The organism is Bradyrhizobium sp. BR 10261 (assembly GCF_019455395.1).
Classification (GTDB): domain Bacteria; phylum Pseudomonadota; class Alphaproteobacteria; order Rhizobiales; family Xanthobacteraceae; genus Bradyrhizobium; species Bradyrhizobium manausense.
Window position 1 is genome coordinate 55,846 of the sequence record NZ_JACOFQ010000023.1, and the last position, 55,163, is coordinate 111,008.

58 protein-coding genes and 1 tRNA gene (2 of these 59 only partly in view) are annotated in these 55,163 nt (G+C 64.6%); 30 read left to right on the top strand and 29 right to left on the bottom strand.

What is annotated here, in order from left to right; all coding sequences use genetic code 11:
- The 8 genes from HYH07_RS24875 to HYH07_RS24910 all read right to left on the bottom strand — a co-directional run.
- On the bottom strand, positions 1–639 hold the start of the coding sequence (locus HYH07_RS24875) for a 2-oxoglutarate dehydrogenase E1 component (protein ID WP_057740750.1). The gene continues 2,319 nt to the left of window position 1, outside the view; only the first 639 of its 2,958 coding nucleotides appear in the window; the start codon lies at positions 637–639; the stop codon falls past the left edge of the window.
- 135 nt (positions 640–774) lie between these two features.
- Positions 775–1,659, bottom strand: a complete 885-nt coding sequence (sucD, locus tag HYH07_RS24880) for a succinate--CoA ligase subunit alpha (protein WP_220004973.1) — start codon at positions 1,657–1,659, stop codon at positions 775–777.
- Positions 1,660–1,695: 36 nt separating this feature from the next.
- On the bottom strand, positions 1,696–2,175 hold the full coding sequence (locus tag HYH07_RS24885; RefSeq protein WP_220004974.1) for a DUF1579 family protein: 480 nt from the start codon (positions 2,173–2,175) through the stop codon (positions 1,696–1,698).
- A 4-nt stretch (positions 2,176–2,179) separates the two neighbouring features.
- The gene (gene sucC / locus HYH07_RS24890) at positions 2,180–3,376 is read right to left on the bottom strand and encodes an ADP-forming succinate--CoA ligase subunit beta (protein WP_220004975.1); all 1,197 of its coding nucleotides are present in this window, start codon (positions 3,374–3,376) and stop codon (positions 2,180–2,182) included.
- Positions 3,377–3,573: 197 nt separating this feature from the next.
- The gene (gene mdh / locus HYH07_RS24895; RefSeq protein WP_027572983.1) at positions 3,574–4,542 is read right to left on the bottom strand and encodes a malate dehydrogenase; all 969 of its coding nucleotides are present in this window, start codon (positions 4,540–4,542) and stop codon (positions 3,574–3,576) included.
- A 259-nt stretch (positions 4,543–4,801) separates the two neighbouring features.
- Positions 4,802–5,989 (bottom strand): cell division protein ZapE, encoded by a 1,188-nt coding sequence (gene zapE, locus HYH07_RS24900; RefSeq protein ID WP_220004976.1) that lies wholly within the window; start codon positions 5,987–5,989, stop codon positions 4,802–4,804.
- A gap of 233 nt (positions 5,990–6,222) precedes the next feature.
- The gene (gene thpR, locus HYH07_RS24905) at positions 6,223–6,759 is read right to left on the bottom strand and encodes an RNA 2',3'-cyclic phosphodiesterase (protein ID WP_220004977.1); all 537 of its coding nucleotides are present in this window, start codon (positions 6,757–6,759) and stop codon (positions 6,223–6,225) included.
- 175 nt (positions 6,760–6,934) lie between these two features.
- Entirely contained in the window at positions 6,935–7,570 is a 636-nt protein-coding gene (locus HYH07_RS24910) for an arylesterase (protein WP_220005040.1), read from the bottom strand.
- A gap of 55 nt (positions 7,571–7,625) precedes the next feature.
- On the opposite strand from HYH07_RS24910, the gene HYH07_RS24915 reads away from it, so the two are divergent.
- From HYH07_RS24915 to HYH07_RS24930, 4 genes are all read left to right on the top strand, one after another.
- Complete coding sequence (locus tag HYH07_RS24915) at positions 7,626–8,348, top strand: ABC transporter ATP-binding protein (RefSeq protein WP_220004978.1); 723 nt, start codon at positions 7,626–7,628, stop codon at positions 8,346–8,348.
- A complete protein-coding gene (locus HYH07_RS24920; protein ID WP_220004979.1) occupies positions 8,345–10,915 on the top strand; it encodes an ABC transporter permease in 2,571 nt (856 codons plus the stop codon). Before HYH07_RS24915 ends, HYH07_RS24920 begins: the two co-directional genes overlap by 4 nt.
- Before the next feature lie 283 nt (positions 10,916–11,198).
- A complete protein-coding gene (locus HYH07_RS24925; RefSeq protein ID WP_057740728.1) occupies positions 11,199–11,990 on the top strand; it encodes a Bax inhibitor-1/YccA family protein in 792 nt (263 codons plus the stop codon).
- Positions 11,991–12,260: 270 nt separating this feature from the next.
- Entirely contained in the window at positions 12,261–12,791 is a 531-nt protein-coding gene (locus tag HYH07_RS24930; RefSeq protein WP_220004980.1) for a GNAT family N-acetyltransferase, read from the top strand.
- 121 nt (positions 12,792–12,912) lie between these two features.
- Here the strand turns inward: HYH07_RS24930 and HYH07_RS24935 are convergent, their stop codons facing one another.
- The 3 genes from HYH07_RS24935 to acnA form a co-directional block, all read right to left on the bottom strand.
- Entirely contained in the window at positions 12,913–13,284 is a 372-nt protein-coding gene (locus HYH07_RS24935; RefSeq protein WP_057740723.1) for a DUF2794 domain-containing protein, read from the bottom strand.
- Positions 13,285–13,847: 563 nt separating this feature from the next.
- On the bottom strand, positions 13,848–14,627 hold the full coding sequence (locus HYH07_RS24940; RefSeq protein WP_220004981.1) for a thioredoxin family protein: 780 nt from the start codon (positions 14,625–14,627) through the stop codon (positions 13,848–13,850).
- Positions 14,628–14,845: 218 nt separating this feature from the next.
- The gene (gene acnA / locus HYH07_RS24945) at positions 14,846–17,566 is read right to left on the bottom strand and encodes an aconitate hydratase AcnA (RefSeq protein WP_220004982.1); all 2,721 of its coding nucleotides are present in this window, start codon (positions 17,564–17,566) and stop codon (positions 14,846–14,848) included.
- Positions 17,567–17,806: 240 nt separating this feature from the next.
- Here acnA and ccmA point away from each other — a divergent pair, with 240 nt between their 5' ends.
- The 5 genes from ccmA to HYH07_RS24970 all read left to right on the top strand — a co-directional run bounded on the left by ccmA (position 17,807) and on the right by HYH07_RS24970 (position 20,980).
- Positions 17,807–18,409 (top strand): heme ABC exporter ATP-binding protein CcmA, encoded by a 603-nt coding sequence (ccmA, locus tag HYH07_RS24950; protein WP_220005041.1) that lies wholly within the window; start codon positions 17,807–17,809, stop codon positions 18,407–18,409.
- 253 nt (positions 18,410–18,662) lie between these two features.
- A complete protein-coding gene (gene ccmB, locus HYH07_RS24955; RefSeq protein WP_220004983.1) occupies positions 18,663–19,331 on the top strand; it encodes a heme exporter protein CcmB in 669 nt (222 codons plus the stop codon).
- A gap of 91 nt (positions 19,332–19,422) precedes the next feature.
- Positions 19,423–20,208, top strand: a complete 786-nt coding sequence (locus HYH07_RS24960) for a heme ABC transporter permease (RefSeq protein WP_220004984.1) — start codon at positions 19,423–19,425, stop codon at positions 20,206–20,208.
- Positions 20,205–20,390 carry a heme exporter protein CcmD gene (gene ccmD, locus HYH07_RS24965; RefSeq protein WP_409363913.1) on the top strand — a complete coding sequence of 62 codons (186 nt, stop codon included), beginning with the start codon at positions 20,205–20,207 and terminating at the stop codon, positions 20,388–20,390. Before HYH07_RS24960 ends, ccmD begins: the two co-directional genes overlap by 4 nt.
- Complete coding sequence (locus tag HYH07_RS24970; protein ID WP_220004985.1) at positions 20,387–20,980, top strand: DsbE family thiol:disulfide interchange protein; 594 nt, start codon at positions 20,387–20,389, stop codon at positions 20,978–20,980. The genes ccmD and HYH07_RS24970 overlap by 4 nt, the downstream gene beginning before the upstream one ends.
- A 41-nt stretch (positions 20,981–21,021) precedes the next feature.
- Here the strand turns inward: HYH07_RS24970 and HYH07_RS24975 are convergent, their stop codons facing one another.
- From HYH07_RS24975 to ftsY, 3 genes are all read right to left on the bottom strand, one after another.
- A complete protein-coding gene (locus HYH07_RS24975; RefSeq protein WP_220004986.1) occupies positions 21,022–22,203 on the bottom strand; it encodes a hypothetical protein in 1,182 nt (393 codons plus the stop codon).
- Between the two features lie 196 nt (positions 22,204–22,399).
- A complete protein-coding gene (locus HYH07_RS24980; RefSeq protein ID WP_220004987.1) occupies positions 22,400–23,002 on the bottom strand; it encodes a septation protein A in 603 nt (200 codons plus the stop codon).
- Between the two features lie 145 nt (positions 23,003–23,147).
- Positions 23,148–24,092 (bottom strand): signal recognition particle-docking protein FtsY, encoded by a 945-nt coding sequence (ftsY, locus tag HYH07_RS24985; protein WP_220004988.1) that lies wholly within the window; start codon positions 24,090–24,092, stop codon positions 23,148–23,150.
- Between the two features lie 60 nt (positions 24,093–24,152).
- Here ftsY and HYH07_RS24990 point away from each other — a divergent pair, with 60 nt between their 5' ends.
- Positions 24,153–24,854, top strand: a complete 702-nt coding sequence (locus HYH07_RS24990; protein ID WP_220004989.1) for an RluA family pseudouridine synthase — start codon at positions 24,153–24,155, stop codon at positions 24,852–24,854.
- Between the two features lie 105 nt (positions 24,855–24,959).
- Positions 24,960–26,069 (top strand): DUF2336 domain-containing protein, encoded by a 1,110-nt coding sequence (locus HYH07_RS24995; protein ID WP_220004990.1) that lies wholly within the window; start codon positions 24,960–24,962, stop codon positions 26,067–26,069.
- 148 nt (positions 26,070–26,217) lie between these two features.
- Here the strand turns inward: HYH07_RS24995 and mtaB are convergent, their stop codons facing one another.
- Positions 26,218–27,471 carry a tRNA (N(6)-L-threonylcarbamoyladenosine(37)-C(2))-methylthiotransferase MtaB gene (mtaB, locus tag HYH07_RS25000; RefSeq protein ID WP_220004991.1) on the bottom strand — a complete coding sequence of 418 codons (1,254 nt, stop codon included), beginning with the start codon at positions 27,469–27,471 and terminating at the stop codon, positions 26,218–26,220.
- The gene (dapF, locus tag HYH07_RS25005; RefSeq protein WP_220004992.1) at positions 27,471–28,346 is read right to left on the bottom strand and encodes a diaminopimelate epimerase; all 876 of its coding nucleotides are present in this window, start codon (positions 28,344–28,346) and stop codon (positions 27,471–27,473) included. Before dapF ends, mtaB begins: the two co-directional genes overlap by 1 nt.
- Before the next feature lie 200 nt (positions 28,347–28,546).
- On the opposite strand from dapF, the gene HYH07_RS25010 reads away from it, so the two are divergent.
- Positions 28,547–29,308, top strand: a complete 762-nt coding sequence (locus HYH07_RS25010) for a GyrI-like domain-containing protein (RefSeq protein WP_220004993.1) — start codon at positions 28,547–28,549, stop codon at positions 29,306–29,308.
- Between the two features lie 5 nt (positions 29,309–29,313).
- A complete protein-coding gene (locus tag HYH07_RS25015) occupies positions 29,314–30,018 on the top strand; it encodes an SIMPL domain-containing protein (RefSeq protein ID WP_220004994.1) in 705 nt (234 codons plus the stop codon).
- A 78-nt stretch (positions 30,019–30,096) separates the two neighbouring features.
- On the opposite strand, the gene HYH07_RS25020 is transcribed toward HYH07_RS25015, so the two are convergent.
- A complete protein-coding gene (locus tag HYH07_RS25020) occupies positions 30,097–31,161 on the bottom strand; it encodes an MBL fold metallo-hydrolase (RefSeq protein WP_220004995.1) in 1,065 nt (354 codons plus the stop codon).
- A gap of 383 nt (positions 31,162–31,544) precedes the next feature.
- Between HYH07_RS25020 and ffh the strand changes: the two genes are divergently transcribed.
- The 7 genes from ffh to HYH07_RS25055 all read left to right on the top strand — a co-directional run bounded on the left by ffh (position 31,545) and on the right by HYH07_RS25055 (position 37,610).
- Entirely contained in the window at positions 31,545–33,089 is a 1,545-nt protein-coding gene (gene ffh / locus HYH07_RS25025) for a signal recognition particle protein (protein ID WP_220004996.1), read from the top strand.
- An 86-nt stretch (positions 33,090–33,175) separates the two neighbouring features.
- Entirely contained in the window at positions 33,176–33,508 is a 333-nt protein-coding gene (rpsP, locus tag HYH07_RS25030) for a 30S ribosomal protein S16 (RefSeq protein ID WP_057740692.1), read from the top strand.
- Between the two features lie 10 nt (positions 33,509–33,518).
- Positions 33,519–34,088: a ribosome maturation factor RimM gene (gene rimM, locus HYH07_RS25035; RefSeq protein ID WP_220004997.1), complete on the top strand. Its 570-nt coding sequence runs from the start codon at positions 33,519–33,521 to the stop codon at positions 34,086–34,088.
- Between the two features lie 106 nt (positions 34,089–34,194).
- The gene (trmD, locus tag HYH07_RS25040) at positions 34,195–34,950 is read left to right on the top strand and encodes a tRNA (guanosine(37)-N1)-methyltransferase TrmD (protein WP_220004998.1); all 756 of its coding nucleotides are present in this window, start codon (positions 34,195–34,197) and stop codon (positions 34,948–34,950) included.
- Positions 34,951–35,059: 109 nt separating this feature from the next.
- Complete coding sequence (gene rplS, locus HYH07_RS25045; RefSeq protein ID WP_011083318.1) at positions 35,060–35,440, top strand: 50S ribosomal protein L19; 381 nt, start codon at positions 35,060–35,062, stop codon at positions 35,438–35,440.
- A 461-nt stretch (positions 35,441–35,901) separates the two neighbouring features.
- The gene (gene leuC / locus HYH07_RS25050; RefSeq protein WP_220004999.1) at positions 35,902–37,308 is read left to right on the top strand and encodes a 3-isopropylmalate dehydratase large subunit; all 1,407 of its coding nucleotides are present in this window, start codon (positions 35,902–35,904) and stop codon (positions 37,306–37,308) included.
- Between the two features lie 92 nt (positions 37,309–37,400).
- Complete coding sequence (locus HYH07_RS25055) at positions 37,401–37,610, top strand: hypothetical protein (protein ID WP_220005000.1); 210 nt, start codon at positions 37,401–37,403, stop codon at positions 37,608–37,610.
- Positions 37,611–37,678: 68 nt separating this feature from the next.
- On the opposite strand, the gene HYH07_RS25060 is transcribed toward HYH07_RS25055, so the two are convergent.
- Positions 37,679–38,194 carry a hypothetical protein gene (locus HYH07_RS25060; protein ID WP_220005001.1) on the bottom strand — a complete coding sequence of 172 codons (516 nt, stop codon included), beginning with the start codon at positions 38,192–38,194 and terminating at the stop codon, positions 37,679–37,681.
- A 146-nt stretch (positions 38,195–38,340) separates the two neighbouring features.
- The gene (locus HYH07_RS25065) at positions 38,341–38,601 is read right to left on the bottom strand and encodes a hypothetical protein (RefSeq protein ID WP_220005002.1); all 261 of its coding nucleotides are present in this window, start codon (positions 38,599–38,601) and stop codon (positions 38,341–38,343) included.
- Positions 38,602–38,753: 152 nt separating this feature from the next.
- Between HYH07_RS25065 and HYH07_RS25070 the strand changes: the two genes are divergently transcribed.
- Positions 38,754–38,975, top strand: coding sequence for a hypothetical protein (locus HYH07_RS25070; RefSeq protein ID WP_220005003.1), 222 nt, complete (start codon positions 38,754–38,756; stop codon positions 38,973–38,975).
- A gap of 7 nt (positions 38,976–38,982) precedes the next feature.
- Here the strand turns inward: HYH07_RS25070 and HYH07_RS25075 are convergent, their stop codons facing one another.
- Complete coding sequence (locus tag HYH07_RS25075) at positions 38,983–39,264, bottom strand: hypothetical protein (RefSeq protein WP_220005004.1); 282 nt, start codon at positions 39,262–39,264, stop codon at positions 38,983–38,985.
- A gap of 166 nt (positions 39,265–39,430) precedes the next feature.
- Between HYH07_RS25075 and HYH07_RS25080 the strand changes: the two genes are divergently transcribed.
- On the top strand, positions 39,431–39,829 hold the full coding sequence (locus HYH07_RS25080; RefSeq protein WP_220005005.1) for a metallopeptidase family protein: 399 nt from the start codon (positions 39,431–39,433) through the stop codon (positions 39,827–39,829).
- A 4-nt stretch (positions 39,830–39,833) separates the two neighbouring features.
- On the opposite strand, the gene HYH07_RS25085 is transcribed toward HYH07_RS25080, so the two are convergent.
- A complete protein-coding gene (locus HYH07_RS25085; RefSeq protein WP_220005006.1) occupies positions 39,834–40,637 on the bottom strand; it encodes a helix-turn-helix transcriptional regulator in 804 nt (267 codons plus the stop codon).
- A 92-nt stretch (positions 40,638–40,729) separates the two neighbouring features.
- Here HYH07_RS25085 and HYH07_RS25090 point away from each other — a divergent pair, with 92 nt between their 5' ends.
- The 3 genes from HYH07_RS25090 to HYH07_RS25100 all read left to right on the top strand — a co-directional run bounded on the left by HYH07_RS25090 (position 40,730) and on the right by HYH07_RS25100 (position 42,861).
- Positions 40,730–41,299: a pyridoxamine 5'-phosphate oxidase family protein gene (locus tag HYH07_RS25090; protein ID WP_220005007.1), complete on the top strand. Its 570-nt coding sequence runs from the start codon at positions 40,730–40,732 to the stop codon at positions 41,297–41,299.
- A 91-nt stretch (positions 41,300–41,390) separates the two neighbouring features.
- Positions 41,391–41,996, top strand: coding sequence for a 3-isopropylmalate dehydratase small subunit (leuD, locus tag HYH07_RS25095; RefSeq protein WP_188107837.1), 606 nt, complete (start codon positions 41,391–41,393; stop codon positions 41,994–41,996).
- Positions 41,997–42,075: 79 nt separating this feature from the next.
- On the top strand, positions 42,076–42,861 hold the full coding sequence (locus HYH07_RS25100) for a capsular polysaccharide synthesis protein (RefSeq protein WP_220005008.1): 786 nt from the start codon (positions 42,076–42,078) through the stop codon (positions 42,859–42,861).
- Positions 42,862–42,946: 85 nt separating this feature from the next.
- Here the strand turns inward: HYH07_RS25100 and HYH07_RS25105 are convergent, their stop codons facing one another.
- Positions 42,947–43,624 carry an LON peptidase substrate-binding domain-containing protein gene (locus tag HYH07_RS25105; RefSeq protein WP_220005009.1) on the bottom strand — a complete coding sequence of 226 codons (678 nt, stop codon included), beginning with the start codon at positions 43,622–43,624 and terminating at the stop codon, positions 42,947–42,949.
- Positions 43,625–43,729: 105 nt separating this feature from the next.
- Positions 43,730–44,650: a thioredoxin gene (gene trxA / locus HYH07_RS25110; protein WP_220005010.1), complete on the bottom strand. Its 921-nt coding sequence runs from the start codon at positions 44,648–44,650 to the stop codon at positions 43,730–43,732.
- 274 nt (positions 44,651–44,924) lie between these two features.
- Here trxA and HYH07_RS25115 point away from each other — a divergent pair.
- The 4 genes from HYH07_RS25115 to HYH07_RS25130 all read left to right on the top strand — a co-directional run bounded on the left by HYH07_RS25115 (position 44,925) and on the right by HYH07_RS25130 (position 48,518).
- Positions 44,925–44,999 (top strand) — tRNA-Gly (locus tag HYH07_RS25115).
- A 74-nt stretch (positions 45,000–45,073) separates the two neighbouring features.
- Positions 45,074–46,057 carry an NAD(P)-dependent oxidoreductase gene (locus HYH07_RS25120; protein WP_220005011.1) on the top strand — a complete coding sequence of 328 codons (984 nt, stop codon included), beginning with the start codon at positions 45,074–45,076 and terminating at the stop codon, positions 46,055–46,057.
- A 379-nt stretch (positions 46,058–46,436) separates the two neighbouring features.
- A complete protein-coding gene (locus HYH07_RS25125) occupies positions 46,437–47,714 on the top strand; it encodes a sorbosone dehydrogenase family protein (protein ID WP_220005012.1) in 1,278 nt (425 codons plus the stop codon).
- A 210-nt stretch (positions 47,715–47,924) separates the two neighbouring features.
- Positions 47,925–48,518 carry a cytochrome c gene (locus HYH07_RS25130; RefSeq protein ID WP_220005013.1) on the top strand — a complete coding sequence of 198 codons (594 nt, stop codon included), beginning with the start codon at positions 47,925–47,927 and terminating at the stop codon, positions 48,516–48,518.
- A 185-nt stretch (positions 48,519–48,703) separates the two neighbouring features.
- On the opposite strand, the gene panE is transcribed toward HYH07_RS25130, so the two are convergent.
- From panE to HYH07_RS25150, 4 genes are all read right to left on the bottom strand, one after another.
- Positions 48,704–49,627, bottom strand: a complete 924-nt coding sequence (gene panE, locus HYH07_RS25135; RefSeq protein WP_220005014.1) for a 2-dehydropantoate 2-reductase — start codon at positions 49,625–49,627, stop codon at positions 48,704–48,706.
- 184 nt (positions 49,628–49,811) lie between these two features.
- Positions 49,812–50,420 carry a 2-hydroxychromene-2-carboxylate isomerase gene (locus HYH07_RS25140; RefSeq protein WP_220005015.1) on the bottom strand — a complete coding sequence of 203 codons (609 nt, stop codon included), beginning with the start codon at positions 50,418–50,420 and terminating at the stop codon, positions 49,812–49,814.
- 128 nt (positions 50,421–50,548) lie between these two features.
- Positions 50,549–51,883 carry an MATE family efflux transporter gene (locus HYH07_RS25145; protein ID WP_220005016.1) on the bottom strand — a complete coding sequence of 445 codons (1,335 nt, stop codon included), beginning with the start codon at positions 51,881–51,883 and terminating at the stop codon, positions 50,549–50,551.
- A gap of 89 nt (positions 51,884–51,972) precedes the next feature.
- The gene (locus HYH07_RS25150; protein ID WP_220005017.1) at positions 51,973–52,569 is read right to left on the bottom strand and encodes a DUF2239 family protein; all 597 of its coding nucleotides are present in this window, start codon (positions 52,567–52,569) and stop codon (positions 51,973–51,975) included.
- A gap of 148 nt (positions 52,570–52,717) precedes the next feature.
- On the opposite strand from HYH07_RS25150, the gene HYH07_RS25155 reads away from it, so the two are divergent.
- Positions 52,718–53,383 (top strand): glutathione S-transferase family protein, encoded by a 666-nt coding sequence (locus tag HYH07_RS25155; protein ID WP_220005018.1) that lies wholly within the window; start codon positions 52,718–52,720, stop codon positions 53,381–53,383.
- A gap of 118 nt (positions 53,384–53,501) precedes the next feature.
- Here HYH07_RS25155 and HYH07_RS25160 read toward each other — a convergent pair whose 3' ends face one another.
- Together HYH07_RS25160 and ggt are read right to left on the bottom strand one after the other, a co-directional pair.
- Complete coding sequence (locus tag HYH07_RS25160) at positions 53,502–54,797, bottom strand: MFS transporter (protein WP_220005019.1); 1,296 nt, start codon at positions 54,795–54,797, stop codon at positions 53,502–53,504.
- Between the two features lie 96 nt (positions 54,798–54,893).
- Positions 54,894–55,163, bottom strand: partial view of a gamma-glutamyltransferase gene (ggt, locus tag HYH07_RS25165; protein ID WP_220005020.1) — the 3' portion only. The gene runs 1,482 nt beyond the window's last position; 270 of the gene's 1,752 nt are visible here — the last part of the coding sequence; the start codon falls outside the window, past its right edge; its stop codon occupies positions 54,894–54,896.

Consider the following 55,163-nt stretch of genomic DNA (forward strand, 5'->3'; position numbering starts at 1 on the left):
CCACGCCTTCTGCGCGGCATTGCTGATATGCATGAATTCGACGCCGAGCGTCTGGCAGTAGGTGCGCTCGCAGATCGCGGTGATCTCGCGCAAGGTGCCATATTCGAGGCCGAGCACGTGATCGAGGAAGATCTTGCGGTCGAAATCGGCTTCGGTGAAGCCATAGGTGCGCGGGTCGAGCTCTTCGCGGTTGCGCTGGGCTTCGATGCCGAGCGGATCGAGCTTGGCGTGGAAGTGACCGCGCATGCGGTAGGAGCGGATCAGCATCAGCGCGCGGACGGAGTCGCGCGTGGCCTGGAGCAGGTCGGCGGAGGAGATGTCGGCGCCCTTGGCTTGCGCCTTGGCGGCGATCTTGCTGCCGACTGCCTTCTCGACTTCGGCCCAGTTGCCGTCGAGCGCGGAGGTCAGGTCGTCCTTGGGGGTCAGCGGCCAGTTGTCGCGCTCCCAGGACGGGCCTTCGGCGTTCTTGAGGACGTCAGCCGGCTGGTCGTTGAGGCTCTTGAAGAACTCCTGCCATTCGGCGTCGACCGAGGACGGGTCCTTCTCGTAGCGCGCGTAGATTTCGTCGATGTAGGTGGCGTTGGTGCCCTGCAAAAATGATGACAGGGCAAAGGCTGCGTTCGCGTCCTGGCGAGACATACTGGGTTCCTGGCGATTTCGGTTCGCGCATAACAAACGGCGCTGGCGCCGAGCTCCCCGACAGGGCTCGACGCGACAGGCACCCTTTACCCTATTTGTTGCGAAACTTCGCCCGGAAAAGCACGAAGGAGTGAATCAGCCTTTCAACTTTTCGGCAAGCGTGTGGCCGAGGCGTGCCGGCGACGGCGACACTGTAATACCTGCGGATTTCATCGCTTCCGTCTTGGAACCGGCATCGCCCTTGCCGCCCGAAATGATCGCCCCGGCGTGGCCCATGCGGCGGCCGGGAGGGGCGGTGACGCCCGCGATGAAACCGACCATCGGCTTCTTGCGGCCGCGCTTGGCCTCGTCCTTGAGGAACTGGGCGGCGTCTTCCTCGGCGGAACCGCCGATCTCGCCGATCATGATGATCGACTCGGTCTTGGGGTCGGCCAGCAGCATTTCGAGCACGTCGATGAACTCGGTGCCCTTGACCGGGTCGCCGCCGATGCCGACCGCGGTGGTCTGGCCGAGGCCTTCCTGGGTGGTCTGGAACACGGCTTCGTAGGTCAGCGTGCCGGAACGGGACACGATGCCGACCGATCCGGTCTTGAAGATGTTGGCGGGCATGATGCCGATCTTGCACTCGCCGGCGGTCATGACGCCCGGGCAGTTCGGCCCGATCAGGCGCGACTTGGAGCCGGCGAGCGAGCGCTTCACGCGCACCATGTCGATGACGGGAATGCCTTCGGTGATGCAGACAATCAGCGGGATCTCGGCGTCGATGGCCTCGCAGATCGCATCCGCCGCGCCGGGCGGCGGCACGTAGATCACCGACGCGTCGGCGCCGGTCTTCTCCCGCGCCTCGCGCACCGTGTCGAACACCGGCAGGCCGAGATGGGTCGAGCCGCCTTTACCCGGCGAAGTGCCGCCGACCATCTTGGTGCCGTAAGCAATCGCAGCCTCGGAATGGAAGGTGCCGTTCTTGCCGGTGAAGCCCTGGCAGATGACCTTGGTGTTCTTGTCGATCAGGATGGACATGAGGTCTGCTTTCGCGAAACGAACTGAGTGAGAGGGTCAGTGGATGCGGCGGTAGATGCCGGTGAGCACGTCGGCCCAGCCTTCCGCATCCGGCGAGAACTGAATCTTCAACGAATAGGAGGCATCGTCGATGATCTCGTAGACGTGGCGCGCATTGCCGCGAAGCGAGCCGCGCACCAGTGTCAGGGTGTTGCCGACCCAGCCGCCGGAAGCGGGCGAGGGCGGCGTGTAGCCAAGCGAATCGTACCAGAACAATTTGTAGGTCCGGTCGTCGCGGTCGTAGGTGAAGAGGCCGTGGGTGGCGAAGACCTCCTTGCCATCGCGCATCTGCACCGAGTCCTGGATCAGATAGAACCCGTTGAGATCCATGCGCGCGACGGTGCGCGAGGTGGCCGGTCCGCCCGCCGTCCAGCGCGACGGAAAGACCATCTCTTCGCCATTCCATTCGCCGGCGAATGCGGCGAGACGCGCATGCTCTGCAAGTGGAGATGATGCGGAGAGATGATCCTGGGCCATGGCCTTAGCCTCCCTTGACGGCCTTCACGATCTTCTGCGCGGCGTCGTCGAGATTGTCCGCCGGCACCACGTTCAGGCCGGATTCGCGGATGATCTTCTTGCCGAGCTCGACATTGGTACCTTCGAGGCGAACCACCAGCGGCACGCTGAGGCCGACCTCACGAACTGCAGCGGTGACGCCTTCGGCGATCACGTCGCACTTCATGATGCCGCCGAAGATGTTGACCAGGATGCCCTTCACGTTGGGATCGGCGGTGATGATCTTGAACGCGGCCGCGACCTTCTCCTTGCTGGCGCTGCCGCCGACGTCGAGGAAGTTCGCCGGCGCCATGCCGTAGAGCTTGATGATGTCCATCGTCGCCATGGCAAGACCGGCGCCGTTGACCATGCAGCCGATATTGCCGTCGAGGGCGACATAGTTGAGGTCGTACTTGGACGCCTCGATTTCCTTGGCGTCTTCCTCGGTCTCGTCGCGCAGCGCGAGCACCTCGGGGTGGCGGAACAGCGCGTTGTCGTCGAACGATACCTTGGCGTCGAGCACGCGGAGCTGACCCTGCTTGGTCACGACCAGCGGGTTGATCTCCAGCATCGACATGTCCTTGGCGACGAACGCCGCATAGAGCTGCGCGGTGAGTTTTTCCGCCTGCTTGGCGAGATCACCCGAGAGCTTCAGGGCATTCGCGACCGTGCGACCGTGATGGCCCATGATGCCGGTGGCGGGATCGACCGAGAAGGTCACGATCTTCTCGGGGGTGTTGTGTGCGACGTCCTCGATGTTGACGCCGCCTTCGGTCGAGACGACGAAGGAAACGCGCGAGGTTTCGCGGTCGACCAGGATCGAGAGATAGAACTCCTTGTCGATGTCGGAGCCGTCCTCGACGTAGAGGCGGTTGACCTGCTTGCCGGCCGGGCCGGTCTGCACGGTCACGAGGGTGGCACCCAGCATCTGCTTGGCGAATTCGGAGACTTCGGCGGCCGACTTGGCGATGCGGACGCCGCCCTTGTCGCCGGCCGAGGCTTCCTTGAACTTGCCCTTGCCGCGGCCGCCGGCGTGGATCTGGCTCTTCACCACCCAGACCGGACCGGGCAGCGCCATGGCTGCTGCGCTTGCGTCGGTGGCACTCAGGACTGGAACGCCCTTGGAGATCGGCACACCGAACTCGCTCAGCAGCGCCTTGGCCTGATACTCATGAATATTCATATGGTCGCTCCCTGAACCCGCGGGCGGTGACCTCATGGGCCCACCTCAGTCTTGTGGCTGGCATACCATATACCACAGGAACTTCAACCCGGATTCTTTGACACCGGAAATCCTGGACCCAGACCCGCCCCGGTCGTCAGGGCCCGGAAGTGAAACCGCCGAAGACCGGTTTCGGTCTTCGGCGGGATTGTTGCGTCTTAACGGCCGAGAAGATCGGGGGCGATCTTCTTGCAGGCGTCGACCAGACCCTGCACGGCGCCGACCGACTTGTCGAAGGCCTCGCGGTCCTTGCCGGCGAGTTCGATCTCGACGACGCGCTCGACGCCCTTGGAGCCGATCACGACGGGCACGCCGACATACATGTCCTTCACGCTGTACTCGCCGTTGAGATAGGCGGCGCAGGGCAGCACGCGCTTCTTGTCCTTCAGATAGCTCTCGGCCATCGCGATGGCCGAGGCGGCCGGGGCGTAGAAGGCCGAGCCGGTCTTGAGCAGATTGACGATCTCGGCGCCGCCGTTGCGGGTGCGATCGACGATCTCGTCGAGGCGCGCCTGCGAGGTCCAGCCCATCTTGACGAGGTCGGGCAGCGGGATGCCGGCGACGGTGGAGTATTTCACCAGGGGCACCATGGTATCGCCATGGCCGCCGAGCACGAAGGCGGTGACGTCTTCGACCGAGACGTTGAACTCGTCGGCCAGGAAGTAGCGGAAGCGCGCGGAGTCGAGCACGCCGGCCATGCCGACGACCTTCTTGTGCGGCAGGCCGGAAGCCTTCTGCAGCGCCCAGACCATGGCGTCGAGCGGATTGGTGATGCAGATGACGAAGGCGTCGGGAGCGTATTTCTTGATGCCGGCACCGACCTGCTCCATGACCTTGAGGTTGATGGAGAGGAGGTCGTCGCGGCTCATGCCGGGCTTGCGCGGCACGCCGGCGGTGACGATGCAGACTTTTGCGTTGTCGAGCGCCTCGTAGGAGTTGGCGCCGGTGTAATGCGCGTCGAAACCGTCGACCGGCGAGGACTGCGCGATGTCGAGCGCCTTGCCCTGCGGCACGCCCTCGGCGATGTCGAACATCACGACGTCGCCCAGTTCTTTCAGGCCGATGAGGTGAGCCAGCGTTCCGCCGATCTGACCGGAGCCAATCAAAGCAATCTTGTCGCGCGCCATGTGAACCTGTCCTTTAGACACGTGAGGAGGGGAAAACTGAGAGGGTGGTTATCCCTTTCGCTTCCCCCGTTCAAGTCGGTGGATGCCCATTTGTCGGGCTTGCCGAGATAGCAGCCAGCATAGCTGGTCGTCATTCCGGGGCGCGACGAAGTCGCGAGCCCGGAAATCCATCCGGCGGCAGAGTTTGTAGCGCGATAGATTCCGGGCTCGCGCTCCGCGCGCCCCGGAATGACAGCGGTACCTTCGCGGCCAATAGGACTTAAGTCTCGACCAGGCCCTTGGTGGAGCCGCTGGCGGTGGAGTCCTTGCGGCCATGAGGCAGCGCCAGATAGGATTCCGAACTCATCTCGATCAGGCGCGAGGCGGTCCGCTTGAACTCCATCGCCTCGGTGCCCTCATCGGCGATGTAGAGCGAGATCGGGTTGGCGTCGGCCGAGGCCATCAGCTTCACGGCATTGTCATAGAGCGTGTCGATCAGCGTGATGAAGCGCTTGGCGGCGTTGCGCTGGGAGAAGTCCATCACTGGAATGTGGTCGACCAGGATGGTGTGATAGTCGTGCGCCAGCCTGAGGTAGTCGGATGCGCCCAGCGGCTTCTCGCAGAGATCGGCGAAGGCAAAGCGCGCGACGCCATGGGCCGAGCACGGCACGTGCAGGGTGCGGCCCTTGATCTGAATATCGCGCGACTTGCATTTGGCATTGCCTGTCATCTTCGCCCAGGCGCGGTTGAGCGCCGTGTCGGCATCGCCATCCGCCGGCGTCAGCCACATCGGCACGCCCTGGAGTTTTTCCAGCCGGAAGTCGGTGCGCGCGTCGAGCCGCGTCACGTCCATGTGGTCGGTGATCTGCTTGATGAAGGGCAGGAACAGCGCGCGGTTGAGGCCGCCCTTGTAGAGATCGTCGGGCGCGACGTTGGAGGTTGCGACCACGACGGTGCCGAGCTCGAACAGCTTTGCGAACAGGCGTCCGAGGATCATCGCGTCCGCGATGTCGGTGACGTGGAATTCGTCGAAGCAGAGCAGCCAGCTCTCCTCGAAGATCGCATGCGCCGTCAGCGCGATGACGTCGCCATCGGGGATCTGCCCGCGCGCGATGCTCTGGCGGTAGTCGTAGATGCGCTCGTGCACGTCGGCCATGAATTCGTGGAAATGCGCGCGGCGCTTGTGCTCGACATTCGAGTGCTGGAAGAACAGGTCCATCAGCATGGTCTTGCCGCGACCGACCTCGCCATGGACGTAGAGCCCGCGCGGCGCCTCGTCCTTGTCGCCGCCGTTGAACAGGCGGGCGAGCAGGCCCTGCTTGCGCCTGGGGCTGTAGTTCGCGAGCCGCAGATCCAGCGCTGAATAGGCTTCGGCGACTTCGGCCTGCGCGGCATCGGCCTCGATCGCGCCGGAGGCGATCTGGGCCTGATAGGCTTCGCTGAAGGAGGAGTTCGGGGTGGAGAGCATCGCCCTTTACCGCCAGAGACCGGCGGAAATTGCAAGCCGTCAATTGGTGGACGGGCTATGCGGATTCTTCTCCCTCGCCCCGCTCTTGCGGGGCCGCGACGAGCTTCGCGCGCGCTGAGAGGGTTGGGGTGAGGGGCCTCTCTCCACACGTGAGATGGTAGAGAGACCTGTACCCCCTCACCCGGATCGCAAGAGCGACCCGACCTCTCCCCGCAAGCGGGGAGAGGTGAAGATCACGCACACAGCTCGTAGGCGTCCTCGACCACATAGGGCCCGCCGCCGGTCGATGCGCGGGAGGAGAACAGCACGAACCGCTCGGCCATGAAGGCCTTGCTCGGGAAGTAGCCGCGGATCGAGAGATAGTCGGCGACGTCGCGGTCGGTGGCGTCGTGCAGCCGGGCCAGCGTGACATGCGGAATGAATTTGCGCCCTTCCGGATCGAGGCCGATCCGCTGCATCATGCGTTCGAGCTCGGCCTGCAGATCCATCAGCGGCTTGCTCGGGGCGATGGTGGCGACCACCGCGCGCGGCTTGCGGCCGCCGAAGCTCTGCAAGCCCTGCACCTTCACTTCAAAGGGTTTGCGATCGATGCGAAACAGCATCGACGCGATCTCGTTGGCGGAGGCGCCGTCGATATCGCCGATGAAGCGCAGAGTGACGTGATAATTTTCGGGATCGATCCACCGGGCGCCGGGAAGGCCGCCTCTAAGATTGGAAAGCGACTGGCCAATCTCGGCCGGAATTTCCAGACCAGTGAACAAACGCGGCATCGTTTCGCACTCCCGATGCTTGGGTACAGTCCTCAAAGCCAAGGACCCTATCCAAATTAGAGCCGGCGACGAATCACCGGTACCCTGATTCCTATCGCAGTTGTGTGACTCTGCGAAGTGTTGCCAAGGCTACACCCGAAAAACCCTGGGTGTTAGGGTTAGCATTGCCTGCTTTTCAACGGCGTTGCTCGCCGATCGTGCGCACGAATGCCTCCACGGTGGGCAGCATCTTGTCGACGACGATGTCGACGCCTGCAGCGGTCGGATGAATGCCGTCGGCCTGGTTGAGCTTGGCATCGGCCGCGACGCCCTCGAGGAAGAACGGATAGAGCGGCACGTCGAACCGTTTCGCCAGTTCCGGATAAATCGAATTGAAGCGCGCACCATAGTCCGCGCCGAAATTCGGCGGCGCCAGCATCCCACACAACATCACGGCGATCTTGCGCGCCTTGAGACGCTGAACGATGTCGGCGAGCGCCGCCCGCGTCAAGTCAGGGTCGATGCCGCGCATGGCGTCGTTGGCGCCGAGCTCGACGATCACGCCCTCGGTTCCCTCAGGCACCGACCAGTCGAGCCGGTCGCGGCCGCCGGACGCGGTGTCGCCCGACACGCCGGCATTGGTCATGTCGATCTCTATGCCCTTGGCCTGCAAGGCTTTTTTCAGCCTGGCCGGAAACGCATCCTGGGCCGAAAGGCCAAGACCGGCACTCAAGGAATCGCCGAGGACGACGAGCTTGATCGGCTTTGCCGCGTCCGCCCAGGCGGGACCTGCGAGCGTCATCAAGGCGAGCATCAACACGGCTATGTGCATGAACAATCCGTAACGCCTCTCGACCGCGCTATCGGACTTGCCATATGACCGGACCATGGACATCAGCATCGCTTCCTCGTCGCTCGCCGGTACCACGCCGGACACCATCGCCATCTCCAACGTCAATCTCTCATTGGGGTCGGGGGCGGCACGCGTTCACATCCTCAAGGATATCAGCTTGCGCGTCGGCTCGGGGGAGACGATCGGCCTGATCGGCCCGTCAGGCTCGGGCAAATCCACGCTGCTGATGGTGATGGCGGGGCTGGAGCGTCCTGATAGCGGAGAGGTGGTGGTGGGTGGCACGCCTTTCAATGCCCTCGACGAGGACGCGCTGGCCCGCTTCCGCGGCCGCCAGGTCGGCATCGTCTTCCAGTCCTTCCATCTGATCCCGACCATGACGGCGCTGGAGAATGTCGCGGTGCCGCTCGAGCTCGCCGGCAATCCTGATGCCAGCAAGCGCGCGGCAGAGGAGCTGCAATCGGTCGGCCTCGGTGACCGCCTGCATCATTATCCGACGCAACTCTCCGGCGGCGAGCAGCAGCGCGTCGCGCTCGCGCGCGCGCTGGCGCCCGATCCTGCCATCCTCGTCGCGGACGAGCCGACCGGCAATCTCGACGAGGCGACCGGCAAGCAGATCATCGACCTGCTCTTCACCAAGCATGCCGAGCGCGGCATGACTTTGGTGCTGGTCACGCACGATTCCTCGCTGGCGCATCGCTGCGATCGCGTGATCCGCCTGCGCTCGGGCCGCATCGACACGCAGACGACGAACGCATGAGCGTCGCTGCCCAAGCGTTTGCGAAGCCGAACGGCGTTGCGCTGTCGCTGCGCTATGCCTTGCGCGAATTGCGCGGTGGCCTGCGCGGCTTCTACGTCTTCATCGCCTGCATCGCGCTCGGCGTGATGGCGATATCGGGCGTCGGCTCGGTGTCGGCGAGCCTGAGCGACGGCCTCGCGCGCGAGGGGCGCACGCTGCTCGGCGGCGACGTCTCGTTCGTGCTGTTTCAGCGCGAGGCCAAGCCCGAGGAGGTCGCCTTCCTGCGTTCGCGCGGCAAAGTCTCCGTGGCTTCGACCTTGCGCGGCATGGCTCGCTCGGGCGAGGGCAAGCTGGCGCTGGTCGAGATGAAGGCGGTCGATGACACCTATCCGATGCTCGGGCAGCTGACGCTGGCTCCGGAGCTGCCGCTCGCGGATCTGCTCGCGGAGAAGGACGGCGCATTCGGCGCCGCCGCCGACCCGGCGCTGCTGGCGCGGCTCTCACTCAAAATTGGCGACCGCCTCACCATCGGATCCGCAACCTTCCAGATCCGCAGCGCCGTCGAGGCCGAGCCCGACAAGCTTGCCGGCGGCATCGGCTTTGGTCCGCGCTTCCTGATCAGCGAGGCCGCCTTGCGTGCCACCGGACTGATCCAGCCCGGCAGCCTGGTGCGCTGGGTCTACCGCGTGAAGCTGCCTGATGCCGCCAACAGCGACCGCGCCACCGACGGCTTCATCGCGGATGCGCGCAACGCCGCGCCAGAGGCCGGCTGGGAGGTGCGCAGCCGCTCCAACGCCTCGCCGCAGCTCGAACGCAACATCAGCCGCTTCACGCAATTCCTGACCCTGGTCGGCCTCGCCGCACTGCTGGTCGGCGGCGTCGGCGTCGCCAATGCGGTGAAGAGCCATATCGATCGCCGGCTCGAGGTGATCGCGGCGTTCAAGGCCGTCGGCGCCACGGGCCGCGACGTGTTCGGCATTTATCTCGCGCAGGTCATTTTGCTCGCCGCGATCGGCTCGGTGATCGGGCTGGCGCTGGGAGCAGCGATGCCGTTCGCCATCGTCGGCCTGTTCGGCAAGCTGCTGCCGCTGCCGGTGGTGCCGGCCGTGCATGGGGGCGAGCTCGCGCTGTCCTTCGTCTACGGCCTGCTCACCGCGCTCGCCTTCGGCCTGTGGCCGCTCGGGCGCGTGCATGACGTGCCGGTCGCGGCGCTGTTCCGCGACACCATCGCCGCCGAATGGCACCGGCCGCGGCTGGGCTATCTCGTGTTCATGGGTGTCGTCGTCGCGCTGCTGGTTGCCGTGGTGATCGGCCTGTCCTTCGACAAGCGCATCGCCGCGGTGTTCGTGATCTCCTCCGTCGTCGTCTTCGCCGTCTTGCGCGGCGTCGCCGGCCTGCTGATGGCGATCGCGCGAAAACTGCCGCGCACGCGCTTCACCATGCTGCGGCTGGCGATCGCCAACATTCACCGGCCGGGCGCGCTGACGCCATCGGTCGTGCTGTCGCTCGGGCTGGGTCTTGCCGTGCTCGTCACCATCACCCAGATCGACGGCAATCTGCGCCGGCAGTTCCTCGCCGCGCTGCCCGACCGCGCGCCGTCGTTCTACTTCATTGACATTCCGAGCACCCAGGCCGCTCCGTTCGACGACTATCTGCGCCAGATCGCTCCTGGCGCGAAGGTCGAGGACGTGCCGATGCTGCGCGGGCGCATCGTCGCCGCCCGCGGGTTGCGTGCCGAGGACCTCAAGCCCACGACCGATTCCGAATGGGTGCTGCAAAGCGACCGCGGCCTGACCTATACCGGCGAGTTGCCGAAGGGTTCCAAGGTAGTCGAGGGCGAATGGTGGGGCGCCGATTATTCCGGCCCGCCGCTGGTCTCGATGGAGAAGAAGATCGCCGATGGCCTCGGCCTCAAGCTCGGCGACGAGATCGTGGTCAACGTGCTCGGCCGCGACATCCCGGCGAAGATCAGCAATCTGCGCAACATCGACTGGCAGGGGATGGGTATCAATTTCGTCCTGGTGTTCTCGCCGAACGCCTTCAAGGGCGCGCCGCACACCCACATCGCGACGCTGACCGAAGCCTCCGGCGATCCAACCGGCGACGGCAAGATCATCAAGCAGGTTGCGGATGCTTACCCAATGGTGACGAGCGTGCGCGTACGCGAGGTCATGGAGACGGTCGGCGCGGTCGTGACCAATCTGGCGCTCGCGATCCGCGGCGCCAGCGCCGTGACGCTGATCTCGGCGATCCTGGTGCTGGGCGGCGCGCTCGCCGCTGGCCATCGCCACCGCGTCTACGATGCGGTGATCCTGAAGACCCTCGGCGCGACCCGGCTGCGGCTGCTCGGCGCCTATGCGCTCGAATATCTGCTGATAGGCCTTGCCACCGCAATGTTCGGCGTGATCGCCGGCAGCATAGCGGCCTGGATGATCGTGACGCGGCTGATGACGCTGACCTTCGTCTGGCAGGGTGCAAGCGCGGCCGCCGTGGTTGCCGCCGCCCTGGTCGTCACCGTCGGGCTCGGCCTCGCCGGAACGCTGCTGGCGTTGAACAAAAAGCCCGCCACGGTGTTGCGGAATTTGTGACAAAAGGTAGCGGCCGGCCGCGCGGGAGCGGAATCGCGCCATTCCCGCGGTTAACCACGTCTGCTTGTCAGGCTCACGTCAGGATTGCGCCGCAAGGGCGACATTCGGCCGCGCGTGGACCGTTGCGGCGGATGTGTTAGTTTCCCACATATCGGATGGGTTCGGAGCCCCGATTGTTAGCCAAAATTAATGTCGGCAGGCATCGGTATCCGAGATAGAATTTGACGAACCGGCGGCATGGCAACCCCTGTGCCGGACCGGGCCAACCAACGGGAATTCGACCATGTCGGACCTAGACCGCAATTACGCTTCTCCTTTCGGCAGGGCCGCCGGGCGTGTTGACGCCGCGACGGTCGACGCCGGACTGCGCGCCTACATGCTGCGCATCTACAACTACATGAGCATCGGCCTCGCCATCACCGGCCTTGCCGCGCTCGGTGTCTACATGGCCGCCGTGACCGATGTTCCGACCCCGGAAGCGGTTCGCGTCGGCAAGCTGTTCCTGACGCCGTTCGGCTACGCGATGTTCGTGAGCCCGCTGAAATATCTGTTCATGCTGGCGCCGCTCGCCATGGTGTTCGTGATCTCCGCGGGCATCAACCGTCTGGCCCCCTCGACCGCCCAGATCCTGTTCTGGGTGTTCTCGGCGCTGATGGGAGTCTCGCTGTCGACCATCTTCCTGGTCTACACGCATGACTCGATCGTGCGGGTGTTCTTCATCACGGCGGCGACCTTCGGCGCACTGAGCCTCTACGGCTACACCACCAAGCGTGACATGAGCGGCATGGGCTCGTTCCTGTTCATGGGCCTGATCGGCATCATCATCGCGAGCCTGGTGAACCTGTTCCTGGCCAGCTCGGCGCTCCAGTTCATCGTCTCGGTCGTCGGCGTGCTGGTGTTCGCCGGCCTCACCGCCTGGGACACCCAGCGGCTGAAGAACGAGTACATCTACGGCTACGCCTCGGCCGGCGGCGACATCGCCGAACGTGCGGCCATCACCGGCGCGCTGTCGCTGTACTTGAACTTCATCAACCTGTTCACGCTGCTGCTGCAGCTGCTCGGCCAGCGCGACTAAGCGCCAGGCAAGAGCGAACGGACACGAGCCCCGGCCGAAAGGCCGGGGTTTTTGTTTGGCTGGATGTCGCAATACCCACCGCCGTCATCGCCCGCGAAGGCGGGCGATCCAGTACTCCGTGACGCCTGTGACTGAATCGAGGGGCCGCGGCGTACTGGATGCCCCGCCTACGCGGGGCATGACACCGAAGAAAGTGGATCGATTGACGGAGGAAAGGGAAGCAGTGTTGCCCCTTCCAGCCGCGGCCAGGACGCACTAATCTCCTCCTTCATGTCCGCACCCGAAATCAGGCCCACCATCGAGGCCGACCTTCCCGCCATCACCGCCATCTACCAGCAGGCCGTCCGCGAGGGCACCGCGACGTTCGAGCTGGATCCGCCTGACCTCGCCGAAATGACGCGCCGCTATCGCGTCCTGGTCGACGGCGGCTATCCCTATTTCGTCGCTCTGATCGACGGCAGCGTCGCGGGCTACGCCTATGCCGGCGCCTACCGGCCGCGTCCGGCCTATCGCTTCACGGTCGAGAACTCGATCTATCTCGATCCCGCCTTCCACCGCCGCGGCATCGGCTCGATGCTGCTGCAGCGGCTGATCAGCGAATGCGAGGCGCGCGGCTTCCGCCAGATGATCGCCGTGATCGGCGATTCCGCCAATGCCGGCTCGATCGGCGTGCATACCAGAGGCGGCTTCAAGATGATCGGCACGCATCCCAATGTCGGCCTGAAATTCGGCCGCTGGCTGGATACGGTGATGATGCAGCGGGATCTCGGTGAAGGCGCGAAGACGGTGCCGGGGAAGTAGGTCTCGTAGGAAGAAAGGTCTCGTAGGGTGGGCAAAGCGAAGCGTGCCCACGGTCTGTGACGATGGAGAAAGGTCGTGGGCACGGCGCTTTGCGCCTTTGCCCACCCTACGGCACCGGGGGCTACACCACCGCCAGCTTCCGATCGATCACCAGCAGCACGCGCTCGAGTTCGTGGCCGCGGCGCAGGATCAGGCCGGTCGCCGAGATCACGCTGTACATGCCCTGCTTGCGCGCGAGCCGCGGATCTTTCTCGATCCGGTAGATCGGCACTTCGGAGGCGCGGCGAAAGACCGAGAACACCGCGCGGTCTTTCAGGAAATCGATGGCATAATCGCGCCACTCGCCGTCGGCGACCATGCGGCCATAGAGATTGAGAATTCGGTGCAGCTCGAGCCGGTTGAACGTCACCCGGCCGGGTTGGGCATTCGCAGCGGCGGGGCGCGCCACTGCGCGCTGCTCGCTCGGATCGGCATCCTCCGACGTCAAGCTCATGGGGCGCCTCCTCATCGCGTCAGCATGAACCGCCTCCGCGAAGACCGTCCCCGGAACCGCGGATCATGACATCTGCATGATTGCGCCAACTGTTCCCGCCCGCAAGGGGCTCCTTGAAGGGCCGCCGAAGGACCGGGCCGACCTCGCCAAGGGCCAGTTCATCATGACACACGCAGCGGTGGAACTTCTCAGCGGCAGACCGTCACGGCATCGTTAGCAGGAATCACAGGATCGCCGCTTTTCCGCCCACCGCCCGCCGTCCTGCGTTGCGAAAAGGATGGTGTGCGTTGACCCGGTCCTTTCGGTTCCGGATTCCTCAGCCCCCAGCCCCCCGGGGTCGAACAGGATCGGGTCTGTACGCGCGACAAGGAGGGCCAACGCAAGTTGGTCCTTTTTTGTTGGTGGCGGGATGTTCCACTCATGTCGTTCCGGGGCGCGCCACTTGGCGCGAACCCGGAATCCATTGGGCGACAGCACGCGCGGTGAAATGGATTGCTGGTTCGCGCTTCGCGCGCCCCGGAATGACGAGAGACAGATTGTCGTGAGAGAATTCGGCGCGCGCTTCAATGCAGCGACGTGTACGCCGCGCCCAGCATCGGGCCGGGCCTCTCGCGGCTGCCGTCCTGGACGTAGACCACCGCACCATCGACGCCATCGCGCGACGTCAAATTTTCGATCGGCACGGTCCAGCTTTCCGGATGTCCGTGCCAGTCGCCGACCTTCAGTAAATTGCGCACGACGTTATGATAGGTGATCTGCTGTCCGCGGTTCTCGCCGCGACTGATCTCGATCGGCACCGATTTCACGATCGAGCAGATCCAGACCTCGCCATGCGAGACCGTCGGCTCGTTGCTCGCGGCAACCGACACATTGATCTGCTTGCCCGCGAGCGACATGGTCACCGGCACGCTCATGATGCCCATGCCAGCGTCGGTCTTGCCGATCGCGCTTTCGATGCCGGCGCGGTCGCTGCCGATGACATGCGCGGCGCCGTTGACCACGACCTGCGGCGTGTAGACCTCGCGGTCACCACGCATACGCGAATAGGCGCGCTGCCGCGCCGAGAAACGTGAATCCGCCAGCGTATCCTTCCAGCCGAGATAATCCCAATAATCGATCGGCATGCTCAACGCGATGATCGAGGGGTCCTTGGCGAGATCGCCGATGACCTTGTCGGCAGGCGGGCACGAGGAGCAGCCCTGCGAGGTGAAGAGCTCGACCACGGCGCGGGGATCGGCATGGGCGGGGCGGATGACGGCGACGATGGCGCAGATGCCGAGTGCTCCTGACCAGAATGCTCCGGACCATCGCGAAACGAAATTAGAAACCATCATGCCAGTCATGTTGAAAGTCACACAGGTCACTCGTTGGGGGAAGATCTTATCGACTGATGGTCACCGTAGTCTTACGGGCGCGGTACATTCAACTATCCAGGGCAGGATTTTGCGGGACGAACCCATCCGAAACATACCGCAAAACGTACGAAGGCGGCCTTTTGATAGGCCGCCTTGGTTTAACCTTCTACTCACGTCGCGGTGAGCCACCGTTCACAAATTCGCGCTTAAGCCGCGAGTTTGCGCAGCACATAGTGCAGAATGCCGCCGTTCCGGTAGTAATCGAGCTCATCCAGCGTATCGATGCGGCAGAGCAGCGAAACGCGCTGCAGCGAACCGTCGCCCGAGACGATCTCCGCGGTCAGCTTCTGGCGCGGCTTGAGGTCGCCGACCAGGCCACGCAGCGTGACCTTCTCGTCGCCCTTCAGGCCAAGCGACGACCACGAGGTGCCTTCCTCGAAGGTCAGCGGCAGCACGCCCATGCCGACCAGGTTGGAGCGATGGATGCGCTCGAAGCTCTGGCAGATCACGGCGCGAACGCCGAGCAGGCGCGTGCCCTTCGCAGCCCAGTCGCGCGAGGAGCCGTTGCCGTACTCGGCGCCGGCGAACACGACGAGCGGCACCTGCTCCTGCTGGTATTTCATCGCGGCGTCGTAGATCGACATCTGCTCGCCGTCGGGCCAGTGCTTGGTCAGACCGCCTTCGGGGATGTTTCCATCGGCGCCCTTCAGCATGAAGTTCTTGATGCGGATGTTGGCGAAGGTGCCGCGCATCATCACTTCATGATTGCCGCGGCGCGTGCCGTACTGGTTGAAGTCGGCCGGACGCACCTGGTGCTCGCTGAGATATTTGCCCGCAGGCGAGGTGAGCTTGATCGAACCGGCCGGCGAGATGTGGTCGGTGGTGATCTTGTCGCCGAACATGGCGAGGATGCGCGCCTCGACGATGTCGGTGACCGGCTCCGGCTCCTTCTTCATGCCTTCGAAATAAGGCGGATTCTGCACATAGGTCGACGACATGTTCCAGCGATAGGTCTCGCTCTCGACCGTCTTGATCTTGCGCCAGTTGGCGTCGCCCTTGAACACGTCGGCATACTTCTTCTTGAAGATCGTCGAGGTCACGAACTTCTTCATGAAGGCGTTGATCTCCTTCGTCGTCGGCCAGATGTCCTTCAGGTACACCGGCTTGCCGTCCTTGCCTTCGCCGATCGGCTCGACGGCGAGGTTCTTGGTGACGCTGCCGGCGAGCGCGTGGGCAACCACCAGCGGCGGCGAGGCCAGATAGTTCGCCTGCACATCCGGCGAGACGCGGCCTTCAAAATTGCGGTTACCTGACAGCACGGCCGCGGCGACGATGCCGTTGTCGTTGATCGACTTCGAGATCTCCTCCGGCAGCGGACCGGAATTGCCGATGCAGGTGGTGCAGCCGAAGCCGACCAGGTTGAAGCCGACCTTGTCGAGATCCTTCTGCAGACCGGAATCGGCGAGATAGCCGGCGACCACCTGGCTGCCCGGAGCCAGCGAGGTCTTCACCCACGGCTTGGCCTTCAGGCCCTTCGCGGCCGCGTTACGGGCCAAGAGGCCGGCGCCGATCAGCACGCTCGGGTTCGAGGTATTGGTGCAGGAGGTGATGGCCGCGATGACGACGTCGCCATGGCCGATCTCGAAGTCCTTGCCCTCGACGGGGAAGCGCTTCGTGGGCTCCTCGGCCTTCTTGTACTCGGTGCCGAGCGCGAGCGAAAAACCTTCGGCGACCGACGGCAGCGCGATGCGGCCTTCGGGACGCTTCGGACCGGCCATCGACGGGACGACGTCGGCGAGATCGAGCGTCAGCGTCTCCGTGAACACGGGATCGGCCGACTTGGCGGTGCGGAACAGGCCTTGCGCCTTGGCATAGGCCTGCACCAGCGCAACGCGCGGCGCGGCACGGCCCGAGGTCTTGAGGTAGTCGATTGCAGCGGCGTCGACGGGGAAGAAGCCGCAGGTCGCGCCATATTCAGGCGCCATGTTGGCGATGGTCGCCTTGTCGGCTACGGAGAGGTTGTCGAGGCCGGGGCCGAAGAACTCGACGAACTTGCCGACCACGCCGAGCTTGCGCAGCATCTGCGTGACCGTCAGCACGAGATCGGTCGCGGTGACGCCTTCCTTCAGCGCGCCCTTCAGCTTGAAGCCGACGACGTTGGGCAGCAGCATCGACAGCGGCTGGCCGAGCATGCAGGCTTCCGCCTCGATGCCGCCGACGCCCCAGCCGAGCACGGCCAGACCATTGACCATGGTGGTGTGCGAGTCGGTGCCGACCAGCGAGTCAGGATAGGCAACCTCGAAAGTGCCGGTCTTCTTGCCGACCGTCATCTTCTCCTTCTTGGTCCAGACCGTCTGGGAGAGATATTCGAGATTGACCTGGTGGCAGATGCCGGTGCCGGGCGGCACGACCGAGAAATTCGAGAACGCCTTCTGGCCCCACTTCAGGAACTCGTAGCGCTCCTGGTTCTGCTTGTATTCTTCCGTGACATTCTTGGCGAAAGCCTTGTTGTCGCCGAAGAAGTTCACGATCACGGAGTGGTCGATGACGAGATCGACGGGGACCAGCGGGTTGATCTTCTCAGGCTCGCCGCCGAGCTTCTGCATCGCGTTGCGCATGGCGGCGAGGTCGACCACGGCCGGAACGCCGGTGAAATCCTGCATCAGCACGCGGGCCGGGCGGAACGCGATCTCATGCTCCAGCGACTTCTTGCGCAGCCATTTCGAGACGGCGACGATGTCTTCCTTCTTGACCGAGCGGCCGTCTTCGTTGCGGAGCAGGTTCTCGAGCAGGACCTTCATCGAATAAGGAAGTTTCGAAATTCCCTTCAGACCATTCTTCTCGGCCGTGGGCAGGCTGTAATAGACATAGGTCTTGGCGCCGACCTTGAGGGTCTTTTTGCATTTGAAGCTGTCGAGCGAGGTCATGTAGGAAATCCCAATTGTTAGACATACCCGGCAGGGTATTTTAACACCGTCAGCGTAGCAGGCTGGGTCGCTTGCAGGGGCAGGTTAAGTTGCTGCATCAAGTAGTTCCGGGCTTATAGAAGTTTTCTAACCGCGCCGCCACAGCCACAACAGTACCGAGCAAGCCGCGAGCCAAAAATTCTGATGCGCTACCCCAAGATTTCCTGAGGCCCGGCTGTGAACGGGTTGGTCCCAGTCAAGATGCAGCTGGCCGGACGCGGCGTGACTTGCGTGCGCGGCGGCCGCGAGGTGTTTTCCGGGCTCGATTTCGAGGCCGTTGCCGGCGAGGCCATGGCCGTGGTCGGCCGTAACGGATCGGGCAAGACCTCGCTGCTGCGGCTGATCGCGGGCCTGCTCATTCCGGCCGGTGGCAGGATCGTACTGGACGGTGGCGATACCGAGCTGACATTGCCGGAGCAATGCCACTATCTCGGCCATCGAGATGCGCTCAAGCCGGCGCTCAGCGTGGCGGAAAATCTGTCATTTTGGGCCGATTTCCTGGGCGGCGAACGCTGCGAGGCGGCTGAAAGCCTCGCCACCGTCGGTCTCGATCATGCCGCTCATCTTCCCGCGGGCTTCTTGTCGGCGGGACAGCGCCGCCGCCTCTCGCTGGCCCGGCTGCTGACGGTCCGCCGCCCGGTCTGGCTGCTGGACGAGCCGACCAATGCACTGGACATCGCAGGACAGGACATGTTCGGCAGCCTGATGCGGGAGCATCTGGCGCGCGGCGGGATGATCATCGCGGCGACCCATGGACCGCTGGGGATTGAATCGCGGGAGCTAAGAATCGGGGGTGCGGCGTGAGGTGGCCTGACCCTCAGCTTTTCGAAGGGCTGGCCACCGGCCTCTCCGTTCCCTCCCCCCTTGTGGGGGAGGGTCAGGGAGGGGGGCGCCACACGGGGACTCTCTCGGTCGACCGACGTTCTTCTCTGGTCTCAAGTGCACCATTTCCTGGGCTACCCCTCTCCCCCACCCTCCCCCACAAGGGGGGAGGGAGCGCAGCGTGCGCGGGGAGCGGGGCGGGCTCTCTTGGCCGACTCGCCGCCGGAAGCCTCCCATGACCGCCCTCGCCGCCCTGATCCGCCGGGACATCCGCATCGCGGTCCGCGTTGGCGGCGGGGCATTGATTGGCGTGCTGTTCTTCCTGACCGTCGTCGTCCTGATGCCGTTCGCGGTCGGGCCGGACCTGGCGCTGCTGTCGCGGCTGGGGCCAGCCATCCTGTGGCTCGGGGCGCTGCTGGCCAGCCTGCTCACGCTCGACCGGCTGTTCATGGCCGACCATGAGGACGGATCGCTCGACCTGATCACGATGAGCCGGACGCCGCTGGAACTGGCATGCGCCGCCAAGGCGCTGGCGCATTGGCTGGCCGCCGGCCTGCCGCTGATTGTTGCAACCCCCGTGCTCGGGCTGCTGCTCAACCTGGACATGGTCGCCACGGCTGCGGTGGCGCTGACGCTGCTGGCGGGCACCCCCGCCCTGACCTTCACCGGCATGATCGGCGCGGCGCTGGCGGTGACGCTGCATCGGGGCGGGCTGTTGATGGCCGTGCTGGTGCTGCCGCTGTCGATTCCCGTGCTGATCTTCGGCGTTGCCGCCTCGCAGGCCGCGATCACGGGACCGCTGTCGTTCGGCGCGCCGTTCTCGATCCTCTGCGCGCTGTCGCTGGTCAGCCTCGTGATCGGCCCGTTCGCGGCGGCGGCGAGCCTGAAACATGGACTGGATTGAAACGAGCTCGGTTGCCTTGACCCCGATCAACTTTCGCTGCGCGCTTTCATGCTGATTGCGTGAGCAGTCCCGGGTGCTTTATCAGGATACAATGTCGCTGATCGACCTCGCCAACCCCACCAGGTTCCTCGCGCTCTCGGCGCGGGTGCTGCCGTGGCTCGCGGCCGCGACCATCGTCCTGCTCGCGATCGGCCTCTATCAATCCGCATACGCCCCCGACGATTATCAGCAGGGTGCGACCGTGAAGATCATGTTCATCCACGTGCCCAATGCGTGGCTGTCGATGTTCGTCTGGGGCGTGATGAGCGTCGCTTCGCTCGGCACGCTGGTGTGGCGGCATCCGCTTGCCGATGTCGCGGCGAAAGCCGCGGCACCGATCGGCGCCAGCTTCACCTTCCTGGCGCTGCTCACCGGCTCGCTGTGGGGCCGGCCGATGTGGGGCACCTATTGGGAGTGGGATGCGCGGCTGACTTCGGTGCTGATCCTGTTCCTGATGTATCTCGGGCTGATGGCGCTGTGGCGCGCGGTGGAAGATCCCTCGCGCGCGGCGCGCGCTGCCGCCGTGCTGACGCTGGTCGGCGCGCTCAATCTTCCGATCATCAAATTCTCGGTCGACTGGTGGAATACGCTGCACCAGCCGGCTTCGGTGATGCGCATGGGCGGCTCGACGCTCGACAAGGCGTTCCTGATTCCGCTCCTGGTGATGGCCGTCGCATTCACGTTGCTGTTCGTCACGCTGCACCTTGCCGCGATGCGCAATGAGATTTTGCGCCGGCGCGTGCGCTCCCTGCAGATGATGCAGGCGAGCCGCGTAGCGTTTTCGAGCGAAGCGGGTACCGGTTCGCGTGAAGAAAACGTGTCAAAAGGCGCCGCGTGACGATGTCGCTCGGTCCTTACGCGCCCTTCATTGTGACATCCTACGCGGCAGCGGCCCTCGTGGTCGCGCTCCTGATCGGCTGGGTCATCATCGATTATCGCAATCAGACGGAGCGGCTGCGCCAGCTCGAGCGCAGCGGGGTCACGCGCCGCTCGGGCCGCAGCGCAGTGGATGCACCATGAGCGATCAAACGACGTCCGCACCTCCACAGCGCCGCACCTTCCTGATGGTGCTGCCGCTGCTCGCCTTCGTCGGACTTGCGGTGCTGTTCTGGTTCCGGCTCGGCAGCGGTGATCCCTCGCGAATTCCCTCCGCGCTGATCGGCCACCCCGCACCGCAGACCACGCTGCCGCCGCTGGAAGGATTGCAGGCCGACAATGTGCAGGTGCCGGGCTTCGATCCCTCCGCATTCAAGGGCAAGGTCAGCCTCGTCAATGTCTGGGCGTCCTGGTGTGTGCCCTGTCATGATGAAGCGCCGCTCTTGAGCGAACTTGCCAAGGACAAGCGCTTCCAGCTCGTCGGCATCAACTACAAGGATACGCCGGAGAACGCCCGCCGTTTCCTCGGCCGCTACGGCAATCCGTTCGGCCGCGTCGGCGTCGACGCCAATGGCCGTGCCTCGATAGAGTGGGGCGTCTATGGCGTGCCGGAGACTTTTGTCGTCGGCCCTGAAGGCACCATCGTCTACAAGCTGGTCGGCCCGATCACGCCGGACAATCTCAAAGCCGTGCTCTTGCCGCAACTCGACAAGGCGCTCAAAGCCGGAAGCTGACGATCTCGCCGATGAGCTCTCCGCGGGCTACGCTCACGGAATCATCGCGACCATTGATCCGTGTGGCCTGCAAGCAGCCCGGCCACGACATCCCAGCCCTTCTCGAACATATGGCCGACCTTGTGACCGAGGGAATGGTCCGGTCGCAACCGCGGCGATTCCAGAATATGCGTCAGGTGGCGGTGATCGACCGGAATGGTGCTGATCTCGGCATCGACGGCGGCCTGGACGGTCCTCATCAGATCATCCAGATGCTGCGCCCAGACGGATCCTTTGAGCTCGATCTCGGTCCTCAGCGCCGCCTCGATCCGGTAGATCTCGGCAACGATCTCCCTGGCGCGTACCGGGCGGTTGTTCCTGAGCGCAAACAGCAGGAGGAGATGCTTCTCCTCGATCTGATCGAGCACCATTGAAACCGCAACCGCGAAGGGCGACGCTGCGATCCGCGCTGCGGTCCGGTCACTGGCCGGAGCGGTCGCGACGGACAGCAGCTCCCAAGGGGTTTCCAGACGTCTTGCGAGGATCGTGAGCGCGAACGGCACGGCATCGACACGCTTCGCCTTGAGCGCGGCCAAAAGGCCAAGGACCTTGTCAAGGCTGGCGCCCTCGAGCCGCGCAATCTTCGGCGCGAGCGCCCGGCCAAAGTCCGCGAGCTCCCGCTGCATGTCGAGGTAGCGCAGCATCTTCTTGAGGTCGTCGAAGGTCGCATGCGCACTGGTATAGGCCATCAGCCCATCGCGAATGCTGGCAGCCCCCTCGGCCGAACCAAGCAGGCCGTTGAGGGAGATCAGGACCTTCTTCTGGAACGCCTGGGCCATCTGCCGCGCCTCGTGCTGCTTGTCGGCCGAGATGACATCCGTCGCTTTGGCGATGTAGTCCGCGGCCATGCTGCGCAGCAATTGCTCCGTCACGAGGCTCCAGATCGGCGCGAGCGATCCGCGGGCGATCTGGCCGCTATTGGCCCGCTCCGGCGCCCGGTCGACCAGAACCGGCTCGAGCGGCTCGAAGAAGAAGCGCGAGGGATTTCCGACCCGATAATGATTCTGGCCCGTGTTGCGAAACTCGGCACGCAGCGCCGCGATCAATGGCTCGGAATGCGGAATGTCTTCGCCGAGGGAATGTAGCCGCTCCAGCTCGGCAAGCAGGCGGCGCCGGACCTGCGGAGCGAGTTGCCGAAGGTACTGGATCAGGTGTTCAGCGGTGTGGTCCTGTTTTGCGCTCACCACCGGGCCCTCCGGCGTGCCACCATTTCTTGTGAGAAAAGGCTACTGCCTTCGGCCCTTCAGGCAAGGCAAGGCGCTGAATAATTTCAGGTTGCAGTTACAGAGCAATGAAGGAACCGGCCGCAACCGCCGCCCGATCCGGTGCGCGCGCGTGCACAGGCTCGGCTACCGTTAGCAGGCGGGAACCGGGCCGGCGCTAGCCCTTCCTGATATCCCCCGCTTCGGCCTCGCTGGTCTCCAGCGACACCGGCTCGATTCCATAGCGCTTGGTCAGGGGCATCTGGGCGATGGCGAAGATCATCGTGATGGGCGTGACACCGAACACCTTGAAGTTCACCCAGAAGTCCGTGCTCTGGGTGCGCCAGACGATCTCGTTCAAGACCGCCATGCCGGCGAAGAACAGCGCCCAGCGCAGCGTGAGGATGCGCCAGCCCTGCGGGGTCAGATTGAACATCTGATCGAACATCACCGCGATGAAGGAGCGGCCGAACAACAGGCCGCCGCCGAGGATCGCGGCGAACAGGCCATAGATGATGGTCGGCTTGAGCTTGATGAAGGTCTCGTCGTGCAGCACCAGGGTCAGCGTGCCGAACACCAGCACGATCACACCGGTCACGATCGCCATGATCGGAATGTGCCGCGTCACCACATAGGAGGCGGCCATCGCCGCCACGATCGCGACCATGAAGGCGCCGGTTGCGGCGAACAGATTGAACTTCGCATTGACGAAGAAGAACACGAGCAGCGGACCGAGCTCGGTCGCCAGCTTGAACAGCGGATGCGGCTGGGTCTTGTCCATTCCTTGACCTTTGTTGTTGTCATCACCCGCCCTGTGCGCAATTGCGCACTGGGGCGGGGGATCCGGTATTCCAGAGGCAGCTCGGCTTGAACCGAGAAGCCGCGGCGTACTGGATGCCCCGCCTTCGCGGGGCATGACAAGAAACCTATGACTCGATTCCGGCGATGGCGCGGGCGAAATCGCGCGCGGTGAACGGCGCGAGATCGTCGACGCCTTCGCCGACACCGATGAAGTGCACCGGCAATTTGAACTTCTCCGCAAGCGCCACCAGGATGCCGCCGCGCGCGGTGCCGTCGAGCTTGGTCATGACGAGACCGGTGACGCCCGCCGTGCGATGAAAGGCCTCGACCTGCGACAGCGCGTTCTGGCCGACGGTGGCGTCCAGCACGAGCAGCACCGCATGCGGCGCTGTCGCGTCCACCTTGCGGATGACACGCACGACCTTCTCGAGCTCGTTCATCAGCTCGGCCTTGTTCTGCAGCCGGCCGGCGGTGTCGATCAGGAGCACGTCGATGTTCTGCTCTTTCGCCGCGGTCAGCGCATTGAAGGCGAGGCTCGCCGAATCCGAGCCCTGCGCGCCCGCGATCACAGGCGTCTTGGTGCGCTCGCCCCAGACCTTGAGCTGCTCGATCGCGGCGGCGCGAAAGGTGTCGCCGGCGGCGAGCATCACCTTGCGGCCTTCGGAGGCGAATTTTTGCGAGAGCTTTCCGATGGTCGTGGTCTTGCCGGAGCCGTTGACGCCGACCACGAGGATGACGAACGGCTTCTTGGCCGTATCGATCTCGAGCGGCTTCGCCACCGGCGCCAGCACCTTCTCGACCTCGGTCGCGACCACGTCCTTGACCTCGTCGGCCGAGATCGCCTTGTCATAGCGCCCGGTGCCGACGGCATCCGCGATCCGCACCGCGACTGACGTGCCGAGATCGGCGCGCAGCAGCACGTCCTCGATGTCGTCGAGCATGGCGCGGTCGAGCTTGCGCTTGGTGACGAGGTCGGCGACCGCGGTCCCGAGCGAGGATGAGGTGCGCTTCAGCCCGTTGGACAGGCGGCGCCACCAGCTCAGCTTGGGGGTGTCAGTGGTATCGTTCATGGTGGCGGTGTGTTAGCCGTTCCGGCTCCCAAACGAAAGCCTTGACCGAAAGACTTGCAATTGCTCGATGTTCCCGAATTGACCGCCGAGGAGATTTTAGCCCGCGTGCTCCACCGCGACGGCTTGATGCTGGTCATCGACAAGCCGGCCGGCCTGCCGGTGCATCGCGGCCCCAAGGGCGGCCCCAATCTGGAAGACTCCTTCGACGCGCTCCGGTTCGGTCTGCCGCGGCCGCCGGTGCTGGCCCACCGGCTGGACAAGGACACCTCCGGCTGCCTGGTGCTCGGCCGCCATCGCAAGGCGACCGCCTCGCTCGGCCTCCTGTTCAAGCACGGCAAGATCGGCAAGACCTACTGGACCGTTGTCGAGGGCGGCCCTGCCGAGGACGAAGGCACCATCGACATGCCGCTCGGCCGGCTCAATGCCGAGCGTGGCTGGTGGCAGAAGCCCGACCCCGAGGGACAGAAGGCGATCACCAACTGGAAGGTGATGGGCCGCGGCGACGGCTTCACCTGGCTGGCCATGGAACCGGTGACCGGCCGGACCCACCAATTGCGGGTGCATTCGTCCGCGACCGGCTGGCCGATCTTCGGCGATAACATTTACGGCAACGGCCCGCGCTTCGGCGAGCCGAAGCTGCATCTGCATTCCCGCGAGATCGTGGTGCCGATCTCCCGGAACAAGGAGCCGATCCGCGTGGTCGCACCCGCCCCGCCCCACATGCACGACAAGCTCCGCGCCTGCGGCTGGAACGGGGAATAGCAGCTTCTCCCGAGCATGGTTTACGAAACGTTCAGGGCTCGCCTCTAATGATAACGGTCGCTTAGAAGAAGCTTCCGTCATTCCGCTCAGGACGAGCAGCGCGTCATGTCCACGGCCCAGCTATCGATCATCGACGAGGTCGAATCCGCGATCCGGACCGGCTCGGCGGAAAAGGGCTTGGAGACCGCACGGCGCGTCACCGACCTGTTTCTCTCCTCCGCCGGAAGCTTCAACGACGAGCAGATCGCGCTGTTCGACGACGTGCTCGAGCGCCTGATCGGCACCATCGAGCTGCGCGCCATCGCCGACGTCGCAGCGCGCGTGGCGCTGGCCGAGATCAGCGCCCAGCTCGCGCCCATCGCACAGGCACCGCCTGCTGTGATCCGCCGCCTCGCCAACAATGACGAGATCCGCATCGCCGGCCCCGTGCTGCAGGAATCCGCGCGGCTCGACGATGGCGAGCTGGTGAAGATCGCCGCCAGCAAGAGCGAGCCGCATCTGCTCGCGGTCGCCGGCCGCTGGTGGCTGAAGGAGATCGTCACCGACGCGCTGCTGTCGCGCCGCTATCCGAGCGTCAGCAAGCGTCTCGCCGCCAATCCGGGCGCGCGCGTCTCCGGCAACGGCTTTGCCATCATCGTCGGCCAGGCCGAATCCGATCCCGAGCTTGCCGTCAGCGTCGGCGTCCGCGTCGACCTGCCCTCGGATCTGCGCCGCCAGTTGCTGCGTTCGGCGACAGACGCCGTGCGTACTCGGCTGCTGTCGCGCGCGCCGCCGCATCTGTTCGAGGAAATCCAGAACGCGATCGCTGCCGTCACTGTCGGCATCGAGCGCGAGATGTCTGCTGTCCGCGACTTCGAAGGCGCCAAGCGGGCGATCGGAAATCTCAAGGCGACCGGCCAGCTCAACGAGGCGACACTGCTGAACTTCGCGCGACAGCGTCGTTACGAGGAAACCGTGGCCGCGCTGGCGGCACTGTCCGGATCGACAGTGGAGGTGATCCGTCCGCTGATGCAGAGCCTGCGCGAAGACGGCCTGCTGGTGCCGTGCAAGGCGGCGCTGCTGAGCTGGGAGACGACGGTCGCCGTGCTCGAAAGCCGCTTTGCCACCGGCGCGATGAAGCCGGCGGATGTGGCGAGGGCGAAGGGCAATTTCGCGCGGATGACGGCGGAGAATGCCAGGCGCACGCTACGCTTCTGGCAGGTAAGGGCGTCGTAGCCGGCGCAAGTTCGAGGCTCACTGCGCACTCCACACTCCGCCGTCATCCCCCGCGAAAGCGGGGGATCCAGTATTCCAGAGACGGCTGTGGGATACGGAGGGGCCGCGGCGTACTGGGTCGCCCGGTCGAGCCGGGCGACGACACCTGTTATGTGGTTAGCCGCTCGCCATCACGGCCGGCGATCGCCAATCGCACGACACTGCCGATGCGCTCGCCCGCGATAGCCACCGGCAGATAGTGCTCAGTTCGCCCCAGGCTCTCGCTCTCGACCAGCACATCGCGCGTCGCACCGATCTCGGTTTGCAGCCGCCGGCGCAACACCGCCTCTCCGGCTGCACGCAACTGCCTCGCCCGCTCCTTGATCACGGGCCTTGCCACTTGCGGCATCCGCGCAGCCGGCGTGCCGGGACGCGGCGAATACGGGAAGACATGCAGGAACGTCAGCCCGCATTCCTCGACGAGATCGAGCGAGCGCGAAAACATGTCTTCAGTTTCGGTCGGGAAGCCCGCGATGATGTCGGCGCCGAAGGCGATATCCGGGCGCAGGCGCCGTACCTGATTGCAGAACACGATCGCATCATGCCGCGAATGCCGCCGCTTCATCCGCTTCAGGATCATGTCGTCGCCTGACTGCAGCGACAGATGCAGATGCGGCATCAGCCTGGCATCGTCGGCGATGGCATCGAGCAGATCAGCATCCGCCTCGATCGAATCGATCGAGGAGATGCGCAACCGCTTCAGCTCCGGCACGTGCCGCAGGATCTGCTTCGTCAGCAGGCCGAGCTTCGGCGCGCCCGGCAGGTCAGCGCCATAGCTGGTGAGATCGACGCCGGTGAGCACGATCTCGGCATGACCGCGCTCGACCAGGGTGCGCACCTGATCGACCACGGCACCCATCGGCACCGAGCGTGAATTGCCGCGGCCATAAGGGATGATGCAGAAGGTGCAGCGATGGTCGCAACCATTCTGCACCTGCACGAACACCCGTGGCAGACCCCTCGCATAGCCATCGACCAGATGCGGCGCCATCTGCTTCACCGACATGATGTCGCTGACGGCGATTTTCTCGCCGGCGCCAACACCGAAAGCGTCGCGCGCCGCGCGCCAGGCTTCGCTTCGCATCTTGTCGTCATTGCCGACGACGCGATCGACCTCGGCCATGTCGGCGAACATCGCGGCTTGCGTCTGCGCCGCGCAACCGGTGACGACGATGCGCGCACCCGGCCGTTCACGCTTCATCTTGCGGATCGACTGCCGTGCCTGCGCCACCGCTTCGTTGGTGACGGCGCAGCTGTTGATGACGATGGTGTCGGAAAGCCCCGCGCCCTCCGCCTCACGACGGATCACTTCGGCCTCGAAGGCGTTGAGGCGGCAGCCGAAGGTGACGATGTCGACCGCCATCAGCCCACCGACGCGAACAGCGCCGGATCGAAATGGCCTTCATATTCGAAGGTCGCTGTGCCCGTCATCAGCACGTGATCGTCACGCTCGCGCCATTCGATGCCGAGCTTGCCGCCGGGCAGCGTCATCTCGACCTTGCGCTCCGTGCGCTTCAGCCGCGCTGCGGCGACCGCGGTCGCGCAGGCCGCCGAGCCGCAGGCCCTCGTCAGACCGGCGCCGCGCTCCCAGGTGCGCATGGTGATGTGCTCGCGATCGACGATATGGGCGAGCGTGATGTTGGCGCGCTCCGGGAAGATCGGATGATTTTCCAGGAGCGGACCGAATCGCTCGAGATCATAGGCGTTGACGTCGTCGACCCAGAAGATCGCGTGCGGATTGCCCATGCTGACCACGGAGGGCGAATGCAGGATCGGCTTGTCGATCGGCCCGATCTGCAATTCGATGTAGCGGGTGTCGCGAAACTCCTCCGCCAGCGGTATGTCCTGCCAGCCGAACTTCGGCGCGCCCATGTCGACGGTGTAGAGATCCGGCGCCGGGCCCTGCCAGGCATTGAGCAGGCCGGCCGCGGTCTGGAAGGTCGCCGTGGTCTGACCGCTCTTCTCGAAGATGCGGCGAACCACGCAGCGCATGCCGTTGCCACAGGCGCCGGCCTCCGAGCCATCATTGTTGTAGATGCTAATGAAGGCTTCGGTGCCGTCGAGCCGCGGCTTCTGCAGTACCATGAGCTGGTCATAGGGCACGCCGCCTTGCGCGGATGCGACCGCGCGGGCGTCTTCAGGCGTGATGCGGCCCACGGAATCGCGCATGTCGACAACGACGATCTCGTTGCCGATGCCGTTCATCTTGGCAAATGCGTGGTTGGCGAGCGCGCTCATGAAAATTCCCGAATTTCGCCCGTCTTATATGGTGATCCCAGGCCCCTTGGCCAGTGATTTACGCCCCGCGGGGCCAGGCCGACTGCCATGACGCAGACGTCATGGGACGAATTTGGCGCTCGCGTGTTAGAACGGCGAAAGCTCGCGCGCAGGGGATGCGCGACCGGATTTGGCCTTGGTAAGGCCTTGGGGAGAATAGAATGATTGGGTTTCGTCGTCTCGCTCTGGCCGCGCTGATCCCGGCAGCAGCCTTGTCGCTGAGCCTGTCGATCGTCCGGGCTCAGACACCGAGCCCGGCGCCCGCGGCCTCAGAAAGCCCCTCGCCGGTCCCGTCGGCTTCGTCCTCCCCGGCCGCAAGCGCCTCGCCCGCGGCAGCGCCGTCGCCGGCAGCCAGCGCCTCACCCGCGCCGGCGGCATCGCCCTCTCCTGCAGCCAGCGCCTCACCGAGCCCGGCGGGGCCGCCGCCCGCTGCGGCCGCCACGCCGGCCCCGGTGCAGACCGCCGATCCCTTTGGCCAGGAGACCACGCTCGAGCCGAAGAAGGTCGTGATGATCAAGGGCACGGCCAATTGGGATTCGGCCTTCGACACCCTGGTCGACGCCTTCAAGGCGCTGAACGCGGTGCTCGACAAGCAGGGCATCAAGCACGCCGGCAACGCGATGATCGTCTACACCTCGACCGACGACACCGGCTTCACCTTCTTCGCCGAAATCCCTGTCGACCAGGATCCGAAGAATCTGCCCAAGGACATGAGCATCGGCAAATCGCCTGATGGCAAGGCGCTGAAATTCGTCCATCGCGGCTCCTACGACAACATGGACAACACCTATGAGGCGATCACCAATCACCTCGACGACAAGAAGCTGGAAGCCAAGGACACGTTCATCGAGGAATACCTCACCGATCCGCTCAAGACGGCCGAGGACAAGCTCGTGATCAATGTGTTCGTGCCGCTGAAGTAAGACCGATGAAAAAGCCCGCCGCCCTCGCTGCGATCTTCGCGGCCACGATGCCGACAATGCCCGCGCTCGCCGATGACTTCCCCTCTGCCATCTCCGTCAGCGGCGAGGCGACGGTCTCGGCGGCGCCTGACCTTGCGCAGATCGACGCCGGCGTCGCCAATGACGCCAAGTCGGCCAAGGAAGCGTCCGATCTCAACAACGCGGCGATGGGCAAGGTGCTGCTGGCACTGAAGGGCGCCGGCATCCCGGAGAAGGATTACCAGACCTCGCGCCTGTCGCTGCAGCCGCAATATGCGCCGAACCGCTCAACGGGCGCTTCGCCTGTGGTCGGCTTCCGCGCCTCCAACCGCGTCACCGTGAAGATTCGCGACGTGACCAAGGTCGCCGGCGTCATCGACACCCTGGTCGGCGCCGGCGCGAACGACATCGGCAACATCTCGTTCGAGGTGACGCAAGCCTCCAAATTGCTCGACGACGCGCGCGAGCAGGCCGTCGCCGATGCCCGCCGCAAGGCCGAGATCTACGCCAAGGCCACCGGCGTCACGCTGGGCGCGCCGCTCAGCGTCTCCGAAGGCGGCGCGCCGGTGCCGCTGTTCAAGGCGCGGATGACCGCCGCTCCTATGGCTGCTCCTGCTGCGGTTGCACCGGGCGAGGAAACGCTGTCGGTGACGGTGAACGTGAGCTGGGCGATCAAGCCGAAAGAGCAGTGAGTCTCGTATCCCGGCTCTGCAGCGCACCGCAAGAGCGCTGCGCTGCGTCCGGGGCACGAGCGGTATGTGTGGAGGGAGCTAGATCTCCACCACCTGCCCGGGCTTCATCGCCACGAACCGCTCCTGCGGAATCTTGGCGGCATCGAGCGCTTCCATCAGCGCCTTCGCCGGCGCGTCGATCGCTTCGTCGGTCAGCTGAAACGTGCCGTGATGATGCCCGAGCGCTTGCTCGGCGCCGCAATCGCCGAGCGCCTTCACCGCATCCTCCGGATTCATGTGCTGGTCGCGCATGAACCAGCGCGGCTCGTAGGCCCCGATGGGGAGGATCGCCAGACGCAACTTCCCGTGTTTCTCGGCGACGCGGCGGAAATGGCTGCCATCGCCATAGCCGGAATCGCAGACCACGTAGATCTTGCCGGCCGGCGTCTCCAGCACAAAGCTCGCCCACAGCGCCTTGTTGCGGTCGAACATGCCGCGCGCGGTCCAGTGCCGGGTCGGCACCAGCGTCGCGGCGATGCCGCCGCCGAGCTCGACGCGATCGTGCCAGTCGAAGGCCTCCACCTTGATCGTCGAATCGTAGCTCCGCATCGTCACGTCGTTGCCGAGCGGGGTCACCACGCGCGGCGCAAAGTTCTTGGCGAGCCGCGACAACGTCGCGATGTCGAGATGATCATAATGGCCGTGCGAGACCAGCACGATGTCGATGTCAGGCAGCTTTTCGAAAGCGATGCCGGGATCGTTGTGCCGCTTCGGCCCGGCAAAGCTGACCGGCGAGACCCGCGAGGACCAGACCGGATCGACGAGGATGTTGAGGCCGCCGGCCTGGATCAGCCAGCTGGCATGGCCAACGAAGGAGAGCCGCACCTTGTCGCCGTCGACGCGCTCGGGCGGCGTGTCGGCATGAGGGCTCGGGGCCCACACGGGCCATTTGGCCCGCTCCCGCCCGCTGCTGAATTGCCAGCGCAGCACCTCGCGGAGCGATTTTGGCGGCGAGCCGTCCGGGTCAAAGAAATGCAGACCGTTGAAATGGTCCGAAACGGGGCCGTCATAGGTTTTCATGCTGGATATCCAGAGGGGCGGGACACCGACCAGCGCGCCGGCTCCGGCAAGCAGTCCGAACAGACGGCGGCGGGTGATTGGCACGTGGGGGGCTCAGGGTTGGTCGCGGCGGTAAGGCATCACCGGCTATATGGGCGGGGCCGCCGAAAAAGGAACCCGTCGCCGGAAAGCGCCTGCTTTCAAGGCCTTACCCTGGAAACGGCACCCCGGCGCCCTAACTTTCCTTGACTTTTGGGCGCGAGCGGCGTTTAACCCCGCCACTTTCTCGGAAAGGCTTTCTTTTCGACCCGCCGACCGGCCCTGGAGGCCGGAGGTCAACGCCCGACAGCGCGATGCGCCCTCGGGCGCAAAGGTGTTTGGAAGATCGCGTTCGAGAGCGCGGTCGTCCCCCGCGAAGGCGGGGGATGACGGCGGTGGGAGTAGCGGAGCGTTCTTCCCATCGGGAAGACAGCAACAGGACAACTTCATTGTTCGACAATCTGTCGGAACGGCTTGGTGGCATTCTCGATCGTCTGACGGGGCGCGGTGCGCTGACCGAAAAGGACGTCGACGCCGCGATGCGCGAGGTGCGCCGCGCGCTGCTCGAGGCCGACGTTGCGCTCGAGGTCGTGCGCAGCTTCACCGAACGCGTGCGCGAGCAGGCGATCGGCGCCACCGTCGTCAAGTCGGTCACGCCGGGCCAGATGGTGGTCAAGATCGTCCATGACGAGCTGATCAACACGCTCGGCGCCGAAGGCCAGACCATCGACGTCAATTCGGTGCCGCCGGTGCCGATCATGATGGTCGGCCTGCAAGGCTCGGGTAAGACCACCACCACCGCCAAGCTCGCCCGCCGCCTGGTCCAGCGCGACAAGCGCAAGGTGCTGATGGCCTCGCTCGACGTCTATCGCCCGGCGGCGATGGAGCAGCTCGCCGTACTCGGCCGCGATCTCGACATTCCGACCCTGCCGATCGTGGCGGGACAGCAGCCGCCGCAGATCGCAAAGCGCGCGCTGGAGGCCGGCAAGCTCGGCGGCTACGACATCGTGCTGCTCGACACCGCCGGCCGCACCACGCTCGACGAAGAGATGATGGCGGAAGCAGCCGCGATCAAAGCGGCTGCGAACCCGCACGAAGTGCTGCTGGTTGCGGACAGCCTGACCGGCCAGGACGCGGTGAATCTCGCGCGCTCGTTCGACCAGCGCGTCGGCCTCACCGGCATCGTGCTCACACGTGTTGACGGCGATGGCCGCGGCGGCGCCGCGCTGTCGATGCGCGCGGTCACCGGCAAGCCGATCAAGCTGATCGGCACCGGCGAAAAGACCGACGCGCTGGAAGATTTCCACCCCGACCGTATCGCCGGCCGCATCCTCGGCATGGGCGACGTGGTCTCGCTGGTCGAACGTGCCGCCGCCAATATCGACGCCGAGAAAGCCGCGCGCACCGCCGAGCGCATGCGCAAGGGTCAGTTCGACCTCAACGACATGCGCGAGCAGCTGCTGCAGATGGCCAATATGGGCGGCATCAGCGGCCTGATGGGTATGATGCCCGGCATCTCCAAGATGAAGAACCAGATCGCGGCCGCCGGCATCGACGACAAGATTTTGAAGCGTCAGGTCGCGATCATCGATTCCATGACGCGCGACGAGCGCCGTCATCCGGATCTGCTGAAAGCGAGCCGCAAGAAGCGCATTGCGGCCGGCAGCGGCCAGAGCGTCGAGCACGTCAACAAGCTGCTGAAGATGCACCGGAACATGGCCGACGTGATGAAGGCGATGGGCTCGGGCAAGCGCGGCCCGCTCGCCGGCATCGCACAGGCGATGGGCTTTGGCGGCGGCATGAAGATGCCTTCGCCGGAAGAGATGAAGGCGCTGCAGGAGAAGATGGGCGGCGGCGGACAGGGTCTGCCCAGCCTGCCGAAGGATCTGCCGCCCGGACTTCGCAGCGGCCTGCCGAACCTGCCCGGACTGACCGGGCTGAGCGGCAAGCCGACGCTGCCGGGTCTCGGCGGCTTCCCCGGCAAGAAGAAATGATGGAATTCGTCGCTCGGGATCGCACCGGTCTCGCGCAACGCGGAAATACCTATCAACCGAACAAACGTACTTTGAAGGAGAACTGAATGTCCGTCGTTATCCGCCTCGCTCGCGCAGGCACCAAGAAGCGTCCCGTCTATCACGTCGTCGTCGCCGACTCGCGTTTCCCCAGGGATGGCCGCTTCATCGAGCGTCTCGGCTATTTCAACCCGCTGCTGCCGAAGGACAACGAGACCCGCCTCAAGCTCGACATGGACAAGGTGAAGGCCTGGCTCGCCAAGGGCGCACAGCCGTCGGACCGCGTGTCTCGCTTCCTCGATGCCGCCGGCGTCAAGAAGCGCGAAGCGCGCAACAATCCCGAGAAGGCCGTGCCGCGCAAGGAGCGCAAGGCGCAGGCCGAAGCCGCCGCGAAGGCTTAAGGGCTAGGCCATGTCGGCGCTGATCTGCGTCGCGCGGATCGGCGCCGCGCATGGTGTGCGCGGCGCGGTCAAATTGTGGACCTTCACCGAAGATCCCTTTGCCGTGAAGCGCTACGGTCCGCTTCTCTCCAAGGACGGCAAGCGCCAGTTCGAGCTGGCGCAGATCCGCGAAGCCCGGGATCATCTGGTCGCAACCTTCAAGGGCGTCGCGACCCGCGATGAGGCCGAGCGCCTCAACGGCATCGAGCTCTACGTCGCGCGCGAAAAGCTGCCCGCGACCGACGAGGACGAATATTACCACGCCGATCTGATCGGGCTCGCGGCCGTCACCACCGACGGCGGCGCGCTCGGCCGCGTGCTCGCGATCCATAATTTCGGCGCCGGCGACATCATCGAGATCGCCCCGCTCAAAGGCGCGACGATGCTGCTGCCGTTCTCCAACGCCGTGGTGCCTGAGGTCGATCTCAAAGGCGGCCGTGTCGTGATCGCGCTGCCGCAGGAGATCGAGGGGGAGGATCGCAATCCTCCTTCTGCGAGTCCCGGCCTAGTGCGCAAGGCGCACGGGGGCCGGGACCCATAACCACAGGGTGTGGTTTTGGGTAAGCTGATCGCTCCAGCCTTCGCAAAACTGAGTGCGGTGGCTATGGGTCCCGGCCTTCGCCGGGACGACGAGACATTTGAGTAAAATGACCAACTCCCCACCCTGGCGCGCGACGGTGCTGACGCTGTTTCCGGAGATGTTTCCGGGGCCGCTCGGCGTGAGCCTGGCCGGTCGGGCGCTGGCCTCCGGCCTCTGGCAGATCGAGGCGCGGGATATCAGGGCTTCCGCCACGGACCGTCATCGCAGCGTTGACGACACTCCCGCCGGCGGCGGCCCGGGCATGGTCCTGCGGGCCGACGTTCTGGCGGCGGCCATCGATGCCGCCGAAATCGGCCCGGACCGACCGAAATTGCTGATGAGCCCGCGCGGTCGGCCATTGACCCAGACGCACGTGGTGGAACTCGCCCAGGGCCCCGGCCCCCTCATCGTCTGCGGCCGATTCGAGGGGATCGACCAGCGGGTGATCGATGCGCGTGGTCTGGAGGAGGTCTCGATCGGCGACTACGTGCTCTCGGGGGGCGAACTCGCTGCGATGGCGCTGATTGACGCCTGCGTCCGGCTGCTGCCGGGCGTGATGGGCAAGGAAGCTTCGGGAGCCGAGGAGAGTTTTTCCGACGGCCTGCTCGAATACCCTCAATACACGCGCCCCCAGTTGTTCGAAGGGGTTCCGATCCCGGAGATCCTGACCTCCGGCGATCATGCCAAGGTCGCCGCCTGGCGGCGGGCGCAATCCGAGGCCCTGACAGCGGCCCGGCGGCCTGATTTATGGGCCCAAATCCCGCCCAAAGCCCCGAATCGGCCCGGACGCCAAAAAACGCCAAAAAACAAGACAGACGGGTGACAAACGCTCCGGCTTGCCTTATAGGAGCGGCCACATCCGCAATGGCTGGATAGACGAATTTCGCGCAGCCCCCGTTTCTAAGGCTGGGCGCGCCGATGGAGATTTACCCATGAACCTGATCAAGCAGCTCGAGCAAGAGCAATTCGACAAGCTGTCCGCCGGCAAGGACATTCCGGAATTCGGTCCCGGCGACACCGTGATCGTCAACGTCAAGGTCGTCGAAGGCGACCGCACCCGCGTGCAGGCCTATGAAGGCGTCTGCATCGGCCGTTCCGGCGGTGGCCTCAACGAGAGCTTCACCGTCCGCAAGATCTCCTACGGCGAAGGCGTCGAGCGCGTGTTCCCGGTGATGTCGCCGATGATCGACTCGATCAAGGTGGTGCGCCGCGGCAAGGTGCGTCGTGCCAAGCTCTATTACCTCCGCAACCTTCGCGGCAAGTCGGCCCGCATCGTCGAGAAGCAGGACCGCCAGGCCGCCGTCGGCGAGTAAGCTTCGCAACCAGGCGAATATTCGAAAAGCGCGGGGCAAGAACCCCGCGCTTTTTTGTTGCGTCAGTAGCCCTCTCTCCTCGTCATTGCGAGCCACCGGGTCCGCGCGAAGCGCGGCTCGATGACAGGCTCCGCGAAGCAATCCAGGCCGTCTCCGCGGAGGGATTCTGGATTGCTTCGTCGCAAGGGCTCCTCGCAACGACGATGCCGCTAGGCTCTCGCGCTTTTACCGCTGCGTGCTATATAGCCCTAGAATGTTTCCAGATCTGACCAGCTTCGTGAGCCCCCAGCGCATCGTCATCGATGATCGCTCGCGGCTGCCTGGCCGGTTCTTCGGACGCTTCGCGACCTCGGCAACGTCAGAGCTTACGCGCGCAGCCTAAAAGCTGCGCTGACGATTTTGTTGCCCTGCGCGGCCCGCCGCGCTCATCGCTTACACACATTCCTTCGGAGCTGAAGCTCATGTCCAAGCCGACCACCCTGTACGACAAGATCTGGAACGACCATCTGGTGCACGAAGCCGAGGACGGCACCTGCCTGCTCTATATCGACCGCCATCTGGTGCACGAGGTGACCTCGCCGCAGGCGTTCGAAGGCCTGCGCGCGACAGGGCGCAAGGTGCATGCGCCCGAGAAGACGCTCGCCGTCGTCGACCACAACGTGCCGACCACCGACCGCACCAAGCCGAACCCGGATCCTGAGAGCATCGAGCAGATCAAGGCGCTCGCCGAGAACGCCAAGGAATTCGGCATCGAATATTACAACGAGTTCGACAAGCGCCAGGGCATCGTCCACGTCATCGGCCCCGAGCAGGGTTTCACGCTGCCCGGCACCACCATCGTTTGCGGTGACAGCCACACCTCGACGCATGGCGCGTTCGGCGCGCTCGCGCACGGCATCGGCACCTCCGAGGTCGAGCACGTTCTGGCGACGCAGACGCTGATCCAGAAGAAGGCAAAGAACATGCGCGTCACCGTCGACGGCAAATTGCCTGACGGCGTGACCGGCAAGGATATCATTCTCGCCATCATCGGCGAGATCGGCACCGCAGGCGGCACCGGCTATGTGCTGGAATACGCCGGCGATGCGATCCGCGCGCTCTCGATGGAAGGCCGCATGACGGTCTGCAACATGTCGATCGAAGGCGGTGCGCGCGCCGGCCTGGTTGCGCCCGACCAGAAGGCCTACGACTTCCTGCGCGACCGTCCGAAGTCGCCAAAGGGCGCGGCATGGGATGCGGCGATGCGGTACTGGGAGGGCTTGCGCTCCGACGACGGCGCGCATTTCGACCACGAGCTGCGCCTCGACGCGGCGAAGCTGCCGCCGATCGTGACCTGGGGCACTTCACCTGAGGACGTGATCTCCGTCACCGGCATCGTGCCCGACCCCGACAAGATCGCTGATGAGGCCAAGCGCATCTCCAAGCATCGCGCGCTGAAATATATGGGCCTGACGGCGGGGACGAAGATCACCGACATCAAGCTCGACCGCGTCTTCATCGGCTCCTGCACCAACGGCCGCATCGAAGATTTGCGCGCGGCAGCGAAGATTGCCGAAGGCAAGACCGTTTCCGCCAACGTCAACGCCATGGTGGTGCCGGGCTCCGGCATCGTGAAGGAGCAGGCCGAAGCCGAGGGTCTCGACAAGATCTTCATCAAGGCCGGCTTCGAATGGCGCGAGCCGGGCTGCTCGATGTGCCTCGCGATGAATCCGGACAAGCTGAAGCCGGAAGAGCGCTGCGCCTCGACTTCGAACCGCAATTTCGAGGGCCGCCAAGGCTTCAAGGGCCGCACGCATCTGGTGTCGCCGGCGATGGCCGCGGCCGCCGCGATCGCGGGCCACTTCGTCGACGTCAGGGACTGGCGCTAGGCTGCTCCCTCCAATTTGAACGAACGCGGCAAGCCGTCGTTAAGCCGCAGCGCCGACAGTGTCCTCGCGACGACCTCGCGAGGACACTTCTCATGGCCAACAAGCCTGAATATGTGGATCTGATCGGCGAGGCGACCCGCCAGGACCGGCGGCGCGCGCCGCAGCTGCACATCGTCGCCAAGCCCGAGGTCGAGGAGACCTCCAAGCTCAGCCGCTGGCCACCGGCGATGTTCAAGCAGTGGAAGATCGAGACGCTGATGCGGTGGAAGCCGTCGTCGTGGAATGTGAAGGGCTGGCTGTGAGCCATCCACCGATGTCATTCCGGGATGACGCGTAAGCGTCAGACCCGGAATAACGGGTCTCAATCACATCACCAATAGCGGTACGGATAGTGCCAGCGGTGCCAATGATGCCAGCGGCAGATGCGGCGCGGGCCGTAATAGGTCCAGATGATCCGGCAGCGGCGCGGATAGTGGTAATAGGGATAATAGCCGCCGTAATAATAGCGCCGGTGGAAGTGGCGATAGCCGTAATACGGACGATAGTAGCCGCCCCAGTGGCGATGGTAGCCGCCATATCCGCCAAAGTGGTGGAAGCCGCCATAGCGATAGCCGCCACCGTGGAAGCCACCGAAGTGCCCTCCCCCGCCATGGAAGCCGCCGAAATGTCCGCCGCCGCCGTGGAAATGTCCACCGCCCCCGCCGCCATGGCGGACCTGGATCATCATGTCGTCGCTTGCAGCCTTCGCAGCAGGCAGCGCGGTCGGATTGATCGGCGTCATCGCTTCGGCGCGGCGCGCAAGTCCTGACGACAACATCAGAGCAGCAACGGCGGCGAGCCCGAGCAGGCGCAGCGAGCTTGTCCCGGGACGCATGATCCTCGGCATGGAATGTCTCCCTGAAACTGGACAGCGTCATCGCGGCGTCGTCGTCCCGCCGTCGCTGTTCATTTGCAGTCGCTCACGCGATGAAACTAGAGACGGCGACGTGAACGCGCCATGAATGAACAACTCGCCGCGCAAGGCACGCCGCGTCACCAGAACGGCCCGTAGCCGAGCACGAAGGGCGCGGGCACAGCGTAAGGATAGGGACGGTAATAGACGGGCCGCGCGTAGTAGTGCGGATCAGGCCGCGGAGCGTAGCGGGCAGCATCGTATCGCACGTGCCGTCGCCCATCGAACACCGCGCGGCCCGCAGAGGCGTCCGGCAGCTTCGTCACCTTCTGCGCGGCGGATGCGTGAGGCAGGCTTGCGGCGAGCCCGGCAGCAACGGCCAATGCGATCCATCTCGTCATGGCGACCTCCGCCGGCAACATGAGAGGATCACGCGGCCGCCTGCAAGTTAAAAGCACCCAATCTGGAACGCTGCACCTGAATCTGCTATGGATGAACAACCAGCCGTCAGCGACGTACGTATCTTCTGGTCGAGCGAATGCAGGAGATGGTCATGACACAGTTTCGAGGATTGCTGATATCCCGCCTCGCCATCGCAGCGAGCATTGCGCTTGGCGTCGTCCTTGGCGCGAGCTCGGCACTGGCCTCGCAGGGGCCGGGCGTCGAGAGCGGCACGGCAAGCCCGTTGACGCAGCTGGTGATGGCGACCCTGGTCTATGGCGTGTCCGCGCTGGTCGTCGGCGCCGGCCTGACCGGCGCGCTGCGCGGGCACTGAACCTGTATCAGCCGCGACGCCAGTAGCAGCTCATATGCGGCGTGATCACGGTGCCGCTGGGCCTGTGTTCCTGCACATAGGCAACGTTGCACTCGCGCACCGCATCGGGACCCGGATTGTAACGCGGATAGACGCCGTCAGGGCTGTCATAGGGCGTGACGCGCAGGCGGGTCTGGGGCCGCCTTCGCGGCGGCGGGATGTCGTCGGGCGACACCGCCTGGGCCATGCGGACGACAGTGCCGGCCGTCTCTGCTTGGGCACTCATGCCGACTTGCGAAAACAACCCCATGCACAGTAGAGCCGCCGCTGTTTTTGCTCGCATTTTATCGCCCACCTGAACCACCCTCGACCGAGGCCCATCTGGCCCCCACGCTCCCCGTTTTGGCCGCGCCCGTCAACCTCACGGGCTTATAAAGCCGGATGCATCGCTGCGAAACCCGCGCTAAGAGGTGCGCATGTGGATGGACCTGAAAGCGCCCTCGCTGGCCGAGATGGAAGCTGCGGCGCACGACATTTTCGAGCGCCTGCCGGCGGAGTTTCGCGGGCTCTGCGAGGGCCTGATCATCCGCGTCGACGACTTCCCGACCGAGGAGGTGCTCGACGAGATGGACTGCGAGAGCGAGTTCGACCTGCTCGGCCTGTTCCAGGGCGTCGGCCTGCCCCAGCAGAGTCTTGGCGACGTGGCGCGGCTGCCGAACATGGTCTGGCTCTACCGCCGCCCGATCCTGGATTACTGGGCCGAGCACGACGAAAGCCTCGGCCATATCGTCCGTCACGTCCTGATCCACGAGATCGGCCACCATTTCGGTCTCTCGGACGACGACATGGCAGCGATCGAGGCGCAGGCCGAATAGGACATCATCGATCGCGTGGCGATGGCGCAGGCAGAAGCATCGTCAGCCGATAGTCGGGCCAGCCCGCGAGCGATAGCGACACCTGCTGATAATGCAGCAGTCCCATGTTCGGATGATTGAACGCGCGTTCGCCGCCCTCGCGGGTCAGAACGCCCTGTGTGTCCCAGCAGCGCTCGAAGTCCGCGCTTGCTAGTCTCAGCTCCTCCACGAGCCGGCGAATCTCCGGATCGTCGGAGTAGGCCGTCACCGCGGCACGGAACTCGGCGACGACGCGCTGCGCACGGGAGGCCCAGTCAAGGATCAGGCTTCGCGCCTCCGGCCTGAGGAAGATGTAGCGCAGCAGGTTCTTTTCACCGTCATCATCGAGCCATCCTGCAAACAAAAGCGACGCTTTCGCATTCCAGCGGCGCGCGCTGCAGGTGCGATCGAGGATGTAGGCGGGACCATCGATTGCATCGACGCAGGCCAGGATCTCCCCGGGTGGATCGTCCCTGTGGCCCGGCCGCTCGGGATCGCGCTTGCCCGCGACTTCAAACAGATAGGCGCGCTCGGCAGGTGACAGGCGCAATCCGCGGGCGATGCGCGCAAGTGCCGACGCAGAGACGGACACATCGCGCCCTTGCTCGATCCAGGTGTACCAGGTGACGCTCAGGCCGCAGAGCTGGGCGACCTCCTCGCGCCGGAGGCCGGGCGTGCGCCGCCGTAGTCCCGCGGCGAGGCCGAATTCCACCGGAGACTGACGCTCCCGGAGCGCCCGCAAGAACGCGCTGAGCGAAAGGGCCGGGGCGATCAGGTCTGCTCGTTTCATGGTGGTTTTTATACCAGCATATCTTGTGTCCTTAAACCGGTACCAAAGATGTGTTAGCTTTTGCCCCGCTGAGCCAAAAGGACCGCACGGACATGGGCAAGCAATTCACCGGAATCGAACCCGAGCACAGGGCTTTCATCGAGCGGCAGAAGATCTTCTTCGTCGCGAGCGCCCCGCCGAAGGGGCGCATCAACGTCTCCCCCAAGGGCCTGTCGTCGTTCCTTGTGCTCGGAGAGAACGACGTCGCCTACCTGGATTGCACCGGCAGCGGCAGCGAGACCCGCGCCCACCTGATCGCCTCCGACGACAAGCGCCTGACCATCATGTTCTGCGCTTTCGAAGGCCCGCCGGTGATCCTGCGGCTCTATGGCCAGGGCCGATCGATCATGCGCGGCACGCCTGAATATACCGAGCTCGCTCCTCGGTTCGAGGACATGGCCGGCGCCCGCCAGATCGTGCGCCTCTCGGTCGACCTCGTGCAGACGTCGTGCGGTATGGGCGTGCCACTGTTCGACTACAAGCAAGAGCGTGGCAGCCTCATCCGTTACTGGACGGCGCAGGGCGTCAACAATTTGCGAAAATACTGGGGCCTGAAGAACATGAAGAGCATCGACGGCCTGCCGACCGGCTTTGCCCCTGACAGCATGGCTCCGCCAAGCTGACTGGCAGATCAAGACTGCCGAATCCGGCCTAGGATTTATACGCCAACCGGGCTAAACAGCCCTCCCCTGACTTCGAACCGGGAATCCCGAGATGGACAAGTTCACCACGCTGGAAGGCGTCGCGGCGCCGCTGAAGATCATCAATGTCGATACCGACATGATCATTCCGAAGCAGTACCTCAAGACCATCAAGCGCACCGGCCTGGGCAAGGGGCTCTTCTCCGAGCAGCGCTACAAGGACGACGGCAGCGAGAACCCGGATTTCGTCCTCAACCAATCAGCCTATCGCAACGCGAAGGTGCTGGTCGCCGGCGATAATTTCGGCTGCGGCTCGAGCCGCGAGCACGCGCCCTGGGCGCTGCTCGACTTCGGCATCCGCTGCGTGATCTCGACCTCGTTCGGCGACATCTTCTACAACAATTGCTTCAAGAACGGCATTCTGCCGATCCGCGTTTCGCAGGAAGACCTCGACAAGCTGTTCGACGATGCCGAGCGCGGCGCCAACGCGACGCTGACGATCGACCTGCCCAACCAGGAGATCCGCGGCCCCGATGGCGGCAAGGTCAAGTTCGAGATCGACCCGTTCCGCAAGCACTGCCTGATCAACGGCCTCGACGATATCGGGCTGACGATGGAGAAGAAGTCCTCGATCGACAGCTATGAAGAAAAGCTCAAGCGCGAACGCGCCTGGGCCTGAGTTCAAGTCTCATTCGAGCCCCGGCGCTTGTCGCGCCGGGGCTTTTTCTTTGCCCTCGTTTTCCCGTATAGCTCGCCTCATGCTTCCCGAGATCGTCACCTTCTGGCAGGGCCCGATGGACGCGCTACGCCAGACCTGCCTGCGCTCGCAGCTGGCGGCCGGCCACAAGGTCACGGTCTATAGTTTCGACACCATTCCGGGCCTCCCGGCGGGCGTCGTGAACGCGGACGCCGAAGCGATCCTGCCGCACGCCTTCTCCGAACGGTTGCGACCGCCGCAGCCTGACGGCAGCTGGCGCGACTGGACCACGCTTCAGTTCAGCGACTTCTTCCGCATCAAGCTGATGTCGAAGAATCTCGGCCTCTGGCTCGACGCCGACGTGCTGCTGCTCAAACCCGTCGAGATCGATCCGGCAAAGCCATACTTTGCCTGGGAGCGATCCCGCCGGCTCGGCAACTCGGTGCTCTATCTGCCGCCGCAGCATCCGATCGTCGCCGCCTTCGAGAATCTGATGCAGCAGGAGGAGCTGACGCCGGAATGGCTGTCGCCGAGCCATCGCCTGAGCTTTGCGATACGGAAACTGAGCGGCGGCTCACAGCGTCTGTCCGACCTTCGCATCGCCATCTTCGGGCCTCCGGCACTGACCATCCTCGCCAAGCGTTCGGGCGATCTGCAAAAGGCGTTGCCGAAGCGATCGTTCTACGCGGTACATTCCGAGCCAAAGCTGTTCTTCGAGCCGTCGAGCTATCTCGGCATCGTCACCGATCCCAACGTGATCGGCCTGCACATCTCAGGCAAGGGCCGCTCGCTGCAGCCGCCGATTCCGGGCAGCCTGTTCGCCTGGGCGGTGGAGCGGTTCGGGTAGCGGTCACGCAGGCAGTGCGCCCCCTCTCCCGCTTGCGCCCGCCAGGGAGACGGAGCACACCACATTCGCGGATGCACCGCGCCCGTCACTGCAGCGGCGGATCGCCGCTGGTGCGCTTCTTGGCGAGGTCCATCTCGGTCACCGCGATCAGGATCTCGGCCCGGGTCTTCAGGTCAGGCGCTTCCAGCATGGCCTGCTTCTCGGCCGGGCCATAGGGCGACATCATCGCCAGCGCATTGACCAGCGCCTCGTTGGGCGCGCTCTCGACGCCCTCCCAGTCGACCTTGAGATTGTTGGCCTTCAGAAACTCCGCCAGCGCCACCAGCAGCGCCTCGCGGTTGACTGCCTCCTCACCCAGCCGCGCCTTGAAATCGTCGGTGAAGGCGAAGAAATCGACCTTGCACTGCCGGTAGGGGGTCAGCACGTCGAGCTCCTCGATCACCTTGAAGCGGGCAACGCCGGTCAGCTCGAGGATGTAGCGGCCGTCGCCGGATTCGGCGAGCTGGGTGATGCGGCCGACGCAGCCGACGCGGAACAGCGCCGGCTTGTCGGAATTTTTGGGCGAATGCGCCACGTCAGGCTGGATCATGCCGATCAGGCGATGACCGTCGCGGAAGCTGTCGTCGACCATCGCCAGATAGCGCGGCTCGAAGATGTTGAGCGGCATCTGGCCGCGCGGCAGCAGCAGCGCGCCCGGCAGCGGAAACACCGGAATGATTTCCGGCAGGTCGGCGGGGCCGCGATATTCGATGTTGATCGGCATCTCAGTCCCCGCGTCGATTGAGCATGATCCGGATCCGAAGGACCGCGTCAGCGAAAAGTGTGAAGCGGTTTTCCGATAAGATCATGCTCCAGAAATCACCTGCGCTTATGAGAACAGGATCGTCGACAAGCGCTTGCGGCCCTCGACGGTTGCCTCGTCCGCACCGCCCCAGGCTTCGAAGAACTGCACCAGCTGCTTGCGGGCGCCGTCATCGTTCCATTTGCGGTCACGCTTGACGATCGCGAGCAGCTGCTCGGTCGCGGCTGCGCGGTCGCCCTTCGCGTTCAGCGCGGTGGCAAGGTCGAAGCGCGCCTGATGATCGAGCGGGTTTGCGGCGACTTTCTGTTCCAGCTCGGCAATTGGACCGAGCTGCTTCGCCTGCTCGGCGAGATCGATCGCGGTCTGCACCGCCTTCACGGCCGGGTCGTTGCGCTTGGATTCCGGCACCATGGCCAGCGTCTGCTTGGCCTGCTCCATCGCGCCCGAAATGGCGTAGCATTTGGCGAGGCCGGCAAGCGCGGGGATGTTGGTTGAATCATACTGCAGCACTTCGGCGTAGATCTGCGCCGCGGCAGCAGTGTCGCCCTCGGCGAGCACGGCCTCGGCCTCCTGCAGGATCTCGGCGATATTGGGCTCGCCCGGCGCAGTGACGCCCTTGGTCAGCTTCTCGATGAAGGCGTTGACCTGGCTCTCCGGTACCGCGCCCATGAAGCCGTCGGCGGGCTGGCCGTTGACGAAGGCGATCACGGCCGGGATCGACTGGATGCCCATCTGGCCGGGGATCGCCGGATGCTGGTCGATGTTCATCTTGACCAGCTTGACCTTGCCCTTGGCCGCCTTGACGGCCTTTTCGAGCACGGGCGTGAGCTGCTTGCAGGGGCCGCACCATTCCGCCCAGAAGTCGATGAGCACCGGCTGGCGCTTCGATTCCTCGATGACGTCCTTCACGAAGGTTTGGGTGGTGGTGTCCTTGATCAGATCGGCCGCAGCCGGGGCCGCTCCGTTACCCTGGTCGATGATCGTCACGGGATCCCCTCGTCTGATGTCTGGAATGGCGGCTCTTTAGCACGTCGCCATCGCATATGCTTCGTTTCAGGCCCTAAAATTGGGCCGGGCCGGCCGAATTTCAATCCGTCGCAGCCGATTCGGCAGTTCCGGGCCGTTTTGGGTCGATTCGGCGGTCTCAGGGCTCATATTGGGGCTCCGAATGCGCATCTATGCTGCCGGTAGCTGTTGCATTCGCCTCCCGCTTTTGGCATACGACAGCCGTTGCCGGCGCGTCACGCGACCGACACAGGATGCGGGTGTAGCTCAGTGGTAGAGCACGACCTTGCCAAGGTCGGGGTCGAGGGTTCGAGCCCCTTCGCCCGCTCCAATTTTTCCCAGCATCCAGCCAAGTCAGGTCAGGCCGTGGTTTCCCGCGCTGCTGGCAGCTGGCGTGGGTCTGACATGACAATTCTCGTCACCGGCAGCGCGGGTCATTTGGGCGAGGCCATTCTGCGCACGCTCCGCGGGCGCAGTTCCGCTGTCCGTGGGATCGACCTCAAGCCCTCGCCCTTCACCGACGCCGTCGGCTCGATCGTCGATCCCACCTTCGTCCGGGCGCAGATGGCTGGTGTCACGGCCGTGATCCACACCGCGACGCTGCACAAGCCGCATGTGGCGACCCACGGCAAGCAGGCCTTTGTCGACACCAACGTCTCCGGGACCCTTAATCTGCTTGAGGCGGCCGATGGGGCCGGTGTGAAGAGCTTTGTCTTCACCAGCACCACCAGCGCGTTCGGCGCGCAGCTGCGGTCCGAGGCGGGACAGGCGGTGTGGGTCACCGAGGAGCTGGCGTCGGTGCCGAAGAACATCTACGGCACCACGAAACTGATGGCGGAAAATCTGTGCGAGCTGTTCTTTCGCGAGAGCAGCCTGCCGGTGGTCATCCTGCGGACCTCGCGGTTCTTTCCTGAAGCTGACGACGATCCTGCGATGCGGTCGGCCTACGCACTGGACAACGCGCAGGCCAACGAGCTGCTCTATCGACGGCTGGATATAGCGGACGCCGTCAGCGCCCATCTGCTCGCAGTCGCGCGTGCGCCCGCGATCGGCTTCGGCCGTTACATCGTCTCGGCGACCAGTCCGTTCTCGCAACATCAGCTCGCCGCGCTCGCCCGCAATGCTGCCGATGTCGTGCGCGAGCTCTACCCGGATTGCGCCGAGCTCTATGCCGCGCGCGGCTGGCGACTGTTCCCCGGGATCGACCGCGTCTATGTCAACGCGCGCGCACGGCGCGAGCTCGGATGGCATCCCGAATTCGATTTCGCCCATGTGCTGCGCAGCCTGCGCGCCGGCTCGGATTTCCGCAGCGCCCTGGCGCGCGAGGTGGGATCGAAGGGCTATCACGACATACCGGTTGACGACGGGCCGTACCCGGTCGCCCAATAGTTACCCCTTTCGTCAAATCGCACGATCTTTCAGGCGCGTGGCTGGTGTCACCGCGCGCCGTTCGTCCCTCTGCCGTTCTACTGTGCACGAGATTGTTTTCGCGCTTTTGTATCGGTCAGCTTCCTCGCTGCTCGCAAAAGAGGCGGCACCATCCCGATTCCGCGTTGCAGCGGGAACATTGCCATCGCCGCCTGCGACGACGTGAGAACACCCGTCCCAATTTCGATCGAGCGCAACTGCCGCGCACGCGACGCGCTTCTCACCGTCCGCAGATGTGCTAACCTTTTGCGTCTGCCTCGCGGGCAGATTTCGAACTTCGCCTACTCACACAGCAAAACAAGAATGTGCAGCCCGACGGCTGCCTTAGGGGAGTGACGCGATGAAATCGATCATCCATCGATCCGTGTTGGCGCTTGCAGCGGTTGCCCTTCTTGCCGGGACCAGCGTTGCCAGCGCACAACAACAGCAGGACAAGAACCGGGCGCTGAAGAAGTACGAATCCGGCACCAAGGAATTCTGGACCCATCCGCCGGATGACTGGTTCCTCGGCGACGAAACCGAAGCGCAGAAGGGCCTTGCGCCGCCCTCGGGTCCGCCGACCGGCGCCTCCGATGCGGAGCTCGCAGCCCTGATCAAGAAGATCAAGCTCCCGGCCGGCTTCAAGATCGATGTCTACGCCTCCGGCGTGCTGGCGGCGCGGCAGATGGCCTGGGGCGACAAGGGCACGCTGTTCGTCGGCTCGTTCGGCCTCGGCAACGTCTACGCCATCAAGGACAATGGCGGGAAGAAAGAGGTCAAGACCATCCTCAAGGGCCTGAACATGCCCACTGGTCTCGCCGTCAAGGATGGCGCGCTCTACGTCATCGCGGTCGACAAGCTGATCCGCTACGACGACATCGAGAACAAGCTCGACAATCCCGGCGAGGGCAAGGTGGTCTATGACGACATGCCGTCCTATGCCGCGCATGGCTGGAAGTACATCGCTGTCGACAAGGACGGCTGGTTCTTCCTGCCGTTTGGACCGCCTTTCAACGTCGGCATTCCCCCGACCAGCGTCTCGCAGATCCGCCGTGTCGATCCCAAGACCGGCAATGCCGAGATCTGGGCGCTCGGCGTCCGCAACTCGGTCGGCGGCGACGTCGATCCTCGTACCGGCAAATACTGGTTCACCGAAAACGCCCGCGACTGGATCAGCGATGATCTGCCCTCAGACAAGCTGAACATGATCAACAAGATCGGCGAGCATTTCGGCTATCCCTACTGCCACCAGGGCGACTTGCCGGACGACAAGTTCGCGATGGGCCACAAGTGCTCGGAGTTCACGCCCCCCGTCCTGAACCTCGGCGCGCACGTCGCTCCGCTCGGCATGAAGTTCTATACCGGCGACCAGTTCCCCGCCGAATACAAGAACAACATCCTGATCGCAGAGCATGGCTCCTGGAACAGGCACAAGTACCAGGGTGCCCGGATCGTGCGCGTGATCGTCGATCCCGATGGCAAGAACGCCAAGGAAGAGGTGTTTGCTTCCGGCTGGCTCGAAGGCGACCAGGGCTATCTCGGCCGTCCCGATGACATCGTCCTTGCCAAGGACGGTTCGATCCTCGTCGCCGACGACTGGGCCGGCGCCATCTATCGCATCAGCTACAGCAAGCAGTAGCGCGACGTGACAGAGAGGCTGCGGTGCTCGAAGGCGCCGCAGCCTCTTTCATTTCACAGCCTCACCCGTCGTTCCGGATTGCGCGTCAGCGTCAGTCCGGAACCCATAACCCCGGCTCGCGGTTATGAATTCTCAGATGCGCAATTGCGCATCATAGCTCGTGCTCCGCACGCCCCGGAATGACGAGCTCGATAGATCGGAATTGTCCCCATGCGCCGTCAGTATTCTTTGTACGCAATCGGCGCGCTCTCGCTCGCAGCGATCGCATTCGTCCCCGCAAGCGCCGCCGACAACGCCGCCGTCCAGGAGAAGGCGGCCGTCTGCTCCGGCTGTCACGGCGAGAACGGCATCTCGCAGACCGAAAACATTCCCTCGCTGGCCGGCCAGCCAGATCAGTTCCTGCAATGGCAGCTCGTGTTCTTCCGTGCCGGCTCGCGCAAGAACGAGCAGATGCAGCCGATCGCAGAGGAGATCACCAACGAGGACGTCCGCAACCTCGGCGCCTATTTCGCGGCGATGACGCCGCCGAAGGCCGCCGAGGACAAGGATCCGGATATGTCGAAGAAAGGTGCGCAGGTTGCCGTCGGCCGCCGCTGCGCCTCATGTCACACGGACAGCTTTGCCGGCACTAAAGCCGTCGCGCGGCTTGCAGGTCAACGCGAGGAATATCTGGTCAAGGCGCTGCACGACTACAAAGCGGGCCAGCGCGTCGGCGGCGGCGTCGCCGCGATGGCCGACGTCGCCTATCACATGAGCGAGGAGGAAATCACGGCGGTGGCGCATTATCTGGCGCATTTCAACTAGCGCAGCGCTGTTGCAGCAAACTCACTCGTCCCGGCGAAGGCCGGACCCAAAGCCACAGAAAGTAATTCGGCGAAGGCTCGGAGTTTACCAGCGCGTGCCGCGGCACTGAAACCATCAATCTTCGACAGATCACGCGGTATGGGTCCCGGCCTTCCCCGGGACGACACCGAATGCGTGGCTGCTACCTACCCCGCCCGCTGCTTCTCGTACGCCTTCAGATGCGTATACGCGATGCGCAGCTTCGGCACCGGCACTTTGGCCGCGTCGGCGCGCGCGATGAGGTCGCCGATCACGTGATCGGCTTCGACCGGCAAGCCCGCCTTGATGTCGCGGAACATCGAGGCCGTCATCGGCGAGCCCTCGGCGGTGAGATTGCCCTTGACGCGCTCGAAGAACGGACCGCCCGGCGGATAGCCTGATGCCGTCGCGATCGCGCTGGTCTCGTCCAGCATGCCGAGCAGAAAATCCCGGCCGCCGGGCGCGGCGAGGATGTTGCCGACGGAGGTGCGCATCAGGCTGGTGCTCGCCGCGAGCGAAGACAGGAAAACCCACTTCTCCCACATGTCCTGCAAAATATTCAGGCTGGCGGAGGCACCCTTGATGCCGCTCTTGAAGGCCTCGTCGATCGCCTTGACGCGATCCGACATCGTGCCGTCGCGCTCGCCGTAATTGATCGACTGCATCGGCTGAAGCTGCACCACTTCGCGCTTCTCGTTCAAGGTTGCCGCGATGGCGCAGAGACCGCCGAGCACGCGCTCCTTGCCGAATTTTGAATCGAGGATGTCGAGATGCTTCATGCCGTTGAGCATCGGGATGATTGCGGTGTTCGAGCCCACCGCCGGCGCAAACGACTTGACGGCATCATCGAGGTCGAACGCCTTGCAGCTGAGCAGCACGACGTCGAACTTGTCCTTGATCGCGTCGGCCTGCACGGTCGGCGGATTCTTCAAGGTGACATCACCATTGGGACTCTTGATGACGAGGCCCGCACTTGCGAGCTCGCTGGCGCGCCTGGGGCGGACCAGGAAGGTGACGTCGCGGCCGGCCTGCAACAGCCTGCCACCAAAATAGCCGCCGATGGCGCCGGCGCCGACCACGAGGATGTGCATGGGGTTGTCCTTCTTTTTTCTTGTTTGACCGTCGTCCTGGCGAAAGCCAGGACCCATTACCCCAACTGCTCGTTACCGGACAAGTTGGAGCCCCAGCTCATCATACCAATAACCTTCGGTGGCTATGGGTCCTGGCTTTCGCCAGGACGAGCCGGAGAATTAGCTCATTTTGCGCCGGATACGATCACTTCTCCAGCACCATCTCCTCGACCTCGCGCAGCTGCTCCTTGCCGAAGAACATCTCGTTACCGACGAAAAAGGTCGGCGAGCCGAAGGCGCCGCGGGCGACCGCCTCCTCGGTATTCTTGATCAGCTTGCCCTTCACCTCGGGCTCCTGGGCGCGGGCGAACAGCTTTTGAGCATCAAGGCCCGAAGACGCCAGCGCCTTCGCCGCGATTTCGGGGTCATCCATCTTCTTCGGCTCGCGCCACATATGATGGAAGGCGGCGTCGACATATTTCTCGAACACGCCCTCGAGCTGCGCTGCGATCGCGGTGCGCATCAGGTGCAGCGTATTGACGGGAAAGTATGGATTCCAGACATAGGGTTGGACCTTGAAGCGCTTGATGAAGCGCTCGGTCTCGACGGCCTGGAATTCGCGCTTGTTCTTGATGCCGGCCAGCGTCTCCGCCGGCGACCTGTTGTTGGTCGACTTGAAGATGCCGCCGAGAAGGATCGGCACATATTCGAACTTGACGCCGATCCGCTGCTCGATCGCGGGGATCGCGAGATGGCTGAGATAGGCGTTCGGGCTGCCGAAGTCGAACAGGAATTGCGGGGCTGTGCGGGTCAATCTCGTTCTCCCTGACTTGGCACCTTGACCTGGCTCTTTGACCTGGCCCTCTGATCTTGCTTTGCTCCATTGTGGCGCAGGGCGCGCCACAGGTCCACCGTTTAATGACGGTCATAATATCTTGCTGATCAGACCAGACGTTGGATCGCCCGCTTGCGCCACACCAGGAGGTAATAGCCCATCTGCAAGAGAAACATGGCGCAGAACACGATCGGATAGGCGGCCCATACGCCCTGGAGGCCGATCGCGCGGCTGAGGATCACCGCCGACGGCAGCTCGATCGCGACAATGGCTGATATCGACAGCAGCATCGGCGCCAGCGCCACGCCCGCCGCGCGCATCGCGCCGGAGAACGTCGTCGCAAGTCCGAACGGCACCGAGCTCCACAAGGCGACGAAGAGGAGGCCCTTCGCCAGGTCGAGCACGGCACCGTCGGTGATGAAAATGCCGAGCACGGCGCGCGGCACCATATAGATCAGCGCCACCAGCCCGCCGGTCAGCACGAGATTGAACGCAAGACCGGTGCGGACGATGCCGTCGAGCCGCGCCCGGTCGCCGCTGCCGACCGCCTGCGCGCCGAGGATCGAAACCGCGATCGAAATCGACATGGCCGTGAACTGCGTGTAGCCCATCACCTGGTTGACGGCGCCATACGCAGCGGTCGCATCGGAACCAAAGCCGTTGACGAGGCCGAGCAAAACCAGTTCGGCGATGGCCATTACCACCATGCCGATGGCGCTCGGCAGGCCGATGCCGAGGATCTGCCCGATCATGGCGCGATTGAGCCTGACATGGCGCAGCAGTGCCGCGTCCGGCGCAAGCGCGTGCTTCTTTCGCAGCAGATAGACGCCCAGCACGATCAGCGTCACTGCGTTGGAGATCGCGGCGGCCCAAGCCGGGCTGGTGATGCCGATGTCGAGGTGGATCAGCATCGGCGTCAAGATCAAGCCGATCGTGGTCGACAACGCCAGCGCCAGCAGCGGTGTCACGGCATCGCCGACGCCGCGGATCATCGCCGTCATCAGCAGGAAGGTGAAGCCGAGCGGCATCGTCAGCAGCATGACCCGCGCATAAGCGCTGGCAGGAACGAGAATGTCCGCAGGCGTTGCGAACGCCATCATCAATTGCCGGCTGAGCAGACCACCCACCAGTCCCACTGATATCGAGAGCAGCAGGCCGACCGCGAGGGTCGTGCCGGCGACCATCTTGATCCTGAAGTGCTTGCCCGCGCCGAAGGCCTGGCCGATCAGCACGGTAGCGCCCGTGCTCAAGCCCATGACGAAGGCGAACAGGAAGAAGAACACCGGGAAGAACGTCGAGACCGCAGCGAGTGCATCAACGCCCATCATCTGGCCGAGATAGACGTTGCTGACGGTTCCGAACAGCGATTGCAGCGCGTTGCTCAGCATCAGCGGCGCGAGGAAGCGCAGGAAAGTTTGCCAGAGCGGGTTTGGAACAGACATGGATGGGCCTTTCGTCATGGCGAGCAAAGCCGTTGCCGCGGAACGCGCGGCTCGGCCGTCGATGGGGTGGTTGGAGAGCGGCGCGCGGCTTACGCGCGGTCGCTGTAAGCGAGCTTGACGATGTGGTCGCGGATGTCAGCCGGCCAGTCGGCAATCAGTCCGGTGAAGCGGCGCCGGTCATCGGCGAACAGCGCGCGCGAAGCTTCCTCGAACTGTGCGAGATTGCCGGCCATGGTCGACATGAAGTGATAGGCCGCTTCGCGCGCCTGCCGCTCGCGGTCCTTGTCACCGCGCGCGCGCCTCGCCTCTTCGACCAGTTTTCGCAGCGCGACCGATGCGCCGCCGGGCTGCGCATTGAGCCATTCCCAATGCCGCGGCAGCAGCGTCACCTCGCGCGCGACCACGCCGAGCTTCGGCCGGCCGCGCCCGCGCGGCTCGGCCGGCGGCTCGGTCTCTTCGACCGGCGGCGGAACCTGCTTCGCCAGCCGCGCCAGCACCTCGCGATCGCCGCCGCGCAGGTCGAAGTCGATCGATCGGCCCGTGGCGTCCGAGAAGATGATGATGGCCTCGTCCGGCCGCGGCGCGACCCGCTTGACGACCAGCGCGACTTCTCCAGCCGGCCCGGACACCAGGCGACGCTGCCCCTGGAAGGCGGTGAAAGTCCTCAGCATTGAAATCATTGCCATATTGACTGCGATGGCCGCTTTAATACCCGGGTAAATAGCGATCGTCAATATACCCGGGTGAAAATAACCGGCCAACCGGCTCGACATTGTGTTCCCGGGCTGGCAGGTACACGGCCGACCGACCACCCGGGCCCTTGAGGATTTCGCGATGCTGACCGTCCACCATCTCAACAATTCGCGGTCGCAGCGGGTGCTGTGGCTGCTCGAGGAGTTGGGCGTGCCCTACGAGATCGTGCGCTATCAACGCCAGCCCGATATGCGCGCGCCCAAGGAGCTGCGCGCGATCCATCCGCTCGGCAAGTCGCCCGTCATCACCGACAACGGCAACACCATCGCCGAGTCGGGTGCGATCATCGAATATCTCGTTGCGACCTACGGCAACGGCCGGCTGATCCCGCCGCCCGATACGCCGGAACGGCTGCGCTTTACCTACTGGCTGCACTACGCCGAAGGCTCGGCGATGTCGCCGCTGTTGCTCAAACTGCTGTTCACGCTGATGCCGAAGCGCGCGCCGGCGCTGCTGCGCCCGCTGGTGCGCAAGGTCTCGAACCAGGCGCTGACCGCGCTGGTCAATCCGCAGCTCAAGCAGCACATGGATTATTGGGAAGGAGAGCTTGCGAAGAGCGAATGGTTCGCCGGCAACGAGTTCACCGCGGCCGACATCCAGATGAGCTTCCCGCTGGAAGCCGCGCAAGCGCGCGGCGGGCTTGAGCAAGGCCATCCCAAGGCGATGGCGTTCCTGGAGCGCATCCATGCGCGACCAGCCTATGCGCGAGCGCTGGAGAAGGGCGGGCCGTATCAGGTGGGGCGGTAGGTCTCTTTCCCCTCATTCCGGGCGGTGCGCAGCACCGAACTATGGTGCGCAATTGCGCACCTGAGAATCTCGAGGTTCCGGGTTCACGCTTCGCGTGCCCCGGGACGACAGCAACTCACTAATCCGCGTGCAACACCCGCCCGCGTGTCTCCGGCAGCGCGAACGCCGCGATGAAGAACACCGCGTAAGCCACCACCGCGAAGATCGCGATCGCATTGGCCAGCGACGTGGTCGCCGAGAGTGCGCCGACGAGGAACGGAAACAGCGCGCCGATGCCGCGGCCGAAATTGTAGCAGAAGCCCTGGCCGGAGCCGCGCAGGCGCGTCGGATAGAGCTCGGTCAAGAACGCGCCGACCCCCGAGAAATAGCCCGAGGCGAAGAAGCCGAGCGGGAAGCCCAGCACCCACAGGATCTCGTTGATGAGCGGCAGCTGCGTGTAGAGCAGCACCACGGCGATCGCGCCGATCGAGAAGATCAGGAACAGATTGCGCCGTCCGATTCGGTCGGCAAGCCAGGCGCCGACCAGATAGCCGATGAACGAGCCGATGATCAGCGTCGAGAGATAGCCGGTTGAGCCGACGATCGACAGATGCCGCTCCTTGGTCAGGAACTGCGGCACCCAGAAAGTGATGGCGTAATAGCCGCCCTGGCAGCCCGTCGCCATCAGCGATGCCAGCACCGTGGTCTTCACGATCGGAAAGGTGAAGATCTCCCACAGCTTGGGATGACTGCCCGTTTCCGCGTGCTTGGCGCGTGCGGCGGCCGCGATCTCCGGCTCGGTGACGGAGCGGCGGATATAGAACACCAGCAGCGCCGGCAGCGCCCCGATCACGAACATCCAGCGCCAGGCCGTCTCCGCCGGCATCAGCGAAAACAGGATCGCCTGCGAGAGCACGGCAAGGCCCCAACCGACGGCCCAGCCCGACTGCACCGAGCCGACGGCGCGTCCGCGATATTGCGGCCGGATCGCCTCGCCCATCAGCACGGCGCCGGCGGCCCATTCGCCGCCGAAGCCGAGGCCGAGCACTGCGCGCGCGATCAGGAGTTGCTCGAAATTCTGCACGATTGCGCAAACCAGCGAGAAGAACGAAAACCAGATGATGGTGATCTGGAGCGTCCTGACCCGGCCGATATGGTCGGACAGATAGCCGCCGAGCCAGCCGCCGATGGCGGAGGCGAGCAGCGTCACCGTGCCGGCAAGGCCGGCCGAGGCCGCATCGACCTTCCACAGCGCGATGATGGTGCCGATCACCAGCGGGTAGATCATGAAGTCCATGCCGTCGAGCGCCCAGCCGGCTGCACAGGCCCAGAAGGTGCGGCGCTCGGCGACGTTCATGTCGCGATAGAAAGCAAGAAGGCTGGTGTCTTCGATCTCGGCGCGTTCGATGCGCTGGAGCGGATCGGCTGCTGTCATGTGCGTTTCCCCGGCAAATTCTTTTGATTGGCCGGTGGTAGCACGCGCGGCGGCCGGCGCAAGCCAGCGCGCGCCGTTGTGCCATGCGGGAGCGGGTTACTGTCCCGCGGCGTCCGCACCGCGCGTGCGCGGATCGGGCGCCCCGAGCGGGCCGTTCGGCGTCACGGCAATCGAATTGGCCGACGTCTGTCCCATCGGCTCGACAATGGGATGGTCCATCGCCCTCAGCTCGGCCAGCACGTCGTCGGGGAAGCCACGTTCGATGCGCACTTCATCCGGAAGCCATTGATGATGCAGCCGCGGCGCCGCCACGGCGGCCGCGACGTCCATCCTGTAGTCGAGCACATTCACGATGACCTGGAGCAC

Bases quoted from the DNA above. Each gene is read 5' to 3' on its own strand.
- rpsP (WP_057740692.1), top strand. From the start codon at position 33,176: ATGTCCGTCGTTATCCGCCTCGCTCGCGCAGGCACCAAGAAGCGTCCC.
- HYH07_RS25105 (WP_220005009.1), bottom strand. From the start codon at position 43,624: ATGCCGATCAACATCGAATATCGCGGCCCCGCCGACCTGCCGGAAATC.
- HYH07_RS25055 (WP_220005000.1), top strand. From the start codon at position 37,401: ATGGCCAACAAGCCTGAATATGTGGATCTGATCGGCGAGGCGACCCGC.
- HYH07_RS25145 (WP_220005016.1), bottom strand. From the start codon at position 51,883: ATGTCTGTTCCAAACCCGCTCTGGCAAACTTTCCTGCGCTTCCTCGCG.
- HYH07_RS24920 (WP_220004979.1), top strand. From the start codon at position 8,345: ATGAGCGTCGCTGCCCAAGCGTTTGCGAAGCCGAACGGCGTTGCGCTG.
- HYH07_RS25080 (WP_220005005.1), top strand. From the start codon at position 39,431: ATGTGGATGGACCTGAAAGCGCCCTCGCTGGCCGAGATGGAAGCTGCG.
- HYH07_RS24940 (WP_220004981.1), bottom strand. From the start codon at position 14,627: ATGACTGGCATGATGGTTTCTAATTTCGTTTCGCGATGGTCCGGAGCA.
- zapE (WP_220004976.1), bottom strand. From the start codon at position 5,989: ATGCTCTCCACCCCGAACTCCTCCTTCAGCGAAGCCTATCAGGCCCAG.
- HYH07_RS24930 (WP_220004980.1), top strand. From the start codon at position 12,261: ATGTCCGCACCCGAAATCAGGCCCACCATCGAGGCCGACCTTCCCGCC.
- HYH07_RS25090 (WP_220005007.1), top strand. From the start codon at position 40,730: ATGGGCAAGCAATTCACCGGAATCGAACCCGAGCACAGGGCTTTCATC.
- HYH07_RS25150 (WP_220005017.1), bottom strand. From the start codon at position 52,569: ATGGCAATGATTTCAATGCTGAGGACTTTCACCGCCTTCCAGGGGCAG.
- ccmA (WP_220005041.1), top strand. From the start codon at position 17,807: ATGCAGCTGGCCGGACGCGGCGTGACTTGCGTGCGCGGCGGCCGCGAG.
- ftsY (WP_220004988.1), bottom strand. From the start codon at position 24,092: ATGAACGATACCACTGACACCCCCAAGCTGAGCTGGTGGCGCCGCCTG.
- HYH07_RS24885 (WP_220004974.1), bottom strand. From the start codon at position 2,175: ATGGCCCAGGATCATCTCTCCGCATCATCTCCACTTGCAGAGCATGCG.
- panE (WP_220005014.1), bottom strand. From the start codon at position 49,627: ATGCACATCCTCGTGGTCGGCGCCGGCGCCATCGGCGGCTATTTTGGT.
- HYH07_RS25065 (WP_220005002.1), bottom strand. From the start codon at position 38,601: ATGACGAGATGGATCGCATTGGCCGTTGCTGCCGGGCTCGCCGCAAGC.
- HYH07_RS25010 (WP_220004993.1), top strand. From the start codon at position 28,547: ATGATTGGGTTTCGTCGTCTCGCTCTGGCCGCGCTGATCCCGGCAGCA.
- leuC (WP_220004999.1), top strand. From the start codon at position 35,902: ATGTCCAAGCCGACCACCCTGTACGACAAGATCTGGAACGACCATCTG.
- sucC (WP_220004975.1), bottom strand. From the start codon at position 3,376: ATGAATATTCATGAGTATCAGGCCAAGGCGCTGCTGAGCGAGTTCGGT.
- HYH07_RS24910 (WP_220005040.1), bottom strand. From the start codon at position 7,570: ATGCACATAGCCGTGTTGATGCTCGCCTTGATGACGCTCGCAGGTCCC.
- HYH07_RS25160 (WP_220005019.1), bottom strand. From the start codon at position 54,797: ATGACAGCAGCCGATCCGCTCCAGCGCATCGAACGCGCCGAGATCGAA.
- HYH07_RS24980 (WP_220004987.1), bottom strand. From the start codon at position 23,002: ATGGACAAGACCCAGCCGCATCCGCTGTTCAAGCTGGCGACCGAGCTC.
- HYH07_RS25070 (WP_220005003.1), top strand. From the start codon at position 38,754: ATGACACAGTTTCGAGGATTGCTGATATCCCGCCTCGCCATCGCAGCG.
- thpR (WP_220004977.1), bottom strand. From the start codon at position 6,759: ATGCCGCGTTTGTTCACTGGTCTGGAAATTCCGGCCGAGATTGGCCAG.
- HYH07_RS25125 (WP_220005012.1), top strand. From the start codon at position 46,437: ATGAAATCGATCATCCATCGATCCGTGTTGGCGCTTGCAGCGGTTGCC.
- trmD (WP_220004998.1), top strand. From the start codon at position 34,195: ATGACCAACTCCCCACCCTGGCGCGCGACGGTGCTGACGCTGTTTCCG.
- HYH07_RS25085 (WP_220005006.1), bottom strand. From the start codon at position 40,637: ATGAAACGAGCAGACCTGATCGCCCCGGCCCTTTCGCTCAGCGCGTTC.
- HYH07_RS25120 (WP_220005011.1), top strand. From the start codon at position 45,074: ATGACAATTCTCGTCACCGGCAGCGCGGGTCATTTGGGCGAGGCCATT.
- HYH07_RS25075 (WP_220005004.1), bottom strand. From the start codon at position 39,264: ATGGGGTTGTTTTCGCAAGTCGGCATGAGTGCCCAAGCAGAGACGGCC.
- sucD (WP_220004973.1), bottom strand. From the start codon at position 1,659: ATGTCCATCCTGATCGACAAGAACACCAAGGTCATCTGCCAGGGCTTC.
- HYH07_RS25155 (WP_220005018.1), top strand. From the start codon at position 52,718: ATGCTGACCGTCCACCATCTCAACAATTCGCGGTCGCAGCGGGTGCTG.
- mtaB (WP_220004991.1), bottom strand. From the start codon at position 27,471: ATGGCGGTCGACATCGTCACCTTCGGCTGCCGCCTCAACGCCTTCGAG.
- HYH07_RS24960 (WP_220004984.1), top strand. From the start codon at position 19,423: ATGTCGCTGATCGACCTCGCCAACCCCACCAGGTTCCTCGCGCTCTCG.
- HYH07_RS25015 (WP_220004994.1), top strand. From the start codon at position 29,314: ATGAAAAAGCCCGCCGCCCTCGCTGCGATCTTCGCGGCCACGATGCCG.
- HYH07_RS25060 (WP_220005001.1), bottom strand. From the start codon at position 38,194: ATGCCGAGGATCATGCGTCCCGGGACAAGCTCGCTGCGCCTGCTCGGG.
- dapF (WP_220004992.1), bottom strand. From the start codon at position 28,346: ATGAGCGCGCTCGCCAACCACGCATTTGCCAAGATGAACGGCATCGGC.
- rplS (WP_011083318.1), top strand. From the start codon at position 35,060: ATGAACCTGATCAAGCAGCTCGAGCAAGAGCAATTCGACAAGCTGTCC.
- HYH07_RS24970 (WP_220004985.1), top strand. From the start codon at position 20,387: ATGAGCGATCAAACGACGTCCGCACCTCCACAGCGCCGCACCTTCCTG.
- HYH07_RS24935 (WP_057740723.1), bottom strand. From the start codon at position 13,284: ATGAGCTTGACGTCGGAGGATGCCGATCCGAGCGAGCAGCGCGCAGTG.
- HYH07_RS25100 (WP_220005008.1), top strand. From the start codon at position 42,076: ATGCTTCCCGAGATCGTCACCTTCTGGCAGGGCCCGATGGACGCGCTA.
- HYH07_RS24925 (WP_057740728.1), top strand. From the start codon at position 11,199: ATGTCGGACCTAGACCGCAATTACGCTTCTCCTTTCGGCAGGGCCGCC.
- mdh (WP_027572983.1), bottom strand. From the start codon at position 4,542: ATGGCGCGCGACAAGATTGCTTTGATTGGCTCCGGTCAGATCGGCGGA.
- acnA (WP_220004982.1), bottom strand. From the start codon at position 17,566: ATGACCTCGCTCGACAGCTTCAAATGCAAAAAGACCCTCAAGGTCGGC.
- rimM (WP_220004997.1), top strand. From the start codon at position 33,519: ATGTCGGCGCTGATCTGCGTCGCGCGGATCGGCGCCGCGCATGGTGTG.
- HYH07_RS24915 (WP_220004978.1), top strand. From the start codon at position 7,626: ATGGACATCAGCATCGCTTCCTCGTCGCTCGCCGGTACCACGCCGGAC.
- ccmB (WP_220004983.1), top strand. From the start codon at position 18,663: ATGACCGCCCTCGCCGCCCTGATCCGCCGGGACATCCGCATCGCGGTC.
- HYH07_RS24995 (WP_220004990.1), top strand. From the start codon at position 24,960: ATGTCCACGGCCCAGCTATCGATCATCGACGAGGTCGAATCCGCGATC.
- leuD (WP_188107837.1), top strand. From the start codon at position 41,391: ATGGACAAGTTCACCACGCTGGAAGGCGTCGCGGCGCCGCTGAAGATC.
- HYH07_RS25130 (WP_220005013.1), top strand. From the start codon at position 47,925: ATGCGCCGTCAGTATTCTTTGTACGCAATCGGCGCGCTCTCGCTCGCA.